Genomic DNA, 57671 nt, shown 5'->3' on the forward strand with positions numbered 1-57671 from the left:
AGGGCATTGGCGGCTGTCGGGGATACCTTGGGAATTAAACTTAAACATAATGCTGCTTAATTTTGATTAGTTACTTAGGGACAATTGGCTTATATGTAAAACCTGTGTCAGAGTCCCATCAGGGCAGCAAGTCCTTTGTCGACACCCGAAAAACCCATAAATGCCATTGCCAGCAGGCCGGCAGTAATCAGCGCAATAGACATTCCTTGCATTCCTTTCGGGATATTGACCAGACTAAGCTGTTCGCGGATGCCGGCAAAAACTATCAGGGCAAGGGCAAATCCCAAGGCTGTAGAGAAAGCATAGACCACGCCTGTCAGCAGGTCGAAATCTTTTTGGATGACCAGAATGGCTACACCCAGGATGCAACAGTTGGTGGTGATAAGCGGCAGAAACACGCCCAATGCCTGATAGAGTGCCGGTGACACTTTTTTCAAGATGATTTCGACCATCTGTACCAGCGCGGCGATGACAAGGATAAAAGCAATGGTTTGCAGATAAGCTAGTCCGAATGGGTCGAGTACGAATTTCTGGATGACGTAAGTGACGATGGTGGAAAGCGTGAGCACAAAGGCTACGGCAGCTCCCATACCCATTGCTGTTTCTACTTTCTTCGATACACCCAGGAAAGGACAAATTCCGAGGAATTGCGACAACACGATGTTGTTCACAAAGATAGCGGTGATAAATATAAGGATATATTCCATGGTTTGTTGTTTTTTATTTTAGAGTTTAAGAAGTTAATGCCGATGGTCGAGCTGCATCTGCGGAGTATGGGCTCTCTGAACTCTTTAATTATTCTTTTTTAATCTGTTTACAATCGCAATGAGATATCCCAAGGCGATGAAAGCACCCGGAGCCAGAACGAAGACCAGCATGCCATATTGTTCGGGCAGGATGGAAATGCCGAACAGTTTGCCTGTGCCTAAAAATTCACGCACACCGCCTAGTAAGGTAAGTGCAATGGTGAAGCCCAGGCCGATGCCCAGTCCATCGAAAAGAGAGGCTATCGGAGTATGCTTGCAGGCAAAAGCTTCGGCGCGTCCCAGCAGGATACAGTTGACTACGATAAGGGGGATGAACAGTCCCAGTGTGGCGTAGAGTGCGGGTACATAAGCCTGCATCAGCATTTGCAAGATGGTAACGAAGGAAGCAATAACCACGACAAAGATGGGAATGCGTACCATGTCGGGCACAAGGTTTTTGATGCCGGAGATAGCAAAGTTGGAACAGATGAGCACGAACATTGTGGCGAGTCCCATACCCATTCCATTGAGGGCGGATGAGGTTGTTCCCAGCGTAGGACACATGCCTAGCAGGAGCACGAACGTGGGGTTTTCCTTGACGATTCCGTTTATCAGTATCTTAAAATTGTTCATAATGTTCTCCTTTCTTGTTAATGTTGTTGGGAAGCTCCACTGGTGGCATCTACTTGGCCGTTCATATAGGCAGACCAGGCATTGTTTACTGCCTGCAGGAAGGCACGTGAAGTGATGGTGGAAGCGGTAATGGCATCTATTTCGCCTCCATCCTTGCTTACTGTGAGGGATTGGGTGCCGGGGTTTTTACCGGTAATGTCTCCTTTGGCTCCTTTCTTAAACCAGTCGGAGGCTTTCGAACCTAGTCCCGGAGTTTCTGCATGGCTGAGCAGGGAATAGTCGATGATGTTGCCTTCGGTATCGAAACCTACCAGTACGGTGAGGGTACCGCCGAATCCATTTGCCGAAGCTTCTACGGCTGCTCCGATGGGCTTGCCCCCTTGCGTGGCAGGATATATCTTGTAGGTGGTGCCTTCTACTTCTACTGTTTCCGCTTCTTCGGCAGGATTGTTGTCAAATCCCGGTATCACCACGGCTATGGCATCGCTCAGAGCTTTGGCATTGGCCTGGGCAATAGGCTCGGCAGTAGCTGCATTGACCCAGCCCAGCAATCCACCGGCTACAATAGAAAATCCAGTCAGCGACAGGATCATATTTTTCAATGACGATTCCAGTTTTTTCATTTTTTTGCTACCTCCCCATAGCGTTTGGGTTTACAATAAGTGTTGATTAACGGAGTGAATGCATTCATAATCAGGATGGCGAATGACATGCCTTCGGGATATGCTCCGAAGGTGCGGATGACTACCGTAAGGAAACCGATGCACACGCCGTAGACGAGCATTCCTTTATGGCTCATCGGCGAGGTTACGTAATCGGTTGCCATAAAAATGGCTCCCAACATCAATCCTCCGGTGAGCAGATGTTGTACGGGCGAGGCATAGACGGGATTCGCCAGGTGCATCAGTCCCGAAAAAACGAATACGGTAGCAAGGATGGATATCGGTATGTGCCACGAGATGATTTTTTTCCACAACATATAAGCCAGTCCGAGAAGCAGGGCAAGGGCACAGATTTCTCCCAGACATCCAGCTCCTGCCTGACAATTTTCAGGAAAACCTATTAACAGGAGCAGGCTGCTGGGCAGGTCGTTCAATACGGAAGGGTCGCCCGACTTGATGGCTTGCTTCATCAGGGCAAGCGGAGTTGCTCCGGTTTCGGCATCAAGGTAAGCTCCCCATTGTCCGGCTTGAGGCCACGAGGTCATTTGTACGGGGAAAGAGATGAGCAGGAATACACGGCCGATGAGTGCCGGATTGAACGGATTGCACCCTAGTCCGCCAAAAGTCATCTTGCCGATACCGATAGCCACGAGGGCACCGATGATGACAATCCATACAGGCAGGTTGGAAGGTAGATTGAATGCCAGTAAGATGCCGGTGATGGCGGCGGAACCATCCCAAAGGGTGTTTCCATCGCGCTTCAGGATGTATTTTGTGATGGCCCATTCGAAGAAGAGGCAGGCTGCTACCGAAGTGAGCGTGACAATGATAGCCCCTAGTCCGAACACGAAGAACGATACGAGCAAGGCGGGGATGAGCGCTATCAGCACGCCATACATATTGCGTTGGATGCTGTCGCCGCTATGCACGTGAGGCGATAAAGATACGATGAGTTTATTTTCCATTTATATTTTACAATTTATCATTTTCAACTTATAATTCACTTTTTGGTGTTGCGTGCGCGGATGATGGCGCCGACTTTGCCTTTTCCCAACCGGATATTATCGAGTATCGGGCGGTGTGAGGGACAGGTGAACTGGCACGATCCGCATTCGATGCACGACATAATCTGTTCGTGTTCCACGCGGTCCCAATCGCCATGTGCCGAACAGGTGGCAAGCAGGTAAGGTTCCAGTCCCATTGGGCATACACTTACACATTTGGCGCAACGGATACAAGGTTGAGGAGTTGCACGGCGTGCTTCATGTTCGTTCATCAGCAGTACGCCCGAACTTCCTTTGCATATAGGTATGTCGGTGCTCATCAGTGCTTTTCCCATCATCGGACCTCCTCCGATTACCTTGCCGGTATCTTCGGGCATACCTCCGGCTGCTTCTATCAACTGGCTCATCGGAGTGCCCAATCGGGTAAGAAAATTGGAAGGAGTCTTGAGCGACTTACCTGTGACGGTTACAATGCGTTCGAAGAGGGGCTTATGTTTTTGTACTGCTTCGTAGATGGCAAATACCGTGCCTACGTTTTGTACGATGGCACCTACATGGATGGGCAATGCAGGAGGAGCTGGCACTTGCCGGCGGATAACAGCGTCAATCAATTGCTTTTCGCCCCCTTGGGGATATTTTACTTGCAGAGGAATCACTTCGATACCTGCATAAGCCTTGGCTTTTTCGGAAAGCAGGCGGATGGCATCTGGCTTGTTGTTTTCGATGGCGATGTAAGCACGATTTACCTTGGCGGCCTTCATCAGGATGCAGATGCCTACCAATATTTCATCGGGCTTTTCCAGCATCAGCCGGTGGTCGGCGGTCAGATAAGGTTCACATTCCACGCCGTTGATAATGACGCACGTTGCCTTGCATCCTGCCGGAGGGCTGAGCTTGACGTGTGTGGGAAAACAGGCACCGCCCATACCTACGATGCCGGCTTCTTTAATACGTGACACGATTTCCTCGGGGCTGAGGTCGCATGTTTTTAGGAGAGTGGTGCTGCGGTCGATGTCCGGCTCCCATTCATCACCTTCCACATCGATATAGATGGCGGGCTTACGATAGCCGCTGGCATCAATGACGCTATCTATCTTGTTCACCTTGCCAGATACGGACGAGAAGATGGGGGCTGAGACAAATCCTCCTGCTTCTGCTATCCGGGTGCCCACCTTTACCGTATCACCTTTTTTTACGAGGGGGGTAGCAGGTGCGCCGATGTGTTGTGACAAAGGGAACACCGCCTGCCGGGGGAGGGCAAGGGGTTCGATGGCTTTGCCCGCCGACAATTTATTAGCTGCTGGATGTACTCCACCAATTCTGAATGTCTTCACTTTATCTGTTGTTTTTAAGGTTTTACTTCGGGTTGTTCTATTTCGGCTGAAACGGTTTCCCGTTGCTTACGGGGAGGGAAGTTGACCGCCACGATGGCTCCTTGCAGACATTCCATTTCGCACTTGCGGCACGCCTTGCATTTGGCAGGGTCGATGTAGGCAAGGTTGTTTTCGAGTGTAATGGCTTCGAACGGACAAGTTTTCACGCATTTGCCACATCCGATGCAGGCGGCATCGCACACCTTACGGGCAAGGGCACCTTTGTCTTTGTTGACGCATTGCACATACACACGGCGGTTGTTCTTTCCACGTGGGCGGATTTCGATGATGTTTCGTGGGCAGGTTTTCGCACAGGCTCCACACGCGGTACATTTTGTCTCGTCCACTTCGGGCAGTCCAGTCTGAGGATTGATGCGGATGGCCCCGAACTGGCAGGCATTGGCGCAATCACCATAACCCAGGCATCCGAAGAAACATCCCGTTTCTCCACCTCCGGTGGCATTTGCCACTACGCACGAGCGCACACCGTCGTATTGCGTGAGCCGGGGACGATTGTCGCATGTGCCGTTGCATCTTACTACAGCCACTTTAGGCTCGGAGGCTTCTGCCTTCAGCCCCAAGATGGCAGCTACCTTCTCCATCGTGGGTTGTCCACCTACGGGACAGAGTTTCCCTTCGAGCGAGCCTGCCTTGACACATGCTGCGGCAAAGCCCGAACATCCCGGAAATCCGCATCCACCGCAATTTGCCTGTGGAAGCACTTCGGCTACCTGGGCAATTCGTGGATCTTCGTACACGGCAAATTTCTTCGAAGCCACATACAAGACGATGGCAGATACCAGTCCGATGGCTCCCAATGAAACGACCGCAATTAAAATCATATTCATACGTATAAAGTTAGTTTATTTGATTAGACTACATTTTCCAGCCGGAAGATAAACGAACGGTTCAGTCGCTTACGGCATATATATATAATAAGGTAATAAGGAACCAGTGCACCTAGTGCGGCAAGGGCGGAAACCAACTCATTGTGCGTAAGGTGAAGGACGGAAGCAAGTGCCAAGAGTAAAACCAAAAAAGGAAAGACAAAAGCCAGCAGGACGGCTTTCATGCCCATCGCGGTGGTGCCCGAAATCAATACCTTTTGTCCGACGGCACACACCACTCCTTGTGGGTTACACACATCGATTATCTTTTCTTTTGATTCAGGCACGTGGCAATGTTGCTTGACGCTACATGCCGCGCAAGCTGATGTTTGTTCGATTCTCACCTTCAGGCGAGTTCCGTTGATGCTTTCCACAATACCTAGATGTTTAATGTTACTTGGCATATTTGTAATCTGTACTTTGCAATACGAGGCAAAAATACTATAAATTTTCAGTCGCTGGTAACGTTAACGGTGAATTTATCTGCTAAAAAAAGCAAAATCCAACGGATATGTGTCTTTCTCCCTCTGATTGCATCAGAATGCATAGACGATTAGGGGATGACCTCGGTGGATAAGTAGTGCCGGTGTATCTGTATCTCTCCGCCATATGCTGCATCGTTTGTAAGATTATTAATCTTACAGCGTGAAGATTAATAATCTTTCGGCTTGAAGATTAATAATCTTACAAGCAATGCAGTCATGTGGACTGTCTTATTGACAGTATGTCTGTGGCAATAGAAGCCGATGGAATGTTGAGCTATAAAAAGCCTTATTCTTTTATATTGTAATTAAAACAATTTGTTTTGCTTATGATATGTTTGATTGGCAAGGGTTATTCGAGCAGATTGAAAGTACAGCGGCGGGCACTTGATATTTCTTGAAACAAAAACGGCCTGTAGGTGTACACGATGAACGTAGTATCTGTATCTTTGCGAGCAAAGAGATAGATACAAACGACTAAACAGTAGTAAAAAGAAAGCAAACACCAATGAAAGAGGAAACTTTTATCAGAATGGAGAGCAGCGCAGCTACAGACGTACAACAAACGGGATTATACGATGCTGCATACGAGCACGATGCTTGCGGTGTGGGAATGATTGTAGACATTCATGGCAACAAGTCGCACGAACTGGTGGACTCGGCACTGAAAGTGCTGGAGAATATGAAACACCGCGGGGCGGAAGGTGCCGACAACAAGACCGGAGACGGTGCCGGCATCATGGTACAGATTCCTCATGAGTTTATCTTGTTGCAAGGCATACCGGTGCCTGAAAAAGGAAAGTACGGCACAGGGTTGGTCTTCCTGCCCAAGGACGAGCAGGAACAGGCACGCATCCTGAGCATCATGATAGAGGAAATAGAGCGTGAAGGGCTTACCCTGATGCACCTGCGGAGCGTACCGGTCAACTCTTCCATCCTGGGGCAAAGCGCACAGGAGACGGAGCCGGCTATCAAGCAAGTGTTCATCACCGGTGCCACGGACGTGGAAAACCTGGAACGTACCTTGTATATCATACGCAAGAAAATCGAGAAGCGGATACAACACAAAGACTTCTACATAGTGTCATTGTCCAGCAAGAACATTATTTATAAAGGTATGCTCTCGTCGGTGCAAGTACGCGAGTATTTCCAGGACCTGACACAACCTTACTTCACCAGCGGGCTTGCCATCGTGCATTCCCGCTTCAGCACCAACACCTTCCCCACGTGGAGCCTTGCCCAGCCTTTCCGCCTCTTGGCGCATAACGGCGAAATCAATACCATCCGGGGAAACCGTGCATGGATGGAAGCCCGGGAAAGTGTGCTTTCTACGCCTACTCTGGGCAATGTAAAGGATATCCGTCCCATCATCCAGCCGGGCATGAGTGATAGCGCCTCGCTGGACAATGTATTGGAGTTTTTCGTGATGTCGGGCTTGAGCCTGCCTCATGCCATGGCGATGCTGGTGCCCGAATCGTTCAACGACAAGAATCCTATCAGCGAAGACCTGAAGGCATTCTACGAATACCATTCCATCCTGATGGAACCGTGGGACGGACCTGCCGCCCTGCTTTTCAGCGACGGAAGGTATGCCGGAGGTATGTTGGACCGTAACGGCTTGCGTCCGGCACGCTACCTCATTACGAAAAATGACATAATGGTGGTGGCAAGCGAGGCTGGTGTCATCAGCTTTGAGCCGGAGACCATCAAGGAAAAAGGACGCCTCCAGCCGGGAAAGATATTGCTTATCGATACCCAGGAAGGCAAAATCTATTACGACGGGGAATTGAAAGAACAGCTTGCATCGGCACGCCCGTACCGCCAATGGCTTTCTGCCAACCGCATCGAGCTGAACACCCTGAAGAGCGGGCGGAAGGTGGAAAATACCGTGCCCGATTTCGAGCGTAAGCTCCGTGCCTTCGGTTTCACGCGCGAGGACATCGAACGCACGCTGACACCGATGTGCACCAACGGTGCCGAACCTACGGCATCCATGGGAAACGATACCCCGCTGGCGGTGCTGAGCGACATGCCTCAGTTGCTATTCAACTATTTCCGCCAGCAGTTCGCACAAGTGACCAACCCTGCTATCGACCCGATACGCGAGGAACTGGTGATGTCGCTCACCGAATACATCGGGGCGGTGGGCACCAACATCCTCTTGCCCAGCGAAAGCCATTGCAAGATGGTGCGCCTTCCGCATCCCATCCTTACCAATACCGAACTGGACATTCTCTGCAACATCCGCTATAAGGGCTTCAATACCGTGAAGCTTCCTGCGCTCTTCGAAGTCAGCAAAGGGAAGGCAGGATTGCAGGAAGCCCTGACCCAGTTGTGCAAGAAAGCCGAACAATCGGTAGATGATGGCGTAAACTATATCATCCTGTCGGATAGAGGCATCGATACGGAACACGCCGCCATCCCGTCCCTGCTTGCCGTAAGTGCCGTGCACCATCACCTCATCAGCGTGCAGAAACGTGTACAGACCGCGCTGATTGTAGAAAGCGGAGAGGTGCGCGAGGTGATGCATGCCGCCCTGCTTCTGGGATACGGGGCAAGTGCCTTCAATCCGTACATGGCATTTGCGGTATTGGACGAACTGGTGAAACGCAACGAAATCCAAATGAACTATGAAACCGCGGAAAAGAACTACATCAAGGCTATCTGCAAGGGATTGTATAAGGTGATGAGCAAGATGGGCATCAGTACCATCCGTTCGTATCGCGGCGCCAAGATATTCGAAGCCGTTGGGCTGAGTGAAGAATTGCTGAAGGCTTATTTCGGCACCGGAACGTCTTCGGTGGGAGGCATCCGGCTGGAAGAGATAGCCAAAGACTATATCACGTTCCACGACAACGGGTTCATGCCGGATGAAGTAGAGCCTTTATTGCCGCATATCGGACAGTTCTCTTACCGGAAAGACGGAGAGAAACATGCCTGGAACCCTGAAACCATCAGTGCCCTTCAGCTCGCCACACGTACGGGAAGCTATGCCAAGTTCAAGGAATACACCCGCAAGGCGGACGAGAAAGAGCATCCCATTTTCTTGCGCGACTTCTTCTCCTTCAAGCGCAACCCCATTCCGGTAGAAGAAGTGGAGCCGGTAGAGGATATAGTGAAACATTTCGTGACGGGAGCCATGTCGTTCGGCGCCATCAGCAAGGAAGCCCACGAGGCAATGACGCTTGCGATGAACAAGCTGGGCACACGGAGCAATACGGGCGAGGGAGGCGAGGATTCGGACCGCTTTCACGACACGTTCGACGGCATCTCGCTCTGTAGCAAGACCAAGCAGGTGGCATCGGGGCGTTTCGGAGTGACCGCCGAATACCTGGTGAATGCCGAAGAGATACAAATCAAGGTGGCGCAGGGAGCCAAGCCCGGTGAAGGCGGACAGCTTCCGGGCTTCAAGGTGAACGAGGTCATCGCCCGTACGCGCCATTCCATTCCGGGCATCTCATTGATTTCACCTCCGCCCCATCACGATATCTACTCCATCGAGGATTTGGCTCAGCTCATCTTTGACTTGAAGAACGTGAATCCGAAAGCCCAAATCAGCGTGAAACTGGTGGCAGAGAGCGGCATCGGGACCATAGCCGCCGGCGTAGCGAAGGCGAAAGCCGACCTGATTGTGATTTCGGGAGCCGAAGGAGGCACAGGGGCTTCGCCCGCCTCATCAATGCGCTATGCGGGCATCCCGCCCGAAATAGGGTTGAGCGAGACTCAGCAGACACTGGTGCTGAACGGCTTGCGCGGACAGGTACGCCTGCAGACCGACGGACAACTGAAGACCGGACGGGATGTTATCAGCATGGCATTGCTGGGAGCCGAAGAGTTCGGTTTCGGTACGGCGGCACTGATAGTCTTGGGATGTGTAATGATGCGTAAGTGCCATGCCAACACGTGCCCCGTGGGCGTAGCTACCCAGAATCCGGAGTTACGCGACCATTTCCGCGGGAAATACGAATATGTAGTTAATTTCTTCCGCTTCCTGGCACAGGAGGTGCGTGAGTATCTTGCCGAAATGGGCTTCAAGCACCTCGATGACATTGTAGGACGTACCGACCTCATCGAAATCAAGCCCCGCCAAATGGGAAGCAAGGCAGCCCTGCTCGACTTCGGTCGCATCCTGCATCAGGTGAACAACGGGTCGGCACTGCACAATGTCACTACACAAAAGCACGATATAGATAATGTGAAAGACGTAGCGATGCTTGCCGCTGCCCGTGAGGCGTTGGAGAGCAAGAAAGAAGTATCGCTGGAATATGCCATTGCCAATACCGACCGTGCAGTAGGCACGATGCTTTCGGGAGCCGTAGCGTTGAAATACGGTGAGGCAGGCTTGCCCGACCAGACCATCAACGTGAAGTTCAAAGGCTCGGCAGGACAGAGTTTCGGCGCTTTCCTGACCCACGGCATCAGCTTCAAGCTGGAAGGGGAAGCCAACGATTATTTGGGCAAGGGCTTGAGCGGAGGCCACATTTCAGTACAGCCTCCTGTACGGAGCAATTTCGATGCCGAGAAGAATACCATCGTGGGCAATACCCTGCTCTATGGTGCCACAAGCGGCGAAGTGTATATTAACGGACGTGCCGGAGAGCGGTTTGCGGTGCGCAATTCGGGTGCCATAGCCGTAGTAGAAGGCGTGGGCGACCATTGTTGCGAATACATGACCGGCGGTCGGGTGGTCGTATTGGGAGAAACCGGACGTAACTTTGCCGCCGGTATGAGCGGAGGCGTGGCTTACGTGTGGGACAAGAACCATAACTTCGACTATTTCTGCAACATGGAAATGGTGGAACTCTCCTTGCTGGAAGACTCCACCGCCCGTAAGGAACTGCACGAACTGGTACGCCAGCATTACCTCTACACGGGGTCGCAATTGGCACGCACCATGCTCGACAACTGGAGCCGTTACGTAGACGAGTTCATTCAGGTGACACCGATTGAATACAAGAAGGTGCTTGCCGAAGAGCAGATGCGCAAACTCCAGCAAAAGATTGCCGAAGTGCAAAGAGACTACTAAATATAAATTAAGAATGAAGAATTAAGAATGAAGAATGGGTAGATGTCACTCTTCATTCCTCGTTCCTGATTCTTCATTCCTCATTCTTAATTCTTCATTTAATATATTATGGGAAATCCTAAAGCATTCTTAACCATACCCCGTCAGGAAGCCGGCTACCGGCCGATACACGAACGGATTACTGACTTCAGTGAAGTAGAACAGACACTCAATACCAGCGACCGCAAATTGCAAGCCTCGCGCTGTATGGATTGCGGCGTACCCTTCTGCCATTGGGCATGCCCGCTGGGCAACCGTCCGCCCGAATTTCAGGACGCAATGTATAAAGGCAAGTGGGAAGAAGCCTTCCAGATACTGAGCCGCACCAATGACTTTCCGGAGTTTACCGGACGCATCTGCCCCGCCTTGTGCGAGAAGAGCTGCGTGCTGCAACTGAGTATTCATGCGCCGGTCACCATCCGCGAAGATGAAGCCGCCATCATCGAAGCGGCGTTCCGCGAAGGCTACATCAAGCCGAAACACTATCCGCGCAACGGGAAGAAAGTGGCGGTTATCGGATCGGGACCTGCCGGGCTTGCCGCCGCCAACCAGCTGAACAAGAAAGGATATGAAGTAACCGTATTCGAGAAGTTGGAATACATCGGCGGATTGCTCCGCTTCGGCATCCCCAACTTCAAACTGGGAAAGAACATCATCGACCGGCGCATCAGGCTGATGGAAGCAGAAGGGGTGACGTTCAAGCCCAATACCGAAATCGACGTGCAGAAGCTGCCCGAAGGCTTCGACGCTTATTGCGTATGCACCGGCACGCCCCAGGCACGCGACCTCGCCATCCCCGGACGAGACCTGAAAGGCATCCACTTTGCAATGGAGATGCTGGCACAACAAAACCGGGTACTTGCCGGACAGACCTTCACGAAAGAAGAGCGCATCGATGCCCGAGGCAAACACGTGCTGGTGATAGGCGGAGGCGATACCGGAAGTGATTGCATCGGCACAAGCAACCGCCAAGGAGCAGCAAGCGTGACACAAATCGAGATTATGCCCAAGCCGCCCGTAGGAGATAATCCAGCCACGCCTTGGCCCCAATGGCCCGTAGTGCTGAAAACCAGCAGCAGCCACGAAGAAGGATGCACACGCCGCTGGAGTTTGTCGTCCACTAAATTCATCGGGAAAAACGGGCACGTGTGTGGTGTGGAAGTGGAAGAAGTGGAATGGGTGCCTGCGGAAGGCGGAGGACGCCCTGTAATGAAACCCACCGGCAAGAAGGAAGTCATCAAGGCAGACTTGGTATTGCTCGCCATGGGATTCCTGAAGCCGGAAGCTCCCCAGCTTCCCCCGAATGCTTTCCTGGCAGGGGATGCCGCTACCGGCGCCAGCCTCGTAGTGAAATGCATCGCCGGAGGACGGAAAGCCGCCGAAAGCATCGACCGTTTCCTTTCACCTAAAAATTAAGGATGCATTGAAACGCAGATTATTTTAATTTACGATTTGACAATTTACTATCTACTATTGGGCATTAAATCGTACTTCGTAAATCGAAAAATAGTAAATCAAAATAATCTGTGTTAATCTGCGAAAATCTGTGTTTCAACCTCAACCCCCAAAAACTCACAAACTTAAAAACTCACAAACTTATGTGTGGAATAGTCAGCATATTCAATATCAAGGAACAAACCAAACCGCTCCGCGACAAGGCACTTGCCATGGCAAAGAAAATACGTCACCGCGGACCCGACTGGAGCGGAATCTATTGCGGGCGGACCGCTATCCTTGCCCACGAGCGTTTGTCCATTGTCGACCCCCAAAGCGGAAAGCAACCCCTTTTCTCGCCCGACCATAAACAAATACTTGCCGTAAACGGCGAAATCTATAACCACCTGGACATCCGCAAGCGGTATGCGGGCAAGTACCAGTTCCAGACGGGAAGTGATTGCGAGGTGATTCTTGCCCTCTACCGCGACAAGGGCATCCATTTTCTGGACGAACTGAACGGCATTTTCGCCTTCGCCCTCTACGACGAAGAGCAGGACACCTTCCTTATTGCCCGTGACCCCATCGGCGTCATTCCCCTTTACATCGGCTATGATGCCGACGGCAAGGTGTATTGTGCCAGCGAACTGAAGGCACTCGAAGGTTTTTGCGACCGCTACGAACCTTTCCTGCCCGGACACTATTACGATAGCAAGGAGGGAAAGATGACGCGCTGGTACACCCGCGACTGGATGTCGTACGATGCCGTAAAGGATAATCCGGCATCCGTGGAAGAACTGCGTGAGGCACTCGAAGCCGCCGTACGTCGCCAGCTGATGAGCGACGTGCCCTACGGTGTGCTGCTTTCGGGAGGGCTGGACAGCTCGGTCATTTCCGCCGTTGCCAAGAAATACGCTTCCCGCCGCGTGGAAAGCAACGGGAAACAGGAGGCATGGTGGCCTCAGCTGCACTCGTTCGCCGTGGGGCTGAAAGGTGCGCCCGACCTGGCGAAGGCACGCGAGGTGGCAGACCACATCGGCACCGTGCACCACGAAATCAACTACACCATTCAGGAGGGGCTGGACGCCGTGCGCGATGTGATTTATTTCATCGAGACCTACGACGTAACCACCGTGCGCGCCTCTACGCCGATGTATCTTCTGGCACGCGTCATCAAGAGCATGGGCATCAAGATGGTGCTGAGCGGCGAAGGAGCCGATGAAGTGTTCGGCGGATACCTTTACTTCCACAAGGCGCCCGATGCGCGTGCGTTCCACGAAGAAACCCTCCGCAAGCTCTCCAAGCTCTACCTTTACGATTGCCTGCGTGCCAACAAGTCGCTCGCGGCATGGGGCGTGGAAGGGCGCGTGCCTTTCCTCGACAAGGAGTTCCTCGACGTGGCGATGCGGCTCAACCCTGCCGCCAAGATGTGCCCCGGAAAGACCATCGAAAAGAAAATCGTGCGCGAGGCATTTCAGGATATGCTCCCGGAAGGAGTGGCATGGCGCCAGAAAGAGCAGTTCAGCGACGGGGTGGGCTACAGCTGGATAGATACGCTGAAAGCCGTCACTTCGCAAGCCGTAAGCGACGAACAGATGGCACATGCCGCCGAGCGTTTCCCCGTCAACACCCCGATGAACAAGGAAGAGTATTATTACCGCAGCATCTTCGAGGAATATTTCCCCAGCGAGAGTGCCGCCCGAAGCGTGCCCAGCGTGCCCAGCGTGGCTTGCTCCACCGCCGAGGCGCTTGCTTGGGACGAGGCTTTCAAGAACATGAACGAGCCGAGCGGACGCGCCGTAGCAGGGGTGCACGAGGAGGCATACGCCAAAGTTTCACAGGAATTAAGGAGTTAAGAAGTTAAGTCAATACTTTTACTAATGCTTCCACCAACAAAACTATTGGCTTAACTCCTAACGGAGCGTAGCGGAGTGATAACTCCCTTTTAACTCCTGATTGGCATTATTAATTATTAACTATTAACTATTAACTATTAATTAATGAAGATAGAATTTACCAAAATGCAAGGGGCAGGCAACGACTACATCTACGTCAACACCCTGATATATCCCCTGCCGAATCCCGAAGAGCTGGCGGTGGCGTGGAGCCGCCCCCATACGGGCATCGGAAGCGACGGGCTGGTGCTGATAGGCTCGTCCGGCAAGGCGGATTTCAGCATGCGCATCTTCAACGCCGACGGTTCGGAAGCCAAGATGTGCGGCAACGCCAGCCGCTGCATCGGAAAGTATGTGTACGAGTACGGTCTGACCCGTAAGACCGAAGTGACTCTCGACACGCTTTCGGGCATCAAGACCCTCCGCCTGCATGTGGAGGACGGCAAGGTGGACGCCGTGACGGTGGATATGGGCATCCCGGCAGAGATTCATCCCGTCGATTTGGGCGAGGGGTATCCTTATCGCGAAGGCATTGCCGTATCGATGGGCAACCCGCATCTGGTGATTTTCGTGGACGATATGGAGCAGGTGGATTTGCCTCGTGTGGGACCGGTGCTGGAACATCATCCGCTCTTCCCCGACCGTGTGAACGTGGAGTTCGCGCAGGTATTGGCTCCCGGCCGTGTCCGCATGCGTGTATGGGAACGCGGTTCGGGCATCACGATGGCATGCGGCACCGGAGCGTGCGCCACCGCCGTGGCATCGGCATACACCCACCGTTGCCCCGGAGAATCGGACATCATCATGGACGGGGGCACGCTCCGCATCCGCTGGGCAGGCGAAGGCACCCGCCTCTTCATGACCGGCCCCGCCGAGAAAGTATTTGACGGTGTGATAACCGTGTGAATCTGCTTCACCACAGATTACACAGATTTTTATTGAACACAGAACCACAGAAACACAGAAGAATTTATTTTAATAATCTGTGTAATCTGTGGTGAGAAAACTCAAAAACTCAATATGGCACTACTCAACGAACATTTCCTGAAACTGAAGGGGAGCTACCTCTTCTCCGATATAGCGAAAAAAGTAAAGGCTTATCAAGTAACCCATCCGGGCGAACCAATCATCCGCCTGGGCATCGGCGACGTGACCCGTCCCCTGCCGCAGGCATCCATCGAGGCAATGCACCGCGCCGTGGACGAAATGGCATCATCTGCGACCTTCCACGGCTACGGTCCCGAGCAGGGATACGATTTCCTCATCGAAACCATCATCAAGCACGACTTCGCGCCGCGCGGCATCCAGCTCAGCCCCTCCGAAGTATTCATCAGCGACGGGGCGAAGAGCGACACGGGCAATATCGGCGAACTCTTGCGTTGGGATAATAGCATGGGCATCACCGATCCGGTCTATCCTGCCTATATCGACAGCAACGTGATGTGCGGGCGTGCCGGTACGCTGGGCGAAGACGGACGCTGGAGCAACATTACTTACCTGCCCTGCACCGCCGCAAACGGCTTTGTCCCAGCCATCCCCGACCATCGCATCGACCTGCTCTACCTATGCTATCCCAATAACCCTACAGGCACCACGCTCACGCGCGACCAGCTGAAGCAATGGGTCGACTATGCGCTGGCTAACGATACGCTCATCATCTTCGATGCCGCCTACGAGGCTTACATCCACGATGACGATGTTCCCCATTCCATCTACGAAATACGCGGGGCGAAAAAAGTAGCCATCGAGATACGCAGCTTCTCGAAAACCGCCGGCTTTACGGGCGTGCGTTGCGGCTATACCGTGGTGCCCAAGGAAGTGACCGCCGCTACCCTCGATGACGAGCGCGTCCCGCTCAATCCCTTGTGGAACCGGCGCCAGTGCACCAAGTTCAACGGCACCAGCTACATCACCCAGCGTGGTGCCGAGGCGGTCTATTCGCCCGAAGGCAGGGCACAGGTGAAGGAAACCATCGCCTACTATATGGAAAACGCCCGTACGATGCGCGAAGGCCTGACCCGTGCTGGCTACCGGGTGTTCGGAGGCATAAACGCGCCTTATCTGTGGGTGCAGGCTCCCGAAGGAATGACCTCGTGGAAGTTCTTCGACGAGCTGCTTTACCGTGCCCACATCGTCAGCACGCCCGGCGTAGGCTTCGGCCCCAGCGGCGAAGGCTACCTGCGCCTCACCGCCTTCGGCAAGCGCGAGGATTGCGAGGAAGCCATCCGGCGTATCGGCAAGCTCTGATATTTCACCACAGAGGCACACAGAGTTTTTATTTATTGAATATCCGCAAACATCCCATGTAGGGGCATATCGCATACGCCCTGAAGACATCCACGTGGATTAGTTGACGTATTCGGGCGTATGCGATACGCCCCTACAAGGCAATTGGGTGAAATGCGGATATTCAAATTTTATTTTTTTTCTGTGTGCCTCTGTGCCTTTCATTACGCTGGATTACAAATCCAGCGTGACAAAATCTAGCATGACAAATTAAGAATAAACTTAGACCTGATATAAATTATCGGTATTAAGAAAGTTTTGTTATCTGCCTGATACCATAAAAAACATTTACTTCTAATTTTGTGACATGAAATAACAAAAGACCACTCATTATGTTGCAAAAAATCAGACAAGTAATAGCTTTCCTATTCTTTTGCATCGTCACGCTTTTGTTCCTCGACTTTACAGGGACATTGCATGCATGGTTCGGATGGATGGCTAAGATTCAGTTCTTGCCGGCTGTATTGGCACTCAATGTCGGCGTTGTGCTCCTTCTTATAGTGCTTACTTTCGTATGCGGACGCATTTACTGTTCCGTTATCTGCCCGTTGGGAGTCTTTCAAGACATCGTGGCGCGGATAGGACGAGGGAAGAAAAAACTTCCTTATACGTATTCGAAAGCGAAAAACGTGTTGCGTTATAGCGTATTGGTCGTGTTCTTGGCGTTGATGGCAGGCGGACTCACTTCGATTGCCGCACTGGTTGCCCCTTATAGCGCCTACGGAAGAATCGCCAACAACCTGTTTGCTCCCGTTTACCAGTGGGGAAACAACCTGCTGGCCTATTTTGCAGAACGTGCCGACAGCTACGCTTTCTATGAAACCGAGGTGTGGCTGAAGAGCCTTCCGACATTCCTCATCGCCCTGCTTACCTTTATAATAATAGGTGTATTGGCGTGGCGGAACGGACGTACGTATTGCAATACCATCTGTCCTGTAGGGACCGTGTTGGGGGTTATCTCTAAATTTTCGTTGTTCCGAATCGAAATCGATAAAGAGAAATGCAGGAAATGCAACTTGTGCGCACGCCGTTGCAAGGCGGCTTGCATTGATATTCCGAACGCAGCTGTAGACCATAGCCGGTGCGTGACTTGCTTCGACTGCCTGAAGCAATGCAAGCACGATGCCATCCACTATCGTTTTGCCTACGGAAAGAAAGAAGCCGCTCCGTCACAACCTACTTCGCAACCCAAGGATAAGGGACGGCGTGAGGTACTGGCAGGGTCGTTGTTGCTCCTTGCCTCCGCAGCCAAGGCACAGGCTGTAAAGAAAGCCGAAATCGTCAAACTGGACGGCGGGCTTGCTGACATCATCGACAAGCAGGCACCGAAACGCCAGACTCCGATTACTCCTCCGGGTTCGCAAAGCGCACGTAATATGCAGCAACATTGCACCGCTTGCCAGCTTTGCGTATCGGTCTGCCCCAACGAAGTGCTCCGTCCTTCTTCTTCGCTTGACACGTTCATGCAACCTACCGCATCGTACGAACGCGGTTATTGCCGCCCCGAATGCACGAAATGTTCGGAAGTCTGTCCGACGGGTGCCATTCACCTGATAGATAAAGCCGAAAAGTCTGCCATCCAGATAGGCCATGCCGTATGGGTGAAAGAACGCTGCATCCCGCTCACCGACGAACAGGCATGTGGAAACTGTGCACGCCATTGCCCCACAGGAGCTATTCTGATGATTCCTTCCGACCCGTCTGATCCCGAGTCGCTCAAGATTCCGGCGATAGACACCGAGAAGTGCATCGGATGTGGAGCCTGTGAGAACCTGTGTCCGGCACGCCCGCTCAGCGCCATCTACGTAGAAGGCCACGAAGTCCACCGAATCATTTAAGCTGAAACGCAAATTCACGCAGATTTCCGCAGACTATATATCAGACTCATTTTCCTTATAAATCTGCGTTAATCTGCGATAATCCGCGTTTCTAAAAATCAGAACGAATAAAAAATTGCTATTATGAACAAACAAGATAACCGCATGAACCGCAGGGATTTCCTGAAAATAGTAGGCATCAGCACCGCCGGTACCGCCGCAGCCCTGACGGGATGCTCCCCCAAAGAATCAGCCGAGACATCTGCACAAAATCCTGTGCCAACAGGCAAGATGACTTACCGCAACTTCCCGCCTTCAAAAGACCAAGTCTCCATTCTGGGCTACGGATGTATGCGCTGGCCTACGCTCCCCGCACCCGAGAAAGGCGGAAACGTCATCGACCAGGAAGAGGTGAACCGCCTGATAGACTACGCCATCGAACACGGAGTGAATTACTTCGATACGGCACCCGTATATGTGCAGGGCTGGTCGGAAACCTCGACAGGCATCGCCCTGAAACGACACCCGAGAGAAAAATACTTCATCGCCACCAAGATGTCGAACTTCGACCTTACGGACTTCAAGTCGAGCGTAGAAATGTACCACGACTCGATGAAGAAGCTCCAGACGGACTACATCGACTACTACCTGCTCCACTCGCTGGGCAACACCGGCAAGCGCAGCTTCCAGAACCGCTTCATCGACAACGGACTGCTGGACTATCTGGTAAAAGAGCGTGAGGCAGGACGCATCCGTCACCTCGGCTGGTCATTTCACGGAAGCAAGGAAGAGTTCGACAAAATACTGGCATACCACGAGCAGGTGCACTGGGATTTCATCCAAATCCAGCTGAACTATTCCGACTGGAAGCACGCATCGGGCAGAAACGTCAACGCCGACTACCTGTATGCCGAAATCTCCAAGCGGAACATTCCGATGGTTATCATGGAACCCCTGCAGGGAGGACGCCTGTCGAAAGTGCCCGAACACATCGTAGCACGTCTGAAGACACGCAACCCCGAAAACAGCGTCGCTTCGTGGGCATTCCGCTTTGCCGGCACACCGCCCATGGTGCTCACCGTACTGAGCGGCATGACCTACATGGAGCATCTGCAAGACAACATCCGCACCTATTCGCCGCTGGTTCCGCTCACCCAGGAGGAACAGCAATTCCTGCTCGATACCGCCGAGCTGATGCTCAAATACCCCACCATCCCATGCAACAACTGCCAATACTGCATGCCTTGCCCCTATGGCATCGACATTCCGGGGGTATTGCTCCACTACAACAAATGTGTGAACGAAGGCAACATGCCGCAAAGCAAGCTCGACCCCAACTACGCCGAGGCACGCCGCACCTTCCTGATAGGCTACGACCGCAGCGTGCCGAAGTTGCGCCAGGCATCCCACTGCATCGGGTGTGAGCAATGCAATCCGCATTGCCCGCAATACATCGATATCCCACGCGAAATGCAACGCATCGACCAGTATGTGGAAAAATTGAAGCAGGAAACATTGTGAATTAGGAGTTAGAGGGAGTTAAGAAGTTAAGGAGTTAAGAAGTTAAGGAGTTAAGAAGTTAAGGAGTTAAGAAGTTAAGGAGTTAAGCCAATACCTTCACTCCTGCTTCCACCAACAAAACTATTGGCTTAACTCCTAACGAAGCGGAGCGGAGTGATAACTCCTTTTAACTCCTTAACTCCTGATTGGCATAAACCGTAAATAGTAAATCGCAAAATCGTAAATAAAAAAGATGAACCAACTTATCTCCCTCCTCCATGCAGGAGGTTATTCGTGCGTCATTGCCAACCGTAGTGAGACGCGCACGTTTACGCAACGTGGCGTAGCCGATCTTTATACCTTATATAATAATGACCCTGCTTTTATGCAAGGTGCTACCATAGCCGACAAAGTCATCGGCAAGGGAGCCGCCGCCCTGATGATATTGGGCGGAATGACGGAAGTCTATGCCGATGTGTTAAGCACCCCCGCACGAAAGTTATTCGAACAATATGGAATAAAAGTGTCTTGCGCACAGGAAGTGCCTCACATCATCAACCGCCAGCAGACCGGATATTGCCCATTGGAAACAGCATGCGGAGAAGAAACCGACCTGCAACGGCTTTACCAGATTATCACCGATTTCGTTATAACGCACAAATGAGAAACTGTTTTGAGAAGCTGTTTTGAATTTCTCCAAAAAGTTTCTTATACTACATGCGGTATAGATTTATGATTTTAATGAAACATAACTATTCACCACAGAGTGCCACAGAAGAATAGGTCAATAAACAATATGCTAATGCGAAAATAAATTAGCACATTGCCCTATTATTCATTGACACATTAAATCTGTGTACCTGTGTCCTCCGTAGTGAGAAAGGCAGCTACATTGCCTTTCCAGAAGGAATTATAAGTATCAGCAGTTTCAATGCACTGAAACTGAAGTTTCAAGATATATAAACTATAGTTTCAATGCAAATAAACTATAGTTTCAGTATAATAAAACCAGGCTGAAACCAGGCTGCTTTGCCAAAGGCTTCCGGCTGATGCGCCCAATGAAGCTATATGCCTGCGCGGACCAACCGGACAGGGAAAAAGAAAAGCCACGGATTGCACCGGTCTGAATGGAGGTTCGATGGAATGGGAATCGGTGTAATCTGTGGCGGGAAAGTTTTTTGAGGCAATCGTGCCCCTAAAGAGAGAGTTATCCGATTTTACTGATTTTTTTCAGTTTTTCTTCGTCCACAATCTTGATTTTACGCCCGTCGATGATAATCAGTTTCTCGGCGGCAAAGTTCGACAGAGTACGGATAGCATTCGATGTCGTCATATTCGACAAATTGGCAAGGTCTTCACGCGAAAGATAAATACTCAGCGTACACTGGTCTTCCTCCAATCCGTACGTATCTTTCAGGAACAAGAGCGATTCGGCAAGGCGTCCACGGATATGCTTTTGCGTCAGGTTTACCGTACGCGCATCCGAAATACCCAGATCTTTCGACAGCTGACGGATGAAATACATCGCCAACTCCGCATTTTGGACCACCAATTCTTCAATAACAGCCATCGGAATCAGGCACATCGTACAAGGTTCGAAAGCCGCCGCCGCCGTCACAAAGTTTTCATGCGCGAAATAGGCACGATAGGCAAAATATTCCTTGTTCTTCACAACCCGGATAATCTGGCTGCGCCCACCTACTCCGTCCTTATAAATTTTTACCTTGCCATTCAACAGACACATCATATACTGCGGAGTTTCGCCTTCGCAATAAATAACCTCATTTTTCTTGTATTTTTGAATTGTAAAGTTCTGCGCAAGATATTCACGTTGCGCCTCTGTAAGAGGTTGCCATAAATCGGGGATACTTTCGGCAATCTCGGCTTCTGTCAGTTCCTTCTTTACCATAGGTGCTATAAAACGATGTTGTGGAGCACAAAGGTAGTAAGAAAAAATGAAAATCTTTATTTCAAACCCTAAAAATTGCCTCCGTGACACGAGGATTTATTATATATTTGCCTTTAGAATGGCAAATATGAAAATTGTACAGGGTTTTATATGCTGGATTGTCCTGCTCTTACTGGCAATATGTCCGGCACGGGGAGAGATAGGCTCGTTTCAGAAATCTTTACCTCACAAGACTGATGTGCCCGATTCCATCCTGACACATATATTCAATGCCGCCAACTTCTATGCCTCTGAAGTGGAAGAATACAAGGCTGAATTATACTTGAAAGGCCTGCTGAAAATCCACAAACGAAACCGTATCATCAAGTACATCCCTTCGATGTTCCGTTTGGAGAAAGGAGTGAACACATACATCCACGAGTCCATCAGCAAGCTTCACTATACAGCTCCCAGTATCTACGACCGGAAGGTACAGTGGATGTCGAGCACGTTTCCGGGAAGCGAAAGCCGTTTCTTCGATATAGCCGACTTCCTGAAGTTCAACCTCTATGCTCCTTCCATCATGGAAGACAAAGTACTTTCCCCACTCAGCAAGGAATCAAGCATCCATTACAATTACCTGCTCGACTCGGTCGCCTACCGCCGTAACGGAAAAATCTACAAGCTGCGTATCATCCCACGCTATCCCAGTACCCAGCTATTGGAAGGGTCGTGCTGGATTTCTTCCAGTGACTGGACCATCCGCTACCTCGATTTTCAAGGGAAATATGACCTGATAACCTTCCACATCACCATGTATATGGGCGACACGCCAGAAACCAAGTACCTGCCACACATGATGAACCTCGACATCCGCTTCAAGTTCCTGCGCAACGACCTGGAAATGAATTGTACTGGCTGGCTCAATTACGAAGAGGTAAAATTTCATAAAAAGTCGGACCTGCCCGACAAATGGTTGACAAAAGACCAACAGCGATATAACCTGACCGACTCGTACACACTAACCTGCGACACCACCCGGCTCATGCACGACCGTGATTCTTTCGCACGTATCCGTCCGCTACCACTCAGCGATATGGAAGACAGCCTTTACCAAGCTTATAACGAACGCCGTAGAATAAGTCCGGAAGATACACTGAAAGCTCCTCCTACCAAACTCCGCAAAAATCTGGTACTTCTGGGGCAGATGGGCGATGCCTTGATAAGCAGCTATAACATTGACATCAACAAAATAGGAAATATCTCCTGTTCGCCGCTTATCAACCCGTTGTTAATCAGCTATAGCCACCGTAACGGAATCGCTTACCGGCAAGAATTCAAATACAACAAACTGTTTCATAACGGACGGCTGCTTCATCTGGTGCCGCAAATCGGCTATAACTTCACGAAAAAAGAATTTTATGCCAAACTTGACGGAGAATATGTCTACAATCCCCGAAAACACGGAGCCATTTCTGTAAGTGTAGGAAACGGTAACCGCATCTACAGCAGTATCGTGCTCGACCAGCTTCAGGCTCAGCCCGACAGTACATTCAGCTTTGACGGACTGGAACTGGATTACTTCAAGGATGTGTATCTCAACGTTTCGCACAACATCGAAATCATCAACGGGCTGACGTTATGGACCGGTGTATCGATGCATTGGCGTCATGCTGTCAACGGCACTCCCGAAGTGGCACAGCGGGTAAGGTTACGCTACAATAGCTTCGCCCCCCGGCTGCGCATCGAATGGACCCCATGCATGTACCATTATTATACCAGCGGCAACCGCAAAGTAAATATAGGTTCACGCTATCCTACTTTCCTTATCGACTATGAACGGGGCATCAAAGTACTGAACAACTCTGGAGCCTACGAACGTTTCGAGTTCTCTGCCGAACAGAAAATCCGGATACGGGGTATGCATACCATTGCCTACCACGTAGGAGGAGGTTTTTTTACCAACCAGGATGACATGTATTTTGTAGATTATGTCAATTTTGCCAACCGCAACCTGCCACAAGGCTGGAACGATGATATCGGCGGCACCTTTCAGATGCTTGATTCACGCTGGTACAATGCCTCACGCCATTACATCCGGGGTAATATGACTTACGAAACACCGTTCTTGCTACTCTATCCGGTAGGCAGTCTGCTGTCCTTCATCCAGAAAGAACGGCTGTATGGGGGCATCCTCTTTATGCCACACCTTAACCCCTATATCGAATTAGGGTATGGCATAGGCACGCACATCTTCGATTTCGGCATTTTCATAGGCAATGAGCAAGGCAAATTCACTTCGGTAGGATGTAAATTCACTTTCGAACTATTCAACCGTTAATCATTCTAGTGCCTCTCCCTGCACATTCTGTGTGGTCTGTGTTCAAAATAAAACTATTTCCTGAGAAAAGCATCCTTCCGGCAAAACCAGAAGCGGATATGGTGTGCCAGACTCCACCACGGGCGCAGCACATCGAAGATTGGTAAAAACACGCCGAACTTCTCGCCCAAATCCCACGCTGTATGATACCATATATGCATCACCGCCAGCAAACGGACCAGCCACAGCCCTGCAGCCATACCTGCCCATATCCATTGCCCGCTTACCAGGCCTACAGCAAAAGCAACGGCACATCCCAGATGAAACAAGAAACATGTCCACGTTTCCAACGCATTCAGCAACGGTGCCACACCCTGGTAGAAACGTCCCGTCAATACGCTTCCCAACATCTCTTCCCTCCAGCTTTTCCGGGAAACAGGCAATGGCAGACGTACAATGCTTTCCTTTCCCCGTGCTACCCGTGTGTTATACCTGTCGGCAATGGCATTCACCAGCAAATCGTCTTCACCACGCTGCAACTGCAAATGACTGCTGAAGCCCTTGTGTTCCAGATAGGCACGCTTGCGATATGCCAGATTATGCCCAAGTCCCATATAAGGATGCCCGGCAAGTGCCATGCCGAGGTAACGCAGCGAACGGAAAAAAGCATCTGTCCTGACACGCAAGGCAAACATTCCTTTCCCGTACACATAGTTGCTGTAACCCAGCACGATATCGGTTTCGGGTGTCATCTCGCGGGCAAGGCTGCGCAGCCATTCCTTACTTTCGGGTCTGGCATAAGGACTGGTCACTACCACCCATTCGTAATGACTGGCACGTATACCCATCGCCACTCCCAGTTTCTTCCGGCTCACATAACGTGCCGTTTCTGGAATAAACGTATGATACAAATTCGGATATATGTTTGCCAGACGTTTCAATATCAGTTCGTCTTCACCAGCCGACAAATCGTTCACTACAATCACTTCAAATGCCGGATAGTCCTGTTCCAGAATAGCTGTCAGGCTATCGTGCAGCAGCTCGCCCGTATCTTTGGTCACGACAATCACCGAAAGCGGAGGATATTCTACGGGATCCGTTCCAGCATCTTTCCGGAAATGGCGGTGAATCCTGCTGTAAAAGCCGCACATCACACTCATTTGAACCACAAAGAATACGACACATATACCCGCCAACAGGGCAGCAATCGAAGTAAAGTCTATCGTCATCATATCATCTCTTCTAAATAACGGTGCAAAAATAGGGCAAATCTTCATTCGATAGCAACATACGCTGATTTTTTCACCACATAATCTATAAGAACGCAACCGTATTCAGAAACTGAATTCAGAAGCTGTTTTGAATTTCTCCAAAAAGTTTTTCTTGGCTTGATGTATCCTTTTTCGTGTGTGCTTTGGGCGATTTTTTGGTCCTTTTCGCTCCTGTTCTTCGTCAGATAGCCCGCTATCTTCCTCATCACAGAAGCGAAAATGCCTCAAAAACTCATCCCAAATCAGCGCACGATAAATTCAAAACAGCTTCTCAAAACCGTTTCTCAATTCTTAACCGGCAGACGTTTCCATAACCAGCGGGGAAGCAAACGCCAGGCTCCTACCAGCAGACGGTAACGCCAGTCGATGACTACCATACGCTGCTTGCGGTGAATAGCACGGACAATGCAACGTGCCACCTTACCGGGACGCATCAGGAACGGATAATGTTTTCCGTCGTTCAGCAAATCTGTCTGGACAAACCCCGGACGGATATCGGTAAAACATATACCTGTCCAGCCATGCATGCAGGCAAGCTGTTCAAGGGCGTCGATGTAGGTATTCTGATATCTTTTGGTCGCCGAATAAGCAGGAGCGATGCCCAGTCCCTTGGTGCCGGCAATGGAGCTGATTACAGCAATGTGCCCTTCGCCCCGGTTTCCGAAATAACGGAATGCCGCATCTACCATACGGGTGAACCCTACTACATTGGTCTGTACCGTATCAGTCTCGATATCGGCATCGAGGTTGTAATTCTGATGTCCGATACCGGAACAATGCAGATACAAGTCCATACCACCTAAATCAGTTATCAACGCCTCCAGTTCGATAGGGGCATTTTCTTTCCGGATGTCTATTACACGGTAATAAATGCGCGCAGGAGCCTTACGCTGAAATGCCTTCAACAGCCCTTCACGACGTCCGGCTATGCCCAGTATCCAGCCTTCTTTCAGCAAAAGACAGGCGGTTTCATATCCGATGCCGGAGGTAGCTCCTACAATGACTGCACGTTTCTGATTCTGTAGATTCATAAAAGTCAAGAAGTTAAGTAGTTCGTACTTCATAGATAAAAGATTCTGATGCAGGAACACTTCCGGCATGCCGGTTATAATAAAAGTCTCCATTCAGGGGCATACGTTCATTAAGCATGGCAAATGCCGGAGAAAGGTGTGCACAGAACACATCGTAAGAATGACGGTTGGCACGTTCACCCGTATCATCCCGATAAAACACGGCATAATGGTTGAGCGGGTAATCCGCAATCAACCGGTTCAGGTATTCGGCCCAGCCGCGTGCCTTTCCGGGCGTAATGCGGTCGAACAGGTTCGACACATTGAAAACTATCAGTTCCGATACTTTTGCATGCATTTTCCAGAAAGCCGGAGGCACTTTCTCTGCCTGAGTATAGAAATTTGTCTGTACCAGACGGTAAGCATCCGAACGAAACATCAGACGCGCAATATCAAGCATTTCTTCTACCGGACACACCCCCAGATAGGCAAGGTCGATGTGCGGCAAACGTTTGCACACATCGGCAAATGCCAGTCCCGAAGCTCCACCCTCGTAGGCAAGGTCGCAAAAAACCACCCTTGCCGACACGTTGCGGACAGCAGGGAAAAGCCATCCTCCTACCAGTTCGTAGAAAGCGCGGGCCGCACAATAACTGCGCCGCATATAATAATAGGTATACAGTTGTACCAGCCGGTCAGGATACCCGGCAAACTGAAAATCGCAACGTCCGTAAGCTATCTGTTCACGTACCTGTGTATCATCGTTGACATTGACAGGTATCTTGGGAAACAAATCTGCGACTACTGCATCGAATGTTTGCCCAAAAGGCTGCGACAAGGGATAATTATCAGAACACAAGTCCCATCCCGATTTGAGGTCAGGCAATTCGAAATCACCTTGGCAAAACCGGTCGAGTGGCACGTGGATATAACCGTTATGCATACGGATATACTCCATCAGCTTGTAAAACGTAAGGCTGGCTCCCAATATTCGTGGGTTTCCGGTCAGGAAAAGTTGCTTACGGGCACGGGTGATTGCCACATTCAGCTTACGGTCGATTATCGCATCGCCTTCACGAAACGTATTGGCAGTCAAGAAGTTTAGCTGATTGAAATCGCGTACGGTAAACGAATAGATAATGACATCACGCTGGCTTCCCTGATAACGCTCTACCGTATCGATGGTTACTTTCTCCAGCTCAGGAATATCCAGGTGTGCCACTTCCCGCCGTATCATGGCTATCTGATTGCGATAAGGCACAATAACCCCTACAGTCTTGCCAGCATCAAAAGCCGTTCCCATAAACCGGTAGATGCGACAAAGCAAAGTAGCGACAATGCGTGCTTCGTAAAGATTACTCTTTTCGGAATGAGCCGTATCTGCCGGCGTATCGGATGCAATGAACACCATACGCCGGTACAACATCAGCCGGTCAAGGTTGTCTTCGGGTTCACGAAGGACGTAAGGCAACGCTTCTTGCTGATGCGGAAGCGGTACCGGTTCCAATTGTTCGCGGGAATAAAACGCATGGTCAGGAAACTCTGCAATTAAAGGATGCATCCGTCCTTGCTTGTGCAAAATACTGCAAAACTCTGGTTTGCACCCACGGTACAAGCGCTCGAACAAAGAATTACGGCAATCATTCAATCCGATTTCCAGCAGCAACGGGTCAGTCACCCGGGCTTCTTCCTCGCTTTGCAAAGCAATGGCAGGTAATTGCTTGTAATCGCCTATCAGGACAAACTTGCCAATGGCATTCCCGTCTTTGTGACGCGCAGAAAGAATGCCTATAAGGTCGGGCTCCAATATCTGCGAAGCCTCATCGATGATAGCAAGGGTGAAACGTTTTAACTGGAAGAGGTAAGGACGTCCGTTAATGGCGGTAGTAGTTCCCACGAAAATACGGGTGCGGAGTATCTTCCCACGGATATCTGCCAGTTTAGGACAATCGGCAAGACTATTATTCAACAGATAAGGCACAAACCGCTTATCGCAGGCCAGTTCGTTCCCGATGCGGATAAAGGGATGCCGTCCGGCAATGCCCGAACTGGTCAGCATATTGCAGATTTCATCTACAGCACGATTGGTATAAGACAAAAGCAACAAAGAACACGCCGGGTCGGTCAATGCTTCTTCCACCATATAGCGCAGGACACACGAAGTCTTGCCCGTTCCCGGTGGACCAACCAGCAGGAAATAATCATCGCATTGCTTTGCTTTCAAGACCAGTTCATCAAACCTTCCGTACGAACCGTTCAATGTACGTGAAGTATCCCGTCCGGGCACACGCCTGCCCAGCAATAAGTCCTTTCGGTCGGTAGAAGCGGAAAGGAAAGCATACAGTCCACGGATGGCATTGCCGGCAGAAGCATCCGAGAAATCGTGCTCAATGGCAAAAGTATCTGTATCCGTTCCGATGATGTCGGGATTCTGTTGTCCGTTACGTAACTGGACAAGTATCCTGTCGGGATAAATCTCTACCAGATTACCTTTCATCAGGATATGCCGGCGCACATCAGGTTGACCACGATAAGCATACAGCACGACTATATCCCCCGTACGGAAATTAGGAAGGAAATCATCTCCCTGCCGAGGAACACTCAATTCTATCCGATCGTATCCTTTACCCGGTGCACTCTGACGGCGGGAAAGAATCTTCAAGCCCAACAGGATGTTACCCGCCTCTATTTTTCCGGCAAGGGGCGTATGCCACAAACCGGCAAACCCTTGCGATGAACCGGTATTCCCTCCCGTCTTTCCCAACAATTGCTCCTTGGATACAAAAGTGAAAAAACGGCGGAAATAAGCCTGTTCCAACGGGTCTCCCTGCTTGAGGAGGTGAATCAGACTGCTCAATTCAGGTTCCTGATAACGGGTCCAAAGCTTGCCGTGGTCTTTCTTCTCATTCAGTACCTCCACATCCAGTTGGTCTATGATTGCAGCGATACCCCCGTTTGCCAATATCATTTCGTTTGCCACAATCTGATTGCGCAAACGGATACATTCGCGAAACAAGCTTTCCGAAAAGTGTTCCAGCATCAGCCCGTCCTGGTATTTCGAATATAACAGAAGAGTTTGCGTATCATCGGCACTCCTGCCGAAACCGTACATCAGTACCCCCTGATAAAGCATCATCTGCACATAATGGTCTTCTTTATGACGATGATTGTACTCATCCCGTTTGCCCGATTTCTGTTCGATAAGCACCTTCAGGTCCTTTTGCAACAGGTCGGCACGCCCTTGAAGGCCGAGACTTTCGCAAATGAAAGATGCTTCCAGCCAAGCCTCCCGCCGCTCGAACGCTTCCAGGTTATGCGGCAAAAGGTCGTGAACAAACGAACGTATGTTCATCATCTGTGTCTGTGCCAAGGAGTGGAAATCATTGGGAATCTCACACGTACAGAACTCCAATGCCGATGTAGCGAAGAATTTCTTCACCGTTTGGGCATAAGTGACAGGAATATCCTCCTGCTCGTTGATGTAATCATCGAGAAACTGTCCGGCAAGGTTTCCCAACAGGATATGGTATGTATTGGCTTTTGGCCTGATTTTGTTGATGAAATAATTGAGCGGATGATGCCCGTACTCACGGAAGCAAACGGCAAGTGAACTGATATCTATCAGGTAATCAGGGTGTACCACAATCAGTTTCGGAACATACTCGTGATGTTCGTCGATACGTACATCCAGCAGATTGAGCTGCATGTTTTCAGTCAGAAGCCCGGACAAATAAGCCATATCACCGTTATATCCGCCTTCCCTGTAATTGATGATGATAAACGGGTCTTCTCCGTTATCGGTAGCTGCATAAATACGTTCATCGGTCCAGCTGGAGACCACCGCACGCACATACGGTACATGCTTCAAAGAAGAGACGTGATACGGACGGTTCTGATGAGGAAGGTCTGCTATCAGTGATACCGGAATATCTTCACCGAACGCCACCGACACAAAACGGCAAAGTGCACGCAAATCGGAAAGATAGGTTTCTTTATCGGGAGAGAAACCCTTGTGCATCGCTTCCTTAGCATTCCGGCGCATGGTCTGGACGGCATAACGGTCGGATGGTGTCATCCCCTTTTCCTTGCATACATAGTCCAGCCTGGAAAACAAGTTGGAAAACGAAAGGGTAATGCCTTGCGTCAACTCGTAACAAGCCTCCTCCAACACCTTGTAAAGGGCGGCGTATTTAGGCTTTATATTTTCGGGAGCAACTGGAGGTCTATGATGTATCTGTTCGATTCGCCGGTACAAATCAAACGCCTGAAGTTCGATGCGTTCTGCCATGTTCAGAGGGCTTCACCAGGAATATGCTGCACACAATATGCTTTCTCCAATGCCGGATACAGTGAACGGTAGGTCTCGGTAACATCCTGCATCAAGACTCGCGCCGGACTCGTCTCCGTTCGGCTGTCATCATATCCGGATAATAGTACAGAAGTCATACCCAATATAAATTCATAAGTACTTCCGTTGGTCAGTACGATATGCATCCGAGTCTGATCCGTATCCTCTGTCTGCGTAAAGATACCATGCAACATATTACTGGTCGAAGCCGAAGGATAGATGGTGACAATACCCGACGCAGCCTCCTTATCGGTATAGGTGAACACATATTTTCCACCTGCCTGCACCAACGGGGCGCTCTCAATATCACGTTGAATGGCAAGTGTCTGGCTTTGTGTAAGCTCTGCACCACGCACCACGCCTTCAATGCGGCTTATCGTATAGGTTGTTTCGGGATAAGCCACGGTAACCTGCAGGGTATACCGGTTCCATGCCCGGTCGGTAATGTTCAGTTCGGCACTGCCCAGTCCTACAGGTATCACGGTCAATACATTCCCATCATACCGATAGTCGATAACAGTGGTATCGGGATTGGTAATGACATACATCCCGTCACCACCCGAAATATGAAACGTAGCCCCTGCGCTGTACGGGCTGAGCGTCAGGACACTGTTGGTAAAATCCAAGTCTGCCTCTGATGAAAGCGACAAAAAAATAGCTCCATAATCATCGTCCTTACACGAAGCAAACGAAACAATTCCAGCCAGCAGGACGATGTATAATAAACTTCTTACAAGAGTCTTTTTCATATCTTCATTTCCTAATGTTATACAATGAGACAAAGATACGATTTTTATTTTTCCAAAATACTCCTCTGCAGGGGATAAAGGAGTTAAAAGGCGTTAACTCCTTTTTCATTCCTCGCTAATGGTATAGTCTCCAGCCTTTTCGGTAATTACCTGTTGCAAAGCATCCAATGGCAATGCTTTGCCATCAGCATAAGTAAGAGTAGCGACAGGAGGTTCCAGTGTCACCTGTGCTTCTACTCCTGCTATCGAATTCAACGCCTTTTCCACATACGTGCGGCAATGATTGCACATCATTCCCTCTACACGATATGTACGGCTTAAGGCATGCGAAACGACCTGACCGGGAACAGGCTCCACAGATACAGCCTCTACCGGTTTTCCGATGCGCTTGCGGTGCAGGCGCAGGCTATTAGTCACTACACTAACACTACTCATAGCCATTGCCGCCCCAGCCAGCATGGGATTGAGCAGAAAACCATTTATCGGATAAAGGATACCGGCAGCAATGGGCACACCTATCAGGTTATAAATAAATGCCCAGAACAGGTTCTCGCGGATGGTACGGGTGGTGAAGACCGAAAGCCGGATGGCATCGCTTATCTTACCTAAGTCGGACGAAATCAAAGTCATCTTTGCCACATCCATCGCCAGATCGCTTCCTTGCCCCATCGCAATGCTGAGGTCGGCATGTGCCAGTGCCGAACTATCATTGATGCCATCGCCCACCATCGCCACGTGCCTGCCTTCTGCCTGAAGATGCCTGATAACCTCTGCCTTGTCTTGCGGAAGCATCTCTGCACGGAAATCATTGATACCTACCTGGCGGGCTATACTTTGCGCCGTCACCCGATTGTCACCGGTAAGCATCATTACCGATATGCCTTGGCGTTGCAGGTTTTCGACGGCAGCTTTCGAAGTGGGCTTGATACGGTCGGCTATGGCAAATACCCCCAACGCTACTTCGGTGTCGGCAAACCATACAACCGTTTTGGCTTCGGAAGCAAAGACATCCGCCTGTTTCTGTAATTCATCAGCAATACGGATATGATGTTCTGCCAGCAAGCGGGAATTACCCACATAATAAGCTTTGCCGTCCGATGTACCTTTAATGCCCTGCCCTGTCACACTTTCCGCATGCTCGATAACAATGCGTGCTCCGGCATCGGCAAGACTTTCCGCATACTGTACAACCGCATTTGCCAACGGATGCTCGGAACACCTTTCTAATGCATAGAAAACGGCTTGCAGATATTTGTCCTGCGTATTCCATACGGCATCGGTTACGACGGGTTTCCCTTCGGTAATGGTACCGGTCTTGTCCAGCACAATCGTGTCTATCTTTTTCGCTACCTCCAGGCTCTCGGCATCTTTGATGAGAATGCCTTGTTCAGCCCCCTTGCCTATACCCACCATAATGGCGGTAGGAGTGGCGAGCCCCAATGCACAAGGACAAGCGATAATCAGCACCGTTACGGCAGACAGCAAACCGTGGGTAAAACCATTTGTCCCGCCCAATACCAGCCACAGAATAAACGTAAGCAGGGCTATCCCCATAATGGCAGGAACAAAAATACCAGCTATCTTATCAACCAGCTTCTGTACCGGTGCCTTGCTTCCCTGCGCCTCTTGCACGGCACGGATGATGTGTGCCAGCATCGTATCGGCTCCCACCTTTTCAGCACGGAAACGGAAACTTCCCTTTTGATTGATGGTTCCGGCATAGACATTGTCGGCTTCTTTTTTCCACACCGGCACGGGTTCGCCGCTTAGCATACTCTCGTCAACATACGAGTTTCCTTCGGTCACCTTTCCGTCTACAGCGATACGTTCGCCCGGTTTTACCACCAGCATATCCCCTGCCTTCACCTCATCAATACCAACCACCTGCATCGTCCCGTCGGCATGGACGAGGGTCACGGTGCGGGGTTGCAAGCCCATCAGCTTCTTAATAGAGTTGGACGTCTGTCCCTTGGCACGTTCCTCCAGCATACGTCCCAGCAAGATAAAGGCAATAATCACGCTTGACGCCTCAAAATAGACGTGAGGCATCACGCCACGCTCTAACCAGAAATCAGGAAAGAACAGATTGAACAGGCTGAACAGGTAAGCGATGCCGGTGCTGTTTGCCACCAGCGTGTCCATATTGGCAGAACGATGTTTCAATTGCTTCCAGGCATTGATGTAGAACTCACTCCCCATCCAGAAAATCACGGGTGTGGAAAGAATCCACATAATCCAGTTGGCATAGGGCATATCCATGAAGAACATGCCGATAACAGCAACAGGCAAAGCCAGGGCTATGGCACACAAGGTACGGAAGCGCAAATGCTTGTAACGCTCGGTATGAGCATTTTCAGCCACTTCAACACTATTCTTTTCCGTATCAGTCACCAGGTCATAACCCGCATCTTGCACAGCTTTCTTCAACTGTCCGGGCGAACATTGCGTTTCATCATAAGTTATGGTGGCCGTAGCCGCTGCATAATTCACACTTGCTTCACATACGCCAGGCTGGCGGTTCAGGGTCTTGTCCACCCGTGCGGCACAAGCAGCGCAACTCATACCCAATACGGGAAACGTCTGTTTATGGATTGTAGATTGACTCATATCAATTCGCATTTTATAGTTTGGTTGCAAAGTTAACAAGCCTTTCGGATATACCTTTATATTATTATGGATATATTTTATAGTAAGACAAAATTGGTTTGCGAAAAATTCTTGACTGGAAATTCGGAGTCATGTACGACTTGACTCCGCAATAAAATCCGGCACAAGCAACTATTTGCTACAAACAGACAAAAAGCCCACAAAATCCGACATTTATCGGCAAAATACTTCTAAACTCATGCAATCTTATCTGTTTTTTTATTTACCTTTGTTCTTCATAACAAGTTTTTAAACATAAGGTGTATGAGCAAAGTAGTAATTAATTCGTACGAAGAATTTGAGAGATTGTTAGGCCAGCAAATCGGCGTGTCCGATTGGCTGGAAGTGACGCAAGAGCGTATCAACCAGTTTGCCGACGCTACGCTGGATCATCAATGGATTCATGTGGACGTGGAACGTGCGAAAACGGAAAGCCCTTTCAAGAGCACCATTGTACACGGTTATCTGACCCTTTCCCTGCTTCCGTATTTCTGGAATCAGATTATCGAAGTGAACAACCTGAAGATGATGGTAAACTATGGGATGGACAAGATGCGTTTCGGCCAGGCTGTATTGTCGGGGCAACGCATCCGCATGACGGCTGAACTCCATTCGCTGGTCAACTTGCGCGGCACGGCAAAGGCCGAAATTAAGTTCTTCATCGAAATCGAGGGACAGAAGAAGAAAGCCTTGGAAGGCATCGCCACGTTCTTGTATTATTTCTGTTGAATATTTAAGGAGTTAGAAGGAGTTAGAGGAGTTAAGGAGTTAGAAGAAGTTAAGCCAATACCTTCACGAGTGCTTCCACCAACAAAACTAATTGAATATCCGCAAACATCCCATGTAGGGGCGTATGGCATACGCCCTGAAGACATCCACGTGGATTAGTTGACGTATTCGGGCGTATGCGATACGCCCCTACAAAGCAATTGGGTGAAATGCGGATATTCAAAAAACTATTGGCTTCTAACTCCTTAACTCCTTCTAACTCCTTAACTCCCTCCTTAAAACCTCATCGAAGTATAAATCCCGACACATCCGTCGCCTGCTACGGGATTGATTGTCAGCTGATGCTTTTGGGCAAACGGGCGGGTGAAGATGTACGAGCATCCGGCGCCGATGGCTGCTCCGGCAAGTACGTCCCATCCGTCATGCTTCTTGCCGTATATCCGGCTCCAGCCCACGTAGGTGGACAGCACGTATGCCGGAAGCCCCCATTCCCAGCCGTACCGCCTTTGGATGAATGCCGCCGAGGCAAACGAGGTGGCGGTGTGCATCGAGGGGAATGAGTGGCGGTCGCTATGGTCGGGGCGGTCTTTCTTGACGCTATATTTCAGGGCATACGTGATGCCTGCCGTGGCGAGGGCGGAAAATGCCCCTTGCTTCAATCCCTGCCAGTCTTGCCGGACCAATACGGCGGTCAGTCCCGCAACGGGAAGCAATACCGCTCCGATGTCTCCCGAAGTGCGTACCGCCTTGCGCGAGCCTGTCACTTCCAGTTCTTGGGCGGACACGGGCAACGCCAGCATGAGCAAGGCGAGCAGTGTCAAAAGGTTCTTTTTCATTTGTCGGTTTATAGTTTGGGGATAAATATCAAAAGCCCGATTGCCGCGGAAGCGATGGCGAGAATCAATACGGCTCCGGCGGCCAGGTCTTTGGTCCGCCTGATGGCTTCATCGTATGCTGGAGATACCCTGTCGGCAAGCGCCTCGATGGAGGAATTGAGGGCTTCGGCGGCAAATACCATGCCGATGCACAGGACGATGGCGACCCATTCCATGCGCGATAATCCGGCAAGAAAGCCTGCCGCCAGCACGCATGCGGTGATGGCACAATGTATCCACGCATTGTGTTCGTAGCGGACGAGCAGGTATATCCCGCGGAATGCATAGCGGAAACTCTTCATCCGCTTGCGGAAGGTAAAGCCGTCGTTTTTCATATCCTTACGCACACCTCTACCGGGCAATGGTCGGAACCGAATATTTCGGTATGGATGGCTGCGCTCTCCAGCTTGCCGGCAAGGCGTGCCGAAGCGAGGAAATAATCAATGCGCCACCCCGCATTCTTCTCGCGTGCCCGGAAGCGGTACGACCACCACGAGTAAATGCCTTCCTGTTCGGGATAGAAATAGCGGAACGTATCGATGAATCCCGCGTCCAGCAGGGTCTGGAACTTCTCGCGTTCCTGGTCGGTGAAGCCTGCGTTCATGCGGTTGGTCTTCGGATTCTTCAGGTCTATCTCCTTGTGCGCCACGTTCAGGTCGCCGCATACCAGCACGGGCTTCTTTGCGTCAAGTTCCAAGAGGTACCGGCGGAAGGCATCCTCCCACGTCATCCGGTAGTCCAGGCGCTTCAGTCCGTCCTGCGAGTTGGGGGTATAGACCGTTACTAAATAGAAGTTCTCCATTTCCAAGGTGATGACACGTCCTTCACGGTCGTGTTCGTCGATGCCCATGCCGTAGCTTACGTTCAGAGGCTGGTGCCGGGTAAAGATGGCGGTGCCCGAATAGCCTTTCTTCTCGGCATAGTTCCAATACGAGGTATAGCCGTCGAAAGCCAGGTCGAGCTGCCCTGCCTGCATTTTGGTCTCCTGCAGGCAGAAGAAATCGGCATTTAGCCGGGTGAATGCGTCGCGGAAGCCTTTGTCGCAGCACGCCCGCAGTCCGTTTACGTTCCAAGAGATGAGTTTCATATATTTTTGTTTTTTACTAGTTGACCAGGTATCAGGTACTAGTTGACCAGGTTCTGAATAGTTTTACTAATGGTATCTAAAATCTAGTTGCCTAGTACCTAGTCAACTAGCCCCTAATACCTGATTCCCTTATTTCTTTAAGTCAAACAGATAAGTCAGCCGGGCACCGATGTACGAATGTGCCGAGCGCGAAAACGGGTCCTTCTTTGAATTGTTGTAAAAATCCGACAAGCCGAAGTAATAACGGGCTTCCAGCACAAAATGACCGATACCCGTACGTACCTCCATGCCGCCCCCGCCTACAATGCCATAATCGAACTTCCGGTCTGCCATCTTGCCGTATTGCTCGTTGGGAGTGCGTCCCGAAGGGTCCCAAGGGTCGCTCATCGTTTCTTTTTCCCCTATCAGGTATCCCACTTGCGGTCCCAGGTTGAGCACGAAACGCACGCCGTTCCCCTTGTCCTTACCGAAAGCCAGGTGGGCGAGCAGGGGGATTTCGATGTAGCTCATCGAGCGGTGATATGTATCGCCTGTCCCATCTTCTATCACTTCCTTCCATCCGCGTTGCGAGAAATTCACTTCTCCCTGTATACCGCATATCATCTTGAAATATTTTTCGCCGATATAACGCACGGTCAGTCCAAATGCCGGCCCTACCTGTTTGCCTTGCTTGAAACTGGGCGTGATACTGATAGAGCTGAAATTGACGCCGCCGTTTACGCCTATGGAGAGGTTGCTCCGCTGGTCTTGCAGTTGCGCCTGGGCGGGAGATGCCCCCAGCAGGCATAGTCCGGTAATGATAAGTATGTAAAGTCTTTTCATCATAAGTAGATGTTGAGAATTAGTTTATTTTAATATCCGCATTCCACCCAATTGCCCCTACATGGGATGTTTGCGGATATTCAAATAGTTTATATAATGTGTCAGCTCAGAAACGCAAATTAACGCAGATTTTCGCGAATTCTTTTGATTTACTATTTTTCGATTTACGAAGTACGATTTAATGCTCAAATAGTAAATTGTCAAATCGTAAATTAAAGTAATCTGCGTTAATCCGCGAAAATCTGTGTTTCTGATAATATCATTTCATTTTGCATACTTACTTATTCAAAATCAAGTTTGACCAGTTCGTAATTTTGCGAGAAATGTACGAAGAATATCTTGCGGTTGATGAATCCGCCCCAGTTATTGACCCGCTCAAACTTGAATCCGGTCTGTATCGGTACCACCTTCATACGGTCCAGATTGTCTTCCAATTTGTTGCCATACTGCGAAAGCCCTTTCAGGAAATAATAACCGATGTCAAACCCCAGCATGCCGTATTTGGGATAGATATTCGCCATATCCTTGCTATACCAGTGCCGGTAGGCATGTGTGAAGTCCACGGCGGCTGGAAACAGGTTGTTGGTATAAAACGACGAATAAAAATACGTGTCCAGTTCGTAAAAGTTGGCAAGGAAATCCTGCGTGTAGGTCTGCCATTCAGGATAACCGAAGAGGTGCATGTCGAAATGCGGGTGTTCCTTGCGCACCAGCGTAAGATGAGGAACCAGTTTTGTCAACGCTGTACTGCGTGCCGAAAGCGGTACGAAAATGTTCTGTTGCAGCGTGTCCATCGCACTGATAACCCGGGCAGGGTCAATTTCCCCCTCCAGGCGTATCTGGGTAAAACGCACACCGTTATCCTTCAGTTCCGCCTTCATTCCCTTAATGAAATCGGCTTTTTCAGGGTCGGGCGTACCATCATCAAGGAACACCACATTACTCCGCCCGAACTTACGGAGAAAATGTTCGTATACCTCCGAGTACAGATACGATTGTGGCGTATTCACCTGGTAAAGCAAAGGATTGTTGAACACCTGGTCTACCTTAGGAGCAAACGGCACCACCAACCGGATATTGTTCTGCCGGGCAAAATCCGTCAAGGGAGCAATCGAAGCGGCATTTACCGGCCCCACAATCAAATCCATCTCTTTCATCCGGCTGTCTGCCAGAATTTTTTCGGCACCTGCCTTAGTCTCCTTGGTATCGTAGGCATAGATATCCATCGACACTCCCTGACGTTTCAGGCTGTCTGCCGCCATCAGAAAACCTTCGTAAAACTCCACAATACGTGTCTGTGGCCCGCGCTGTGCACCGTTCTCTTTCGAAAAAGGGAGCACCAGTGCCACTTTAATCGTATGAATGGGTTTCTTTTCAGCAGCATTTTGCCTGAACAGTTCCTCGTTGGTAGGCTCGGCAGCAGCCTGTTTTGCCGCCTCTATCACCTCTGCCATAGCCTGGCGTTCCGCCTCTGGATAAGGGATAAAAAGAAAGGTTCCCCGTTTCAGCTTACCTTTCTTCAGCTCAGGGTTCGCCGCCAGCAATTCTTCTTCACTGATGCCATACTGGCGGCAGATGCTGAATATGGTTTCACGGCGTTGCACCTTGTGCATTGTCTTCCATTCGTCTTTCGCCTGTTCCGAACCCTGTTTTGCAAGAGTAGAAGAAGGTTGTGCCTCTGTCTTTCCATCAGGAGCCGGAACCACGATAACCTGCCCCACACGGAAATTGCTGGCACTCAGACCAGGATTTGCAGCACAAATGGCTTGCGCAGTCACCCCATATTTCACAGTCAGCTGATACAGGGTTTCCCCACGCTGAATGGTATGATACTGCGGTCCCTGCTTGGCAGCAGATGCTTGCGGGATTTTCAACGTTTCGCCCATGCGGATTTTTTGGTCGCTCCCGGGATTCAGACGCACGATATCACTTACCGGCACATTGTACATCCGTGAAATAGAATATAAGCTTTGCCCCTGTGCCACGGTATGCAGGAAAAATCCCGCATCGCCCGCGGTCTGTGCGTTCAGTACGGGATTACCTATCCACAACGCAGCCGCTACGCAAAGAATATGAATGAATTTCATCTTTTTGTCTCTTGAATTGTTTGAACGGGCAAAAATACGCATTTTTATCGGTAGGCTAATGGATATTCCCAAGAATTTGCTCTCCGTGTAAGATTTTTTGGGAAATAAAAAGTTCACCACAGGATACAGGGTACCACACAGGAAAATATAATTGAATATCCGCATTTTCCCAACAAGGAGTTAAAAGGATTTATTTCAGGGAGTTAAAAGGAGTTAGAAGCCAATACATTAGTTCATGGAAGCCATAGCAAGACTATTGGCTTTTAACTCCTGCCGAAGGTATAACTCCTTTTAACTTCCTCTTATACTATGGGCATTTTGCGGAATTCATAAAAATTTAAAAGGCTCTGTGTCCTCTGTGGTGAAAAATGATAAACTTATTTCACTAATTCGTATTCCAGGCAAGCCATGATGAAAGGGCCGATGGCTTTGCCTTCATTGTTCACGATGGTTACGTCTTTACCGCACAGGTAATAGTCGGGTGTACCGTCGCGCGAGGGATCTTTTGCCGGACCCAATCCTGCCGAACGGCAACTTTGGTTCAGGTTGATGGTGCCGTTTTCGTTGGTGGTGACAAAGGTTTTCAGCAATCCTTGGTATGCCTTTTCGGTTACGTCCTTATAGCTTTCGGGCAGGATGCCGAGGCGGATGCCTTTCAGATAAGCGTAGGTAAACATGCTCGAAGCCGAGGACTCCAGGTAATTGGCGATGCCGCATCGGCTTACGAACGAGTCGTCGTATTGCAGCAATTGGTACCATACGCCGCTCTCCCGGTCTTGCCAGTGTGCCAGTCCCTTGGCTACGGTATTTACGATGGTCTTCAGCTCATTGTAGTCGGGGTGCGACTGGGGCATCACTTCCAGTACGTCGACCAGTGCGGCGAAATACCAGCCCATGCCCCGTCCCCAGAACTCTTTGGAGCAGCCTTTGTGAGGTTCGGCTTTGTTTGCCCAGAACGAGTTGGCGTCTTCGGGATTGGCAGACCATGCGTGATAATACAATTGCTTGCCGGCATCGTAGGTATGGCGGGCGATGGTCTTGAACTGGTGCGCAATGTCGGTCCATGCCTTTGTATTGTTGGGGTCGAAGTTGGCTTGCCATTCGGCATAGAAGGCGGCTCCCATATAGAGGCCGTCCAGCCACATCTGTCCCGGATAGATATCTTTGTGGAAGAAACAACCTTTGGCATCGCCTGTCTGGATACGCGAATAGTCGTTCACCAGGTAATTGCGTAGCCAGTCGGCAGCCTTTTTGTAGCGGTCGGCATTGTGCGTGCCGTTCTGCTCGTCCAAGGCTTTTTCGTGGCGGTAAAGGGCGAAGAGCACCTTGCCCGAATTGATGTTGTCGATGTTCCCTTTCTTGAAGTTCTTGAAGGTGCCGTCGGGATTGATGGCGTTGTCAGCATATTCTTTAGCCCATTGGTAATAGTCGGCAGTCCAGTCGGCATACCGATATTGCTCGCAAAGGTTCAGGAGCGACTTTGCTACCAGCCCGTTCACGTAGTCCCACGATTTGCCGTGTGTCCATTGTTTGCCTTGCGATTCCGCCATGCGTTGCGAATAGCGCGTTTGCGCATGAGTGGAAAGGGTGCAGCAGGCGGCAAGAAGCAGGCATACGGCGCATACGAATGTTTTCATGCTCGATAGTTTTTTAGGGTTAGGTTTTATTTCTTTTACGGTTAACGAAAAAAGGCCGGCTGAACATTCAGCCGACCTTCATGCTTTGAGGTTCCTGGCGGATTCGAACCGCCGTGCACGGTTTTGCAGACCGCTGACTAAGCCACTCATCCAAGGAACCATTGGTTGTTACACTTGTGTTTCTCAAATGCGTTGCAAAGGTATGACTATTTTTTGAATCTGCAATACTTTCCACCGAAATTTTTCATTTTTCTTCATGTTTTCCATCAGTTTTCCATCTGTCTTTTCAAGAAATGCTCTTTATTGTACTCATGTGCATCGTTAAACGGCGAACTCACTTGTGTTCATCAAAAGGCATGTTTGAATCGTTGTCTTTTTGAAATACGAAGCCAGCGCAATCTGTTTCTTCTGTGGAGAGCGTGCAGATTGCGCTTGGGCATTATCGCATCAAAAAGGTATGCCGTTTAAAACCGGTATCCGATATTCAGTTGGAAATTAGAGTTCCGCAATCCTAACAGGTCGTGCACCTGTTTGATGCCTACCATGTAATTGAAACTGACGGTGTAATGTTCGGCTATGATTGCTTTCAGTCCGGCAGTTCCTCCATATTCCCAGTGGCGGAAAGGAGTGAGAAGAGCATGTGCATTGTTCGGGCTTCCTTCGATGGGGTACGAATATCCTTTCATCGGATTCCATTGGTGTGTTTCCGTGCGTGCACCTTCTCCATCGGGCTGTACAATTTCCAGCGAAGAATTTCCTGCGCTGAAGCCGTATGCTGCATAAAGGCCGATAGACGGCATCAGGCAGAAACGCTCGGTAATGTGGAAGTTATAACCTATCTTGAGGGGCAGGATCAGGTTGTTTATTTTAGTGTCTGTCTTAGGAAAATGTGTCACCATGTAAGGCGAGAATTTCATGGTGCTCCGGTTCTGTAAAAGTGTCAGTCCGGATGAAAGTGTCCAATGTTTTTTGAACTCATAGTCGACGGTTGCCCCTACTTGGAACCCGGCTTTCATTCCTCCTGTTTGTTCTGCCGTATGCTTTTGACTTGCCAGATAGTGTGACAGGTTTGCTCCGGCTTCTACGCCAAACTTTACTTGTTGGGCTGCTATTGGCAGGATATTTAGAAGAGACAGTATGAGTATAATGGATAATTTTACGTTCATAATGATGTAATGGTTGTTTTGAATGGATTGTTATGTATGTTCTTCACTATTCTTCACTATTAAAGTGTATTGTTGTTTGTTTTTGGTTTCTTTTCTTTCTATCTTCGCACTCACCTCCTTTCTTTTTAGGTGGTTGGGGCAGGCACTTCCGGTTTCTTTTAGCGGGGAAAAGGAAGCGGTCTGCCTTTATTTCATTAGAAAATTGTGATTAGTTGGTCTGATTTAATAGAACTAGTAATAATCAAGGTGTATTCTTCTCCGTCTTGCAATGCATCTAACGGTATGACCATATAGGCAGAGTTCTCTTGAAGAATTTCTTTCGTAAGAATAGAAACGCCTTGTGAATTTCGAATTTCAAGATACACCGTTCTATCCGGCTGACTGTTAGTCAAGATGAGGAGACCGTTTGTCACTTCTCCGGATATAGGTATTTTAGAAAGGCTGCGTTTTATGCTATGCGTATGCCATCTCCCATTTAGTCTTGTAGATTTATTGTCTTTTCTATGATATCCATAGGCAGGAAGTATACAACAAATCAACAACCCCGCGATCAATAGTTTTGTTTTTCTCATAGTTTTCTCGTTTTTGATTTGCTGCAAAATTAGACATAACAAGTAAAACCAACAAGAAACTTACCTTGATTTCATATAGACATAATGATTTTCTTGGTTGTTGAAAATCAGTTGATTATAAACATTCCTATGCGTTTAATCTGTACATTGCTTTTCAATACTCCCAAATCCAAGTATCGAAGCTCCTTTTTTCGTCAGAAAGTTTGAGTTGAGTGTAGATTTTCTTTTTCAGTCGAGATTTGGATGTGGAGACGGATGCGGGTGAAATGGCCAAGAGTGTAGCAATCTCGCTAACGGAGAAATGCAGCTTTATCAGGCAGCAAAGCAACACTTCGTATTCGCTTAATGAAGGTATAGATGTAAGCAGACGTTGCCTGAAGCCGGTGTAGATGGTATCGGCAAGTTGGCATATTTGGTTTCTGTCCGCATTGCTTAAACAAATAGGGTGCTGATGCAAAGCTGTGAGATAGGGATGTGTTTCAATCAGAAGAGCAGACAATTGGTCTTTCTCTAGCTGGAGTTGATTGAATGCTTCGGTAATAGTGGTTGCTCCATTAGTGGATTTATAGGAGGTGATTTCAGTTTGCAGGTGTGCATTCTTTTGTTGTAAAGTTTGGTTCTCTTCGCGCAGAAAAGCAAGGGTTTCGCGTTGCTCTTCCAATTGCTCTGCAACTTCCTTATTTTCAGCAATTCGTTTTTCCAATTCTGCAATGTAGATATTATTTCGTGCCATAAGCCGTTGGTTTTTGTTTAGTTGTGCTGTTAGGCGGTTTAAATCTTCTTTCTTTCGGTATAGCATTGTCTTTCGGTATATGTAGAAGTAGGTGATGACCCCAATCAAACAAAGCACAGCAATAATGCTCAACAAAAACCATCGTGCAGTTTGAAACTCTAATTGCTGATTGCGGTGAGCAAGTTTTTGGTGTTCGTATTTCTCTTTATAGGCTATGATGGTTTCACTTTTGTCTAACGCATAAATGGAATCTTGATAGAATAATAAGGAATCGCAAAAGTCTGTCATATATTGCCGATAAGTAGGCTGCTGGCTCAGAGACAATAAAGCTTCATACACTCCTGCAAGTGTATATACATTGGAAGTATGTAAGGCTTTCTTTAAATAATAATAAGCCGAATCGTATTCTTCCAGACAAAGGAAAGTTTCCCCTATTCCATAATAATCTGGAGCAATATTGTTTTTTATTGCTCGTTTTTCTAAATCCAGTGCTTTCTCGTAATTTCCCAAAGCAAAATAGACATCAGCCAATTCGCTTTCTAAGGAGTTGAAAGTTTCATGGATGCTGTCTCGTATCTGAATGGCTTGGTTATAAGACTGGATAGCACGTTCATACTCTCCTCTTACGCTATATGTTCTTCCAAAATCTTGTAAAGTTGTCATTTCATACCGTTTGCAGGAGTCTTTCACGGCATAATCGTAGGCTTCTTGAAAGGCTTCCAAGGCATAGTCGGTCAGGTTGCGGTACACATACAGGTTGCCTAAGGAGGACATGACCAGATAGCCTAACTTATAGTCGTTGGTCTTTTCTATATTTGCTTTAGCCTCTAAAAAGTAATTCATGGCTTTCGTGATATTCTTCAGTTCATAGTTGACATTGCCCATATAAAGTGCCGACATGGCTTTCCTTCGAGCGTTATCAGTATGTCGGTAATAGTCATAAGCAATGCGGATGAGGGAATCGGACTGGAAAGGCAGGCACAATTTGAATTGGGCTTGCGTTGTCAGCAGGCACCACAAGGCATGTTGTTTTTTATTTCGTGCGGAAGGAATAGGCATCGTTTTCAAGATATGCAGGGCACTGTCCGGATTATTAAACATTAGTGCTTCTGCCTGTATAAGTTCAGGCAAAGGGGAAACGTCTTGTTTCTTGCATCCGAAAAGCAAGAACAAGCCGATAAAGTAAAATATGGTGTACGCTATGCCTTTTGTTTTCATGCTTTTTGGGTTTCATGACAAAATTAAGCAAAATCCGTTGAAATATGTATGTCGTTTCAGTTAAAAAAAAGTATCTGCTTCTGCGCCTCTGCGTTCGTTAGTTGAAGCGCAGATTGACGCAGATTTCGCAGATTACTTTTCAATTTATGTCTGTTGTTCGCATCTATTTGTTTCTGCTTGCTCAGAAAGGAACGTACACGGAGAGCATGAGGTCGGACAGATGCCCTTTGCGTCCGTTTGCCGCTCCTTTGTTGAAATGCTTCAGCACGTCGAGGCATCCGTATTGGTAGGAGAGGGCAAGCTCGCAATGCTTTCCTGCGCGGTAGCCTATCTTTGCCAGTACGGGCAGGTCGAATACGGCTTGCGGGCGTACATAGAGGGTAGGCGCTATGCCCAGTCCGAAGAAGAACTTCTCGGTGATGCGGTAGTTCCAACTGGCTGCTAGGGAAATGGGCATGACGAACTCGCTGAACTCATCTCCTTCATTGCCGGTGTAAGTACCGTCTTGCTTAGAAAGGAACGGCACGTACTTTTGTGTGCTCATACCTTGGAATCCGATGGTGAGGTCGAGGTCGAAGAAGTGTTTCCGCTGGGGCAGGAAGCGTAAGCGGTATCCTATCATCCCGTTTCCTTTCAGGTTATGGTCGTAGCGTAATTCGTTGGTAGGCGGAATAAGTTGCTTGCTGTCCTGCATGGGGAATCCGATACCTCCGCCGACTAACACTCCGTGTTCCACCTTCTGCGCGAAGGCGGAGGTGGAAAAGATTACTAACAATAAAAAGAATAACTTTTTCATAACTTTGGCTTCTTTAATTGGTTTCATCTGTATGACGGAAAGAAACCGGAAGCTCCCTATTGGCGGATAGTGAATATTCGTTAATCGGGCAATGTTTTCAAGGTTTCTTGTGTTTCCCTTTCTGGCATCCGGCACATCCGCATCCGCACCCGCAATCGGTTTGTCCCGGTTTCTTCTTCTTGAAGAACTTCAGGAAGTGCCGCCCTGCGTAAATGACGCAGAGCAGCACGATGATATAAACAAGGATAGTTTGTGTGTCCATGAGTTTTATTTTTAGGAACTAGGCACTAGTTGACCAGGTACTAGGTCTTTAATAGCATGTATTTATCTAATTAAAACCGATGTCAACTAGTCAATTAAATAAATAATTTCCCTATCTGATGCACCGCAAACGCCACTATCCAGGCAAGTACGGTGGTATAGCAAGCCGCAAAAGCTGCCCACTTCCAGCTTCCCGACTCGTTCTTGATAGCCGCTATGGTGGCGATGCAGGGGAAGTATATCAGTACGAAGAGCATATAGCCGTATGCCACTAAGGGCGTGATGGGGATGCGTTCGGAGAGATTGACATTCTCGATGTCTTCTTCGTTGGTGTAGAGTACGCCCAGCGTACTGACCACCAGCTCTTTGGCTCCTACGCCCGACAAGATGCCGATGCCCATCTTCCAGTCGAATCCTAACGGTTCGATAACGGGCTCGATGGCTTTTCCTATCTGGCCGATGTAGGAGTTCTCCTGCTGTTCGGCGGTAGTTTCATACCGGTCGTGGTTGGGATAATATCCGAGGAACCAGATGATGATGGACGCTATCATGATGATTCCTCCCATCTTCTTGAGGTATTGCGCGCCTTTTTCCCAGGTGTGGCGTGCCACCGATTTTGCCGTAGGCATACGGTAGGGTGGAAGTTCCATGACGAAAGGAGCATCTTCGCCTTTTACGATGAACTTGCTGAAGATGCGTGCCATGAGCACGGCGAGCAGGATGCCGGCTACGTAGAGCGAGAGCAATATCAGGCTGGCGTGGCTGGGGAAGAAGGCTCCTATCAATACCAGATAGATGGGCAGGCGGGCGCTGCACGACATCAGCGGGTTGATGAGCATGGTGACCAGGCGTGCCTTGCGGCTTTCGATGATGCGCGAAGCCATGATAGCCGGTACATTGCATCCGAAGCCCATGATGAGGGGGATGAACGACTTGCCGTGCAATCCCATTTTGTGCATGATTTTATCCATGATGAATGCCGCGCGTGCCATGTAACCCGTATCTTCCATGAACGAGATGAAGATGTAGAGCAGCAGGATGTTGGGCAAGAATACGATGACGCCTCCCACACCTCCGATGATGCCATCGATGACCAAATCCTTGAGCGGGCCTGCGGGCATGTAATGTTCGGCCAGTGAACCGATTTGTGCTACCAGCCATTCAATCCACTCCTGCGGGTAGGCACCAAGGATGAAGGTGCACTCGAACATGATGTAAAGGAAAAGGAAGAAGATGGGGAAGCCCCATATCTTGTGGGTCACGATGCTGTCTACCACACGGGTGAATGCTTCGGTGTTCTGGTTCTTCTCCACGAAAGTTTCTTTCAGTGCGCCCGAGATAAAGCCGTATTTGGCATCGGTGATGGCTTGTTCGCTGTCTTCGTTCATCGCCCGGCGGATGCGTTCGGCTTCCCTGTCGCGTATCTGGATGACTTCTGCGCCGTTGGGAAGGGTAGAGATGACGTGCTGCTCGATATCCTTGTCGTTTTCCAGCAGCTTGATGGCCAGGAAGCGGGTGGAGTATTTGTAACGGATGTTCTCGTTCTTGCAGATTTCTTTCTTTACGGCATCGATACTGCGCTCCAGTTCCGGCCCGTGGTTGATGTGGATGTGGCGGATATAGCTTTTCGAGTCAAACTCTTGTACTTCTTCTTCCTTGCTTCCGAACTTGTGGTCGGGCGCGTACTGGTCGTGCCATTGGCGTAGTTCGCGCAGGGCTTCATTCTTGATCTCATCTTTTTGCCCCATGAAGTCGGCACCTTCGTATAGCCCGATGATGACGTGGAAAAGTGTGTCGATACCTTTTCCTGTGCGGCTTACGGTGGGCACCATAGGTACGCCTAACAGTTGCCCCAGTGTTTTATGGTCGAGGGTATTTCCGCTATGCTCCAGTGCGTCGTACATGTTGAGTGCCACCACCATGCGCACATTCATGTCGATGAGTTGGGTGGTGAGATAGAGGTTGCGCTCCAAGTTGCCTGCATCCACTACGTTGATAATGACGTCGGGTGTCTCATCGATGATGTGCTTACGCACGTAAAGTTCTTCGGGACTGTATGCCGAGAGCGAATAGGTGCCCGGCAGGTCGACCAGCCGGAAGTGATAGCCTTGGAAATCGAAATGCCCTTCTTTGGCATCTACCGTTACTCCGCTATAGTTGCCTACATGTTCGTGCGCTCCCGAAGCGATGTTGAAAAGTGAAGTCTTGCCGCAGTTGGGGTTCCCCACCAGTGCCACGTTGATGGTGCGCCGTTTGCCCTGTGCTATTTCCTTCAGCTTTTCTTCGGATACGGGAATGTCTTCTTCGATGGGGTTGAGCACCCGGTCTTCGTGCATGGAGGCGCGTGCTTCTTCTTCGCTCATCACTTCAATCATCTCTGCCTCTTGCCGGCGGAGTGAAATCTCGTATCCCATGATTTTGTATTTGATAGGGTCTTTCAGCGGTGCGTTCAGCAGTACTTCCACCGTCTTTCCCTTGATGAAGCCCATCTCGATGATGCGCCGGCGGAATCCTCCGTGCCCCATTACCTTGATGATGACTCCTTTTTCTCCAGTTTTAAGTTCTGATAGTCTCATAGTTGCCGTTTATTTTGCGGCAAAGATATAGGATAGATTTTTGCTATGCAAGTTATTTAGATTGTTTTTAAATAGAATGCAAAGAAGTTGCATCGGTTTTCGCTTCAGAATGTATGTATATGGGGTGTTGGGAGCACTTATCTGCAAGAGGTTTTGCACATAGGTGCATGAGGCATTGCATATAGTCAGGTATTTTTCTTATCTTTGCTTTATGTTTAAAAGGAAGATATTGCGATTTGTCCGCGAGAAAGATTTGTTTGCCGGAGGTGATACGGTTGTGGTGGCACTGAGTGGGGGAGCCGACTCGGTAGCTTTGTTGCGTGTGCTGGTGGAATCGGGTGTACGATGTGTGGCAGCCCATTGTAATTTCCATTTGCGCGGGACGGAATCGGACCGGGATGAGGCTTTTGTGCGGACTTTGTGTGCAAGGTTGGAAGTGCCTTTGCATGTGGCTGATTTTGATACGAAGGCATATACCGCTGCGCATCATGTCTCGGTAGAGATGGCAGCACGCGAGCTTCGTTATGCTTGGTTCGAACAAATCCGTATGCAAGAGCAAGCGCAGGCAATCGCTGTGGCTCATCATCGTGACGATAGCGTAGAGACTTTCTTGTTGAATCTGGTTCGGGGAACAGGCATACAGGGATTGAAAGGCATTGCGGCAAAGAACGGCAAGGTGGTGCGTCCGCTTCTGGAGGTGAGCCGTGAGGAGATTTTGTGCTATCTGAAGCAGTTGGGGCAGGACTATGTGACCGACAGTACTAATGCAAAGGATGTGTTTATGCGTAATAAAATACGGCTCGATGTGCTTCCGCTATTGAAAGAAATCAATCCGTCGGTAAGCGAGACCATCGCCGGGACCGCGCGTAGGCTTGCTGATGTAGAGGCGGTCTATCGTTCGGCAATGGAAGAGTCTTGCAAGCGGGTAAAGGATGATGAAGGGCGCATTCATATCAGTTCTGTGCTGCGGGAAGTGTCTCCGCAGGCGGTTTTGTTCGAATTGTTGCATCCGCTGGGATTCAATTCGGCGCAACTGAATGATATTTACCGTAGCTTGGATGGAGAATCGGGCAGGTTGTTTTATTCGGCGGATTATGTGGTTCTGCGCGACCGTGATTGCCTGCTGGTCAGAAAACGGGAAGAAACGGAAGAAGTGGTATGGACTTTGCAGCAGGAAACGGTTGAGGTGAATGCAGGCTTCCAAGTGCCGAAAGATGTGCATGTGGCTTGTCTGGATGCTTCGAAGGTAAAGGCTCCGCTGGTATTGCGTAAATGGCAGGCGGGCGATAAGTTCGTTCCCTTTGGTATGCGTGGATTCAAGAAGGTGCGCGACTATTTGCGCGACCGCAAGTACTCTTTGTTTGATAAAGAAAACCAATATGTGGTGTGTGCCGGTGATGATATCGTATGGCTGGTAAACGAACGTACCGATAATCGTTTCCGGGTAACGGGACAGACCCATCGGGTATTGATGTTGCGGGTAAAAAAAGATACTCCAGCCATTCTCTAATGGTTGGAGCAGTCTTTATAGGGCGTTTTTAAAGGTCGTTTCCCTGTCGCTCCAGGGTAAGAAAAATGTTATGAGCATTTATAATCAAATTCCCCAAGCCATATAATTGAAGTATTTGATTGGGTTGCGTTATTAATCCAGATAGCTTCCTTTTATAGTTTCCATCTCAAAACCGTACGTTCTTGATATGGAAACCGTATGTTTTCGATATGGAAACCGTACGGTTTCCATATGGAGAACGTAAAAGGAAGACAGCCTGAAACAGATATTGAACCTTTCAATCATACATTGATTCATATCCGCAAAACAAATTTATCAGAAAAATTAAGAAGCTGTTTTGGATTTATCGTGCGATGATTTGGGATGAGTTTTTGAGGCATTTTCGCTTCTGTGATGAGGAAGATAGCGGGCTATCTGACGAAGAACAGGAGCGAAAAGGACCAAAAAATCGCCCAAAGCACACACGAAAACGGATACATCAAGCCAAGAAAAACTTTTTGGAGAAATTCAAAACAGCTTCTAAGAGCCTGTCCTTTTATGGAATGTTCTTCAAAACCTTATTCCATTTATTGATATGCTTCCTGCCTGTTGTCATTTTGCTGTTTTCCTATATCCGACTCCTTATAGAGGGTTTTAGTGCCAAGTTGCATATCGCAAAACGCAGAAAATCAGGTTGGTATGGTATAAATAGGTGGACTTTGTTCCGGTGGAAATCAAGTCCACCTATTTCACCTGTTTTTATTGTCCCATTTTGCCCCGAAATGCAGGTGGGAGATAAAAGAAAAACCGCTGATAATGATTGATTATCAGCGGTTCTCATTGTTTTGCTTTTTGTTTGAGTGATCCGCTTGGGGCTCGAACCCAAGACCCCAACATTAAAAGTGTTGTGCTCTACCTGCTGAGCTAGCGAATCAAACCTGTTTTTGCCATCATTTCTGATTGCGGGTGCAAAGATAGACACTTTTCTTGAACTGGCAAAACTTTTGAAGTTTTTTTTCTGATTATTTCATTTTTCGGTTCTTTCCCCGACCTCCTTACTCTGTTTCCCTACCAGATTTCCCTCGTAACGCTTTTTGGTAACATCTCCGGCATAAAGGCTCGTATTCTTCTTTTTCGCCAAGCAACACACGCTTGTCATCCGCTACCGTGCGGTGAGAAATATATGCCAAATCACCACATTTCACACAAATAGCATGCACTTTCGTCACTTCATCGGCTATGGCACACAATCCGGGTATCGGACCGAAAGGAACACCTTTGTAATCCATATCCAAACCGGCGATGATAACCCGTACCCCGCGGTTGGCCAGTTCGTTGCAGATACCTATCAAGCCTTCATCAAAGAATTGTGCTTCATCAATACCAACCACATCAATTTCGGAGCCAAGCAAAAGAATGCTCGCTGATGTTTCTACCGGAGTTGACTTAATGGAATTATTATCGTGTGACACCACTTCCGCCTCCGAATAGCGTGTGTCGATAGCTGGTTTGAATATTTCTACTTGTTGACGAGCAAACATTGCACGCTTCAGGCGGCGTATCAGTTCTTCAGTTTTACCCGAAAACATCGAACCGCATATCACCTCAATTCGTCCACGACGAAAAGTCTCTTGTGTATGGTCTTCTGAAAATACTACCATGATATGATCTTCTGTTTGAATAATTGCGGTTGCAAAAGTACGTTTTCTAAAGTAAAAAAGGATACAGTCCAGACTAAAAAACGATGTTTTAGGCTAGAATAATACAACTTCTGTTAAATAATGGAGCAAATTAACACATACAATCAAAAACTTTCTACCTTTGCTATATTATAAATGACAAATATGGGTAAACTGTATGTAGTACCTACTCCAGTAGGCAATTTAGAAGACATGACATTGCGTGCCATACGGGTGCTGAAAGAGGTCGACTTGATTTTAGCGGAAGACACCCGCACATCGGGTATTCTGCTGAAGCACTTCGAAATCAAGAACGCCCTGCAATCTTACCATAAGTTCAATGAACATCAGGTACTGGAGAGCATCATCACGCGGCTCAAGGCTGGAGAAAACATCGCCTTGATATCGGATGCAGGCACGCCAGGCATTTCCGACCCGGGATTTCTGGTTGTCCGCGAATGCGTAAGGAACGGCATCGAAGTGCAATGCCTGCCGGGGGCAACAGCCTTTGTTCCGGCATTAGTAGCCTCAGGACTGCCGGATGAACGCTTCTGTTTCGAAGGTTTCTTGCCTCAGAAAAAAGGACGGATGACACGTTTGAACTCACTGGCAGAAGAGACACGGACGATGATATTTTATGAATCTCCATACAGGCTGGTAAAAACCTTAACCCAATTCGCCGAACTTTTCGGTGAAGAACGGCAGGTCTCTGTTTGTCGGGAAATTTCAAAAATACATGAGGAAAGCGTACGAGGGACGCTTGCAGAAGTAATAGCGCATTTCACCGTTGCCGAACCTAAAGGAGAAATTGTAATCATACTTGCAGGGAAAGAAAAATAAAAGTATAAATTCTAAACAGATAAGAAACTATGAAGAAAGTTGTTTTATTTTCGCTATGCGCAGCAGCCTTATTGGCTTCCTGTACAAATTCGGGGCAGAAAAAAGACGCATTACAAGTTCAAAACGACTCATTGATGCTGGAATTGTCTAATCGGGATGCAGAACTCGATGAGATTATGGGAGCTTTCAACGAGATACAAGAAGGCTTCCGCGAAATTAATGAAGCCGAAAACCGTGTTGACTTGAAAGGTGATGCAATGGAAAGCAAATCGAGTGCAGAGAAAATCAAGGAAGATATCCGTTTCATCAGCCAGAAATTGCAAGCCAATCGTGCACGAATTGCAGAACTGGAGAAACAGCTGCAAAATAGCAACTACCAGTCTGCACAACTGAAAAAAGCAATCCAGAACCTGACCGCTGAACTGGAATCGAAACAAAAGCAAATAGAAACCTTGCAGGCAGAACTGGCTTCGAAAAACATCCGCATTGCTGAACTGGATGAAGCTGTAGCCGACTTGAACAAAAACGTAGACGAACTGACGGCAGAAAATGAAGCCAAAACGGAAACTGTAGTGGCACAAGACAAGGCACTGAATACTGCCTGGTATGTATTCGGAACAAAATCGGAACTGAAAGACCAGAAAATCCTGAAACGTGGAGATGTATTAAAAGATAACGAATTTAACAAGGATTATTTTACTGAAATTGATATCCGTCAGGACAAAGAAATCAAACTTTACTCCAAACGCGCTGAACTGCTGACCACACATCCTGAAGGTTCATACGAACTGGTAAAAGATGACAAAGGACAGTTGACTCTGAAAATCACAAACCCCAGCCAGTTCTGGAGTGTATCACGCTATCTGGTTATCCAAGTACGTTAACACGGCTCATATTAAACAATGAATTGTGCCCGATAAATGTTGGGCACAATTCATTTTACATGTTCTCTCACACCAACACTTCGGAGTTGTTTTGAATTTCTCCAAACAAAATTATCCAATCTGATATAGCCAAATACCTAAGTTTATCTTTATTTATCCAAACAATTATTCATTTTATAAGGTAAGTTCTCATTTTTTTTAGCTAACTTGCAATCCGAAATCAGCATAAACAAAAACAAATGAGAAAAATCTGTTTGCTTTTCATACTTTGGGCATGTGTATGCTTGACCGGAAATGCCGGAACGCAGGCAAGCGAGACAAAAAAGGATACAACCGAAATTTACATTGAGAAACAACTGGACAACCGTTGTTTCACGGTAGATGTATCGATGGCTTATCCCATGCGGGGAAGGAGTATTCCGTTGACAAGTTCTTACAGCCTGAAGATGAAAAACGACTCGGTAGACGTATATCTTCCCTATTTCGGAAGAGCTTACTCGGTGCCTTACGGAGGTGGAAAAGGCTTACATTTCCAATCGGAAATTACGGGCTTTTGCCTTGAAAAGAAAAAGAAAGGATACGAAGTTCGCTTTTCTTCGAAAACCGAAGAAGATGTTTTCGATTTTTATCTCGACATTTCTACAGGAGGTTCTGTAACGGTTTCTGTCACGATGCACAACAGGCAACCAATCCGTTACAGTGGAGAAATAGTGGCCGAAGAAATGCAATAATAAATAAAGATATCCGTTTTTATGGAAAATAACCAATACTATATTGACCGGCTGGAAAAGAAAAGCGTAAAACCTACTTCCATACGTCTTTTAGTATTCAAGGCAATGGTAGAAGCTGAACATCCGGTTTCGTTGCTTGACTTAGAGACAATACTCGAAACGGTTGATAAATCAACTATATTTCGTACCTTAAACACTTTTCTTGCCCACCATCTGATACATGACATCGAAGACGGCAGCGGGTCGCTGAAATACGAAATCTGTTCGGGAGAAAATGCATGCAGCATTGACGACATGCATACGCATTTTTATTGCGAAGTGTGTCACCGTACATTCTGTTTTAAAGGAATACACATTCCTGTGGTAAATCTGCCCGAAGGTTTCGACATGCACAGTATCAACTATATGGCGAAGGGAATCTGCCGCGATTGTACTCGTCAACGCAGGCAAGCGAATAAACAACCAATCTAAATATCCATTTAATTAAAGTAAAAACATTATGAACGAAATTTTCAGTATTGCCGGAAAAGTAGCCGTCGTAACCGGCGGCTCCGGTGTGTTAGGGAGTAATATTGCAGAAGGTTTTTTACGTGCCGGTGCTAAAGTAATCATTATCGGTGCCCATAAAGACCGCGTAGATGCAGCTGTAGAACGCCTGAAACAGACAGGAGGTGAAATAAGAGGTACAGTATGTAACGTACTCGACATTGAAAGTCTGAATGCAGTAAAAGACGAAGTACTGGCCCAGTGGGGACGAGTAGACATTTTGGTCAATGCCGCAGGAGGAAATATTCCAGGTGGTACACTGACAGTAGACCAAAACATCTTCGACATGAAAGTTGAAGATTTGGACAAAGTGGTTGACCTGAACCTGAACGGAACGGTTTACCCTTGTCTGGTGTTCGGTGAAATCATGGCAAAGCAACAGAGTGGTGCTATCGTTAACGTTTCTTCGATGGCTGCCTACGAATCCATCACCCGTGTACCTGGTTATTCGATGGCGAAAAGTGCTGTAGAAAACTTTACACGCTGGATGGCACAGGAAATGGCAATCAAGTTCAGCGAGAAAATCCGTGTCAATGCCATCGCCCCCGGTTTCTTCATCGGCAACCAGAACCGTGCCATCCTGATTAACCCCGACGGTTCGTTAACCGACCGTAGCAAGAAGGTCATTGCCAAAACCCCGATGCGGCGGTTTGGTGATATTTCTGAACTGAACGGTGCTGTACAGTTCTTATGTAGTGATGCTGCCAGCTTCATCACGGGTGCTGTATTGGCTGTAGACGGCGGCTTCAGCGCATTCAGCGGCGTCTGATTAACTACAGGTGTACTCACCATTACAAATTTATAAATCCTATGTGTTTCGACATATAAAAAATGAAAGTCTGCAAACCCCAATCAGCACATGATAAGTTCAAAACAGTTTCTTCTATGCGAACATTCAAAAAAAGAGGATAATCTTCTTCAACGAAGAGGATTATCCTTTTTCTGAATCAGTACTGCCAAGAAGTTTAGCACATCATTTCAGCTCCAAAGGCACGCCACGGTAAAAGTCTAGTATTTTGAAGCGGAAGATATAGTTGTATTTCGCCTGCAGCTGATCGGACACCGCACGCATCCATGCCGTGCGCGACTCATTAAACTCGGTAGCATTCGCCTTGCCATTCATGTAACGTTCTTTCATTAAGTCGAATGAGGCCTTAGCAGCTTCGGCTGCAGTACGGCTACTGGTGTATTGTGTCTGAGCACTCAACGTATTATAATACGCCTGTTGTATTTCCTTGTACAAAGTTTTTTTGCTATCTTCCAGTTGCCATCCCAACGTAGTTTGTTGGATGCGTGCACTCCGTACACGATTGCGCGTTGCCAGACGGTTGAAGATAGGGATGCTCAATGTCAGCCCCACATACTGGCTAAAATTATCTCGCAGCTGTGAACCGAAGCCTGCATTGTCCATGCCTGACATTTTATAATAATTAGTACTCAACCCTGCTCCTAAACTCAGCTGAGGATAGTAAGCACTTTGTGCGATGCGGATGCTCTTTTGTGCTCCTTCCAAACGATATTGCGCCGCCTTGATGACAGGCTTTATCAGCAAGGCATCGGCATAGATTTCAGCAGGTGGAAGCGGGGTGCCCAAATTCTCCACGGCATCAGTTTGGGGCGAAACGATAGCAAATCCGTCAGGAGAAGGTAACTCAAGCAGTTGACTGAGGTCAAGCAATGCCAACTGATAGTCGTTGTCTGCCTGCACTGCCGACAACTCATCTTGAGCCACGCGTGACTTAGCCTCATATAGTTCCGACTCCGAGGCCTTGCCATTTCGGAAATAAGCTTCGCGCTGTACCAGCATTTCACGGCTGAGGTCGACCTGTTCGTGCGCCACACGTGCCAATTCGTCATTAAACAAGACCTGCAAATAACTGGATGCCACTTGTATACTGACATTTTCTTTAGCAGCATTCAGGTCTTCAAGAGCAGCCTGCAGGTTAAGTTTCGAGAGAGCAATGTTGTTAGGAATCTGCAATCCGGTAAAAAGCGGCACACTGGTAGAAAGGCTGAAGCCTGTATTTTGGGTATTGATGCTATTGTAAGTATTGTCTGCCTGCAAACTTCGGCCGAAGCTAAAAGAGTGCGATGCACTTCCGTTCAGATCGGGCAGACGGCTGTTTTTCGCTGTGCTCAGTTCTATCTTGCTCTGCTCGGCAGAAGCTTCCTGCTGCTTGATGGTTAGGTTATGTTCGATGGCATAATCAATGCATTTCTTCAATGTCCATGCCTGCTGAGCATGCACAGGCATACACATGGCTCCTATCCCTATAAATAAATAACTGAATTTCATCATCGCGAATATTTATTGGTCTTCTATTTTCAGTCCGCGAACCTTGTCACCGGACTTTAATCCTTGTTTCACTTCCGTATCGATGCCATTACTGATACCTGTTACGATTTGCTGGCGTTTGAACTTCTGGTCAGGCACACTATCTGTCAATACATAAACAAAAGTAGAATCACCGCTAAATTCGACGGCACTTTCGGGAACAGTTAACGCGCCGTCAACATGTTGCAATTCCATCTCTGCATTGGCGCTGTACCCCGAACGGATAGTCACACTATCGGGCACATCGATAGCAGCTTTGATTTCAAACTGATTGGCGCCATTATTTTCTGTACTTTTAGGAGATATATATTCCAATACGGCATCAAACTTCATATTCTGTAAGGCTCCTAAGGTGATTTTCACTGGAATCCCTTCGCGGATACGTCCCACTTCAGTCTCATCTACATTTCCACGGAATATCAAGTCACTCATATCTGCCACAGTAGCAATCGTCGTTCCGTCATTGAAGGTATTACTCATTATCACCGAATTTCCCACCTTGATAGGTACATCCAATATCAATCCGGTAATCGTAGAACGTATCAACGTACTACTGAATGAAGCACTGTTTTTCGTAATGCCTTCTTTCACG

46 protein-coding genes and 2 tRNA genes (1 of these 48 running past the window's edge) are annotated in these 57671 nt (G+C 48.7%); 17 read left to right on the forward strand and 31 right to left on the reverse strand.

Annotated elements, in window-relative coordinates; translation table 11 throughout:
• Nucleotides 1-107: 107 nt before the first annotated feature.
• The 7 genes from rsxA to H9625_RS04980 form a co-directional block, all read right to left on the reverse strand.
• Nucleotides 108-707, reverse strand: coding sequence for an electron transport complex subunit RsxA (gene rsxA, locus H9625_RS04950; protein WP_022041070.1), 600 nt, complete (start codon nucleotides 705-707; stop codon nucleotides 108-110).
• 84 nt (nucleotides 708-791) lie between these two features.
• Nucleotides 792-1379 carry an electron transport complex subunit RsxE gene (rsxE, locus tag H9625_RS04955; protein ID WP_022041069.1) on the reverse strand — a complete coding sequence of 196 codons (588 nt, stop codon included), beginning with the start codon at nucleotides 1377-1379 and terminating at the stop codon, nucleotides 792-794.
• A 17-nt stretch (nucleotides 1380-1396) separates the two neighbouring features.
• Nucleotides 1397-2002, reverse strand: coding sequence for an RnfABCDGE type electron transport complex subunit G (locus tag H9625_RS04960; protein WP_022041068.1), 606 nt, complete (start codon nucleotides 2000-2002; stop codon nucleotides 1397-1399).
• Complete coding sequence (locus H9625_RS04965) at nucleotides 1999-3006, reverse strand: RnfABCDGE type electron transport complex subunit D (RefSeq protein WP_022041067.1); 1008 nt, start codon at nucleotides 3004-3006, stop codon at nucleotides 1999-2001. The genes H9625_RS04960 and H9625_RS04965 overlap by 4 nt, the downstream gene beginning before the upstream one ends.
• A 35-nt stretch (nucleotides 3007-3041) precedes the next feature.
• Nucleotides 3042-4379 (reverse strand): electron transport complex subunit RsxC, encoded by a 1338-nt coding sequence (gene rsxC / locus H9625_RS04970; protein ID WP_191763239.1) that lies wholly within the window; start codon nucleotides 4377-4379, stop codon nucleotides 3042-3044.
• A 14-nt stretch (nucleotides 4380-4393) separates the two neighbouring features.
• The gene (locus H9625_RS04975) at nucleotides 4394-5266 is read right to left on the reverse strand and encodes a Fe-S cluster domain-containing protein (RefSeq protein WP_191763241.1); all 873 of its coding nucleotides are present in this window, start codon (nucleotides 5264-5266) and stop codon (nucleotides 4394-4396) included.
• Between the two features lie 23 nt (nucleotides 5267-5289).
• Nucleotides 5290-5709 (reverse strand): SoxR reducing system RseC family protein, encoded by a 420-nt coding sequence (locus H9625_RS04980; protein WP_087396225.1) that lies wholly within the window; start codon nucleotides 5707-5709, stop codon nucleotides 5290-5292.
• 586 nt (nucleotides 5710-6295) lie between these two features.
• Here H9625_RS04980 and gltB point away from each other — a divergent pair.
• From gltB to H9625_RS05020, 8 genes are all read left to right on the forward strand, one after another.
• The gene (gene gltB / locus H9625_RS04985; protein WP_191763243.1) at nucleotides 6296-10813 is read left to right on the forward strand and encodes a glutamate synthase large subunit; all 4518 of its coding nucleotides are present in this window, start codon (nucleotides 6296-6298) and stop codon (nucleotides 10811-10813) included.
• 108 nt (nucleotides 10814-10921) lie between these two features.
• Nucleotides 10922-12268, forward strand: a complete 1347-nt coding sequence (locus tag H9625_RS04990) for a glutamate synthase subunit beta (RefSeq protein WP_191763245.1) — start codon at nucleotides 10922-10924, stop codon at nucleotides 12266-12268.
• A gap of 182 nt (nucleotides 12269-12450) precedes the next feature.
• The gene (gene asnB, locus H9625_RS04995) at nucleotides 12451-14142 is read left to right on the forward strand and encodes an asparagine synthase B (protein WP_191763248.1); all 1692 of its coding nucleotides are present in this window, start codon (nucleotides 12451-12453) and stop codon (nucleotides 14140-14142) included.
• 144 nt (nucleotides 14143-14286) lie between these two features.
• Nucleotides 14287-15087 carry a diaminopimelate epimerase gene (dapF, locus tag H9625_RS05000; RefSeq protein ID WP_191763250.1) on the forward strand — a complete coding sequence of 267 codons (801 nt, stop codon included), beginning with the start codon at nucleotides 14287-14289 and terminating at the stop codon, nucleotides 15085-15087.
• Nucleotides 15088-15201: 114 nt separating this feature from the next.
• On the forward strand, nucleotides 15202-16428 hold the full coding sequence (locus H9625_RS05005; RefSeq protein WP_191763252.1) for an LL-diaminopimelate aminotransferase: 1227 nt from the start codon (nucleotides 15202-15204) through the stop codon (nucleotides 16426-16428).
• A gap of 371 nt (nucleotides 16429-16799) precedes the next feature.
• Nucleotides 16800-18305: a 4Fe-4S binding protein gene (locus H9625_RS05010; protein WP_191763254.1), complete on the forward strand. Its 1506-nt coding sequence runs from the start codon at nucleotides 16800-16802 to the stop codon at nucleotides 18303-18305.
• Nucleotides 18306-18428: 123 nt separating this feature from the next.
• Complete coding sequence (locus H9625_RS05015) at nucleotides 18429-19805, forward strand: aldo/keto reductase (protein WP_191763256.1); 1377 nt, start codon at nucleotides 18429-18431, stop codon at nucleotides 19803-19805.
• A 232-nt stretch (nucleotides 19806-20037) separates the two neighbouring features.
• Complete coding sequence (locus H9625_RS05020; RefSeq protein WP_191763258.1) at nucleotides 20038-20448, forward strand: DUF1893 domain-containing protein; 411 nt, start codon at nucleotides 20038-20040, stop codon at nucleotides 20446-20448.
• Nucleotides 20449-20991: 543 nt separating this feature from the next.
• Here the strand turns inward: H9625_RS05020 and H9625_RS05025 are convergent.
• A complete protein-coding gene (locus H9625_RS05025; protein WP_087207713.1) occupies nucleotides 20992-21693 on the reverse strand; it encodes a Crp/Fnr family transcriptional regulator in 702 nt (233 codons plus the stop codon).
• A gap of 118 nt (nucleotides 21694-21811) precedes the next feature.
• Between H9625_RS05025 and H9625_RS05030 the strand changes: the two genes are divergently transcribed.
• Nucleotides 21812-24013 (forward strand): DUF5686 family protein, encoded by a 2202-nt coding sequence (locus H9625_RS05030; RefSeq protein ID WP_191763260.1) that lies wholly within the window; start codon nucleotides 21812-21814, stop codon nucleotides 24011-24013.
• Between the two features lie 53 nt (nucleotides 24014-24066).
• On the opposite strand, the gene H9625_RS05035 is transcribed toward H9625_RS05030, so the two are convergent.
• From H9625_RS05035 to H9625_RS05060, 6 genes are all read right to left on the reverse strand, one after another.
• Nucleotides 24067-25224 (reverse strand): glycosyltransferase, encoded by a 1158-nt coding sequence (locus tag H9625_RS05035; protein ID WP_191763262.1) that lies wholly within the window; start codon nucleotides 25222-25224, stop codon nucleotides 24067-24069.
• 102 nt (nucleotides 25225-25326) lie between these two features.
• A complete protein-coding gene (locus H9625_RS05040) occupies nucleotides 25327-25491 on the reverse strand; it encodes a hypothetical protein (protein ID WP_191763263.1) in 165 nt (54 codons plus the stop codon).
• 56 nt (nucleotides 25492-25547) lie between these two features.
• A complete protein-coding gene (locus H9625_RS05045; RefSeq protein WP_022039509.1) occupies nucleotides 25548-26294 on the reverse strand; it encodes an SDR family NAD(P)-dependent oxidoreductase in 747 nt (248 codons plus the stop codon).
• A 13-nt stretch (nucleotides 26295-26307) separates the two neighbouring features.
• The gene (locus tag H9625_RS05050) at nucleotides 26308-30561 is read right to left on the reverse strand and encodes an AAA domain-containing protein (protein ID WP_191763265.1); all 4254 of its coding nucleotides are present in this window, start codon (nucleotides 30559-30561) and stop codon (nucleotides 26308-26310) included.
• A gap of 2 nt (nucleotides 30562-30563) precedes the next feature.
• On the reverse strand, nucleotides 30564-31370 hold the full coding sequence (locus H9625_RS05055) for a hypothetical protein (RefSeq protein ID WP_191763268.1): 807 nt from the start codon (nucleotides 31368-31370) through the stop codon (nucleotides 30564-30566).
• Between the two features lie 105 nt (nucleotides 31371-31475).
• Nucleotides 31476-33977, reverse strand: a complete 2502-nt coding sequence (locus H9625_RS05060) for a heavy metal translocating P-type ATPase (protein ID WP_191763270.1) — start codon at nucleotides 33975-33977, stop codon at nucleotides 31476-31478.
• A 303-nt stretch (nucleotides 33978-34280) separates the two neighbouring features.
• Between H9625_RS05060 and H9625_RS05065 the strand changes: the two genes are divergently transcribed.
• Complete coding sequence (locus H9625_RS05065; RefSeq protein ID WP_013618596.1) at nucleotides 34281-34745, forward strand: MaoC family dehydratase; 465 nt, start codon at nucleotides 34281-34283, stop codon at nucleotides 34743-34745.
• Nucleotides 34746-35020: 275 nt separating this feature from the next.
• On the opposite strand, the gene H9625_RS05070 is transcribed toward H9625_RS05065, so the two are convergent.
• The 13 genes from H9625_RS05070 to feoB form a co-directional block, all read right to left on the reverse strand.
• Complete coding sequence (locus tag H9625_RS05070) at nucleotides 35021-35581, reverse strand: phosphatase PAP2 family protein (protein WP_191763272.1); 561 nt, start codon at nucleotides 35579-35581, stop codon at nucleotides 35021-35023.
• Nucleotides 35582-35589: 8 nt separating this feature from the next.
• Nucleotides 35590-35955, reverse strand: a complete 366-nt coding sequence (locus H9625_RS05075) for a diacylglycerol kinase family protein (RefSeq protein WP_191763274.1) — start codon at nucleotides 35953-35955, stop codon at nucleotides 35590-35592.
• Nucleotides 35952-36707, reverse strand: coding sequence for an exodeoxyribonuclease III (locus H9625_RS05080; protein WP_013618606.1), 756 nt, complete (start codon nucleotides 36705-36707; stop codon nucleotides 35952-35954). The genes H9625_RS05075 and H9625_RS05080 overlap by 4 nt, the downstream gene beginning before the upstream one ends.
• A 129-nt stretch (nucleotides 36708-36836) precedes the next feature.
• On the reverse strand, nucleotides 36837-37532 hold the full coding sequence (locus tag H9625_RS05085) for a porin family protein (RefSeq protein ID WP_022039503.1): 696 nt from the start codon (nucleotides 37530-37532) through the stop codon (nucleotides 36837-36839).
• Between the two features lie 278 nt (nucleotides 37533-37810).
• Nucleotides 37811-39616, reverse strand: a complete 1806-nt coding sequence (locus H9625_RS05090; protein ID WP_191763275.1) for an amino acid ABC transporter substrate-binding protein — start codon at nucleotides 39614-39616, stop codon at nucleotides 37811-37813.
• Between the two features lie 377 nt (nucleotides 39617-39993).
• Entirely contained in the window at nucleotides 39994-41253 is a 1260-nt protein-coding gene (locus H9625_RS05095; protein ID WP_191763277.1) for a glycoside hydrolase family 88/105 protein, read from the reverse strand.
• A gap of 88 nt (nucleotides 41254-41341) precedes the next feature.
• Nucleotides 41342-41413: transfer RNA gene (locus tag H9625_RS05100), tRNA-Cys, on the reverse strand.
• A 304-nt stretch (nucleotides 41414-41717) separates the two neighbouring features.
• Nucleotides 41718-42419 (reverse strand): outer membrane beta-barrel protein, encoded by a 702-nt coding sequence (locus H9625_RS05105; protein WP_191763279.1) that lies wholly within the window; start codon nucleotides 42417-42419, stop codon nucleotides 41718-41720.
• Nucleotides 42420-42613: 194 nt separating this feature from the next.
• Nucleotides 42614-42991 carry a DUF3244 domain-containing protein gene (locus H9625_RS05110; RefSeq protein WP_087211264.1) on the reverse strand — a complete coding sequence of 126 codons (378 nt, stop codon included), beginning with the start codon at nucleotides 42989-42991 and terminating at the stop codon, nucleotides 42614-42616.
• 154 nt (nucleotides 42992-43145) lie between these two features.
• On the reverse strand, nucleotides 43146-44942 hold the full coding sequence (locus H9625_RS05115; protein ID WP_191763281.1) for a tetratricopeptide repeat protein: 1797 nt from the start codon (nucleotides 44940-44942) through the stop codon (nucleotides 43146-43148).
• Nucleotides 44943-45123: 181 nt separating this feature from the next.
• Nucleotides 45124-45738 carry a hypothetical protein gene (locus tag H9625_RS05120; RefSeq protein ID WP_191763283.1) on the reverse strand — a complete coding sequence of 205 codons (615 nt, stop codon included), beginning with the start codon at nucleotides 45736-45738 and terminating at the stop codon, nucleotides 45124-45126.
• A gap of 97 nt (nucleotides 45739-45835) precedes the next feature.
• Nucleotides 45836-46000, reverse strand: a complete 165-nt coding sequence (locus tag H9625_RS05125) for a FeoB-associated Cys-rich membrane protein (protein WP_022039495.1) — start codon at nucleotides 45998-46000, stop codon at nucleotides 45836-45838.
• Between the two features lie 94 nt (nucleotides 46001-46094).
• Nucleotides 46095-48575: a ferrous iron transport protein B gene (feoB, locus tag H9625_RS05130; RefSeq protein WP_191763285.1), complete on the reverse strand. Its 2481-nt coding sequence runs from the start codon at nucleotides 48573-48575 to the stop codon at nucleotides 46095-46097.
• 211 nt (nucleotides 48576-48786) lie between these two features.
• Here feoB and tilS point away from each other — a divergent pair, with 211 nt between their 5' ends.
• Together tilS and H9625_RS05140 are read left to right on the forward strand one after the other, a co-directional pair.
• On the forward strand, nucleotides 48787-50085 hold the full coding sequence (gene tilS / locus H9625_RS05135; RefSeq protein WP_191763287.1) for a tRNA lysidine(34) synthetase TilS: 1299 nt from the start codon (nucleotides 48787-48789) through the stop codon (nucleotides 50083-50085).
• 353 nt (nucleotides 50086-50438) lie between these two features.
• Entirely contained in the window at nucleotides 50439-50888 is a 450-nt protein-coding gene (locus tag H9625_RS05140) for a hypothetical protein (protein ID WP_191763289.1), read from the forward strand.
• Between the two features lie 37 nt (nucleotides 50889-50925).
• On the opposite strand, the gene H9625_RS05145 is transcribed toward H9625_RS05140, so the two are convergent.
• Together H9625_RS05145 and H9625_RS05150 are read right to left on the reverse strand one after the other, a co-directional pair.
• A tRNA-Lys gene (locus tag H9625_RS05145) sits at nucleotides 50926-50998 on the reverse strand.
• 121 nt (nucleotides 50999-51119) lie between these two features.
• Nucleotides 51120-51725, reverse strand: coding sequence for a thymidine kinase (locus H9625_RS05150; RefSeq protein WP_022039840.1), 606 nt, complete (start codon nucleotides 51723-51725; stop codon nucleotides 51120-51122).
• A 183-nt stretch (nucleotides 51726-51908) separates the two neighbouring features.
• Between H9625_RS05150 and rsmI the strand changes: the two genes are divergently transcribed.
• The 5 genes from rsmI (at nucleotide 51909) to H9625_RS05175 (ending at nucleotide 55513) form a co-directional block, all read left to right on the forward strand.
• Nucleotides 51909-52583 (forward strand): 16S rRNA (cytidine(1402)-2'-O)-methyltransferase, encoded by a 675-nt coding sequence (rsmI, locus tag H9625_RS05155; RefSeq protein WP_022039841.1) that lies wholly within the window; start codon nucleotides 51909-51911, stop codon nucleotides 52581-52583.
• Between the two features lie 29 nt (nucleotides 52584-52612).
• Entirely contained in the window at nucleotides 52613-53467 is an 855-nt protein-coding gene (locus tag H9625_RS05160) for a Cbp1 family collagen-binding glycoprotein adhesin (protein WP_022039842.1), read from the forward strand.
• A gap of 239 nt (nucleotides 53468-53706) precedes the next feature.
• A complete protein-coding gene (locus H9625_RS05165; protein WP_087208766.1) occupies nucleotides 53707-54198 on the forward strand; it encodes a DUF4251 domain-containing protein in 492 nt (163 codons plus the stop codon).
• A gap of 21 nt (nucleotides 54199-54219) precedes the next feature.
• Nucleotides 54220-54669: a Fur family transcriptional regulator gene (locus H9625_RS05170; protein ID WP_022039056.1), complete on the forward strand. Its 450-nt coding sequence runs from the start codon at nucleotides 54220-54222 to the stop codon at nucleotides 54667-54669.
• A 28-nt stretch (nucleotides 54670-54697) separates the two neighbouring features.
• Nucleotides 54698-55513 carry an SDR family oxidoreductase gene (locus tag H9625_RS05175; RefSeq protein WP_022039057.1) on the forward strand — a complete coding sequence of 272 codons (816 nt, stop codon included), beginning with the start codon at nucleotides 54698-54700 and terminating at the stop codon, nucleotides 55511-55513.
• Nucleotides 55514-55717: 204 nt separating this feature from the next.
• Here H9625_RS05175 and H9625_RS05180 read toward each other — a convergent pair whose 3' ends face one another.
• Complete coding sequence (locus H9625_RS05180; RefSeq protein ID WP_022039058.1) at nucleotides 55718-57040, reverse strand: TolC family protein; 1323 nt, start codon at nucleotides 57038-57040, stop codon at nucleotides 55718-55720.
• Nucleotides 57041-57052: 12 nt separating this feature from the next.
• A protein-coding gene (locus tag H9625_RS05185; protein WP_022039059.1) for an efflux RND transporter periplasmic adaptor subunit crosses the window boundary here: on the reverse strand, nucleotides 57053-57671 show its 3' portion. Its footprint extends 482 nt past the window's final position; 619 of the gene's 1101 nt are visible here — the last part of the coding sequence; the start codon falls outside the window, past its right edge; its stop codon occupies nucleotides 57053-57055.

This window comes from Phocaeicola intestinalis (assembly GCF_014837065.1).
GTDB classification, from domain to species: domain Bacteria; phylum Bacteroidota; class Bacteroidia; order Bacteroidales; family Bacteroidaceae; genus Phocaeicola; species Phocaeicola intestinalis.

Bases quoted from the DNA above. Each gene is read 5' to 3' on its own strand.
- rsxA (WP_022041070.1), bottom strand. From the start codon at position 707: ATGGAATATATCCTTATATTTATCACCGCTATCTTTGTGAACAACATC.
- rsxE (WP_022041069.1), bottom strand. From the start codon at position 1,379: ATGAACAATTTTAAGATACTGATAAACGGAATCGTCAAGGAAAACCCC.
- H9625_RS04960 (WP_022041068.1), bottom strand. From the start codon at position 2,002: ATGAAAAAACTGGAATCGTCATTGAAAAATATGATCCTGTCGCTGACT.
- H9625_RS04965 (WP_022041067.1), bottom strand. From the start codon at position 3,006: ATGGAAAATAAACTCATCGTATCTTTATCGCCTCACGTGCATAGCGGC.
- H9625_RS04975 (WP_191763241.1), bottom strand. From the start codon at position 5,266: ATGAATATGATTTTAATTGCGGTCGTTTCATTGGGAGCCATCGGACTG.
- H9625_RS04980 (WP_087396225.1), bottom strand. From the start codon at position 5,709: ATGCCAAGTAACATTAAACATCTAGGTATTGTGGAAAGCATCAACGGA.
- gltB (WP_191763243.1), top strand. From the start codon at position 6,296: ATGAAAGAGGAAACTTTTATCAGAATGGAGAGCAGCGCAGCTACAGAC.
- H9625_RS04990 (WP_191763245.1), top strand. From the start codon at position 10,922: ATGGGAAATCCTAAAGCATTCTTAACCATACCCCGTCAGGAAGCCGGC.
- asnB (WP_191763248.1), top strand. From the start codon at position 12,451: ATGTGTGGAATAGTCAGCATATTCAATATCAAGGAACAAACCAAACCG.
- dapF (WP_191763250.1), top strand. From the start codon at position 14,287: ATGAAGATAGAATTTACCAAAATGCAAGGGGCAGGCAACGACTACATC.
- H9625_RS05005 (WP_191763252.1), top strand. From the start codon at position 15,202: ATGGCACTACTCAACGAACATTTCCTGAAACTGAAGGGGAGCTACCTC.
- H9625_RS05010 (WP_191763254.1), top strand. From the start codon at position 16,800: ATGTTGCAAAAAATCAGACAAGTAATAGCTTTCCTATTCTTTTGCATC.
- H9625_RS05015 (WP_191763256.1), top strand. From the start codon at position 18,429: ATGAACAAACAAGATAACCGCATGAACCGCAGGGATTTCCTGAAAATA.
- H9625_RS05020 (WP_191763258.1), top strand. From the start codon at position 20,038: ATGAACCAACTTATCTCCCTCCTCCATGCAGGAGGTTATTCGTGCGTC.
- H9625_RS05025 (WP_087207713.1), bottom strand. From the start codon at position 21,693: ATGGTAAAGAAGGAACTGACAGAAGCCGAGATTGCCGAAAGTATCCCC.
- H9625_RS05030 (WP_191763260.1), top strand. From the start codon at position 21,812: ATGGCAAATATGAAAATTGTACAGGGTTTTATATGCTGGATTGTCCTG.
- H9625_RS05035 (WP_191763262.1), bottom strand. From the start codon at position 25,224: ATGATGACGATAGACTTTACTTCGATTGCTGCCCTGTTGGCGGGTATA.
- H9625_RS05045 (WP_022039509.1), bottom strand. From the start codon at position 26,294: ATGAATCTACAGAATCAGAAACGTGCAGTCATTGTAGGAGCTACCTCC.
- H9625_RS05050 (WP_191763265.1), bottom strand. From the start codon at position 30,561: ATGGCAGAACGCATCGAACTTCAGGCGTTTGATTTGTACCGGCGAATC.
- H9625_RS05055 (WP_191763268.1), bottom strand. From the start codon at position 31,370: ATGAAAAAGACTCTTGTAAGAAGTTTATTATACATCGTCCTGCTGGCT.
- H9625_RS05060 (WP_191763270.1), bottom strand. From the start codon at position 33,977: ATGAGTCAATCTACAATCCATAAACAGACGTTTCCCGTATTGGGTATG.
- H9625_RS05065 (WP_013618596.1), top strand. From the start codon at position 34,281: ATGAGCAAAGTAGTAATTAATTCGTACGAAGAATTTGAGAGATTGTTA.
- H9625_RS05070 (WP_191763272.1), bottom strand. From the start codon at position 35,581: ATGAAAAAGAACCTTTTGACACTGCTCGCCTTGCTCATGCTGGCGTTG.
- H9625_RS05075 (WP_191763274.1), bottom strand. From the start codon at position 35,955: ATGAAAAACGACGGCTTTACCTTCCGCAAGCGGATGAAGAGTTTCCGC.
- H9625_RS05080 (WP_013618606.1), bottom strand. From the start codon at position 36,707: ATGAAACTCATCTCTTGGAACGTAAACGGACTGCGGGCGTGCTGCGAC.
- H9625_RS05085 (WP_022039503.1), bottom strand. From the start codon at position 37,532: ATGATGAAAAGACTTTACATACTTATCATTACCGGACTATGCCTGCTG.
- H9625_RS05090 (WP_191763275.1), bottom strand. From the start codon at position 39,616: ATGAAATTCATTCATATTCTTTGCGTAGCGGCTGCGTTGTGGATAGGT.
- H9625_RS05095 (WP_191763277.1), bottom strand. From the start codon at position 41,253: ATGAAAACATTCGTATGCGCCGTATGCCTGCTTCTTGCCGCCTGCTGC.
- H9625_RS05105 (WP_191763279.1), bottom strand. From the start codon at position 42,419: ATGAACGTAAAATTATCCATTATACTCATACTGTCTCTTCTAAATATC.
- H9625_RS05110 (WP_087211264.1), bottom strand. From the start codon at position 42,991: ATGAGAAAAACAAAACTATTGATCGCGGGGTTGTTGATTTGTTGTATA.
- H9625_RS05115 (WP_191763281.1), bottom strand. From the start codon at position 44,942: ATGAAAACAAAAGGCATAGCGTACACCATATTTTACTTTATCGGCTTG.
- H9625_RS05120 (WP_191763283.1), bottom strand. From the start codon at position 45,738: ATGAAAAAGTTATTCTTTTTATTGTTAGTAATCTTTTCCACCTCCGCC.
- H9625_RS05125 (WP_022039495.1), bottom strand. From the start codon at position 46,000: ATGGACACACAAACTATCCTTGTTTATATCATCGTGCTGCTCTGCGTC.
- feoB (WP_191763285.1), bottom strand. From the start codon at position 48,575: ATGAGACTATCAGAACTTAAAACTGGAGAAAAAGGAGTCATCATCAAG.
- tilS (WP_191763287.1), top strand. From the start codon at position 48,787: ATGTTTAAAAGGAAGATATTGCGATTTGTCCGCGAGAAAGATTTGTTT.
- H9625_RS05140 (WP_191763289.1), top strand. From the start codon at position 50,439: ATGATTTGGGATGAGTTTTTGAGGCATTTTCGCTTCTGTGATGAGGAA.
- H9625_RS05150 (WP_022039840.1), bottom strand. From the start codon at position 51,725: ATGGTAGTATTTTCAGAAGACCATACACAAGAGACTTTTCGTCGTGGA.
- rsmI (WP_022039841.1), top strand. From the start codon at position 51,909: ATGGGTAAACTGTATGTAGTACCTACTCCAGTAGGCAATTTAGAAGAC.
- H9625_RS05160 (WP_022039842.1), top strand. From the start codon at position 52,613: ATGAAGAAAGTTGTTTTATTTTCGCTATGCGCAGCAGCCTTATTGGCT.
- H9625_RS05165 (WP_087208766.1), top strand. From the start codon at position 53,707: ATGAGAAAAATCTGTTTGCTTTTCATACTTTGGGCATGTGTATGCTTG.
- H9625_RS05170 (WP_022039056.1), top strand. From the start codon at position 54,220: ATGGAAAATAACCAATACTATATTGACCGGCTGGAAAAGAAAAGCGTA.
- H9625_RS05175 (WP_022039057.1), top strand. From the start codon at position 54,698: ATGAACGAAATTTTCAGTATTGCCGGAAAAGTAGCCGTCGTAACCGGC.
- H9625_RS05180 (WP_022039058.1), bottom strand. From the start codon at position 57,040: ATGAAATTCAGTTATTTATTTATAGGGATAGGAGCCATGTGTATGCCT.